The organism is uncultured Dialister sp. (assembly GCF_900538805.1).
GTDB lineage: Bacteria > Bacillota > Negativicutes > Veillonellales > Dialisteraceae > Dialister.
This window is the reverse complement of the sequence record NZ_UPZP01000008.1, coordinates 1-41,371: the sequence shown is the minus strand read 5'-3', so window position 1 is coordinate 41,371 and position 41,371 is coordinate 1. Positions and strand designations below refer to the sequence as shown.

Sequence of the window (41,371 nt, the reverse complement as noted above, 5' to 3'; positions counted from 1 at the left end):
GTACGGTGATTAGCGGCCGTTGGCCGCTTTCCCCCCTTTGGTGCCTTACGGAACCACCTTCCCCCCGCAAAAGCGGTGGGACAATAAAGCTCCGCGGGTCTGATATCTCATAATTTGCTCTAATTTAAGCACGGGTTGTTGTTCCCCCGCTTGCGGGGGAAAGGTGGTGGCGCCAGCCACCAAAGGGGGCGCTGCCGACAGGCAGCATAAAACACTCCCCTCTGAACCAGCCCGCTCTGTGGGCAGAACCCATCGGTCAGTGCGTCAGCACATGACCGATAGAACCCGGGCGCCGCAGGCGCCTGAGCCCTCTTGCGTTCAGGAATACAGCCCGTCTATCTTCTATCTTCTACCATCTACCCTACCCCACCATTTCCCAGAACCGCTCCTTTTCCTTCCGAAGGGTCATAAAGAGCTTCGCCCGGAGGCGATAGCAGGAGGCCCGGCTCATGGCCAGTTTTTCCGCCATATCTTCCACCCTCTCTCCCCGGAGGAGGGCGGAAAGAAGGGCCCTTTCATTTGCCGACAGGGGGAGGCTCTTCGCGATTTCCTGCAGTACCTCCAGATGATCCCTGCCGCTTTTGGATTCATCGGGGATATTCTCCACTCCCGCCAGGGACTGGATTTCCTGGGAACACCGTTTCATCATCCTTTCCACCATGTGCAGTTTTTCCCAATACAGCCGCTGCCGTATGTAGTAGGGGAAATAGGTGCCCTTTTCCGGCTCGAAGGCCTTCACCCCCTCCAGAAAGGACACCGACAGGTCCTGGCGGATGTCTTCCCAATCCATCCGGGTCTCCCCGGCAGCCAGTTTCCTGAAAAGGGGCTCATAGCGCCCAATGAGGGCCGCCATGGCGTCCCTGTCCCCTGCCTTGGCCTTTACAATCAATTTTCTTTCTTCTTCATACAGTTCTTCCTTTGTCATATACTGTCCGTTTCCGGCATGCCCTGTGTATTTCCGCGGTTACACTCAGCATATTCGGAAACGAATCAGAACGCAAGTTCTGTGCAGCAGTATGGAAACAGGCTTCTTCAGGCTCCATGTCCTGTAAGAAAAAGAAGTCCCCCTGCGCTCCATGGCAGGGGGATTTCCTTTATTCCGTAAAAAGAGGAAACTGATTTTTTATGGACACGCCTGTGGCGTGCACAGCGAACATGATTTGAAGGAGCAAAGCGACGCACAAATCATAGTGAGTCGTTTCCCCTTTAGGGGTGAGGGTTGACGGCCCTAAAGGGCCGAGGGTTCTTAGGGTTCTAAAGTTTGACGGGCCTTCGGCCCGAGGGTTGTGGTATCGCCCTTCGGGCGATGAGATTTATAGTCAGCGTTACGTGCTTACCTTCCCGCAGGCCAGCGGTAAGCCGACAGCCGATAGCGGACAGCAGGAAGTTTCTGACCGTCTGACGTCTCCCGCCAGCCCTACTTCCCGAATTTTTCTCTAAAGGCTTCTTTTTCCGCTTCTTCCCTTGTCTTGCCCTGTTTCATGAAGCGGCGGATTTCTTTTTCCATGGCTTCATAGTCCTTGGGGATGACGCGGCTGATGCGGGGGAGGAATCGGTTCCACTGGGCCAGGATTTCCTCTGCCCTTTCGCTCCTGGTGCAGATGTAGTGTTCTTCGATGAGTTTCCGCACTTCTTCCGCTTCTTCCGGATTGTCCAGGGGCTCGGCGTGGACCATTTCATGGTTCAGTTTTCTTTCGTCCAGGTCCACCACGTAGGCGGTGCCGCCGGACATGCCGGCTGCCAGGTTGAGGCCGGTGGGTCCCAGGATGACGGCCCGTCCGCCGGTCATGTATTCCAGGCCGTGGTTGCCCACGCCTTCCACCACCACCGTGGCGCCGCTGTTTCTCACGCAGAACCGTTCGCCGGCTCTGCCGGAGACGAAGGCTTTGCCGCCGGTGGCGCCGAAGAAAGCCACGTTTCCGATGATGACGTTGTCTTCGGCTTTGAAGGAAGCATTTCTTGGCGGGTAGATGATAATTTTGCCGCCGGAGAGTCCTTTGCCGGCGTAGTCGTTGGCGTCCCCTTCCAGGGTGAGGGTGAGGCCTTTAGGGATGAAGGCGCCAAAGCTCTGGCCGGCGGAGCCTACGAAGGAGAGGCGTATGGTGTCTTCCGGCAGTCCTTCTTCGCCATAGCGCCTGGAAATCTCGCTGCCCACGATGGTGCCGGTGACGCGGTTCGTATTCTTGATAAAGAGTTTGGCCCTGACCGGCTTTTTCTCCTCCAGGGCGGGCTTGCACATGCGCACCAGCTTGGCCATGTCCAGGGTCTTTTCCATTTCATGGTCCTGCTCTTTCATGAAATGGTGGCCCACGGAAATATCCGTATAGGGACGGAAGAGGAGGGCGTCCAGGTGGAGGGTGTCCGCCTTGGCATTGCCGGTGAGGCCCTTCTGCTTCAGGCGGTCGCTTCTTCCCACCATGTCCTCCAGACGGCGGAAGCCCAGGCGGGCCATGATTTCCCGGAGGTCTTCAGCCACGAAGCGCATGAAGTTTTCCAGGTACTCCGGTTTTCCGGCAAACCGTTTCCTCAGTTTTTCATCCTGTGTGCAGATGCCCAGGGGGCAGGTGTTTCTGTTGCACACCCGATACATCTGGCAGCCCAGGGCGACGAGGGGGCCCGTACAGAAGCTGAAACGCTCAGCCCCCAGAAGGGCGGCGATGGCCACGTCCCTGCCGGTTAAGAGTTTCCCGTCGGTTTCCAGTTTCACCCGGTCCCGAAGCTGGTTCAGAAGGAGCACCTGCTGCACTTCGGAAAGTCCGATTTCCCAGGGGAGGCCGGCATGGCGCATGCTGGTCCTAGGAGAGGCGCCGGTGCCGCCGTCATAGCCGCTGATGGTGATGCCGTCGGCCTTGGCCTTCACCACGCCGGCCGCAATGGTGCCTACGCCGCTGCCGGCGGTGAGTTTCACGTTGATTTCCGCCTTCGGGTTCGCATTCTTCAGGTCGAAGATAAGCTCCGCCAGGTCTTCGATGGAGTACACGTCATGATGGGGCGGCGGGGAAATGAGGGATACCCCCGGCGTGGCATGGCGGGTGCGGGCGATGGCGGGGTCCACTTTGCTGCCGGGCAGGTGCCCTCCTTCGCCGGGCTTAGCACCCTGGGCGCATTTAATCTGGATTTCCGAGCCGTGGACCAGATAATTGCCGGTGACACCGAAACGGGCAGTGGAGACCTGCTTGATTTCATCGTTCACGCTGCTGCCGTCCGGAAGGGGCGCAAAGCGCTCCGCATCCTCGCCCCCTTCGCCGGTGTTGCTGCGGCTGTGAAGGTGGTTCATGGCTTTGGCAATGCACTCATGGGCCTCTTTGCTTAAAGCGCCGTAGCTCATGGCACCGGTGCGGAAACGGCGGATCAGGGAGTCCGCGCTTTCCACTTCTTCGATGGGAATGCTGCAGCCGGCGGGATAGGTGAAATCCAAAAGGTCCCGGAGCCGGATGAGGGGCTCATTCACCTTCTTCGCATAGACTTTATAGATTTCGTAACTGCCGGTGCGGCAGGCCTGCTGCAGGAGGCGGATGACCTCTGCCGTGAGGATGTGGGGCTCGTCGCCGTTTCTGCGGTATTTGAAAACATCCCCCGCCGGAAGGCCCCGTTTCCTTTCATAGGCCTCTTCGTGGCGTTTCCTGTTTTCCTCTTCTATATCCGAAAGGCCCAGGCCGCCCACCGGGGAGGCGGTCTCTCCAAAATAGGTGTCTGCCACTTCCTTCCCAATGCCCAGGGCTTCAAAAATCTGGGCGCCGTGGTAGCTCTTCACCGTGGAAATCCCCATCTTGGACATGACGGAGAGTATGCCCTTCACCGATGCGTCCATGTAATTCTTGAGGGCCTCCTCCACCGTCATATGTCCCAGCTTCCCCTTTTCCGCCAGGTCCGCCGCCGTGTCCAGGGCCAGGTAGGGATTGATGGCGGTGGCGCCATAGCCGATGAGGGTGCAGAAATGGTGCACTTCCCGGGGCTCACCGGACTCCAGGATAATGCCCACATCCGGCCTGACCTTCTCCCGGATGAGGAAATTGTGAAGTCCCGCCGATGCCAGAAGGGCGGGAATGGCCAGGTGCTCCCTGTCCACGCCCCGGTCCGAGAGGATGAGGATATTGTGCCCCGCCTTCACCGCGGAGAGGGCTTTGGCAAAGAGACCGTCCAGGGCTTTCTCCATTTCCCCCTTCCCCTCCGGATAGAGAAGGGACAGCACCACCGGACGGAGGCGGTCATCCTGCAGATGCTTCACCGCTTCCATTTCCTCATTGGTGAGGAGCGGCCTGTCCATGGCCAGGGCGGCGGTGCCCCTTTCGTCGGGGTCCATAATGTTGGCCATATTTCCCACATACACCGTGGAGGAAGTGACGATGGACTCCCGAATAGCGTCAATAGGCGGATTCGTGACCTGGGCGAAGTTCTGCTGGAAATAGTCGTACAGGAGATGCGGCCGCTCCGACAGTACCGGCAGCGGCGAGTCCATGCCCATGGCGCCTACCGGGTCCTTTCCGGTCTGGGCCATGGGGATAATCATGTCTCGCAGGTCCTCCTGGGTATAGCCGAAGGCCCGCTGCTGCTCCTCCAGATGCTCCGGCGCCTGCCGCTCCCCCTTGGGCAGGTCCTTGAGGTCCAGGATATGCTCCCGGCACCAGGCGCCATAGGGATGGGCCTTCGCCATGTTGTGCTTGATTTCCTCGTCCCCCACGATGCGCTGCTGGGACGTGTCGATGAGGAAAATCTTCCCCGGCTCCAGGCGTCCCTTGTAAAGCACATCCTTCTGGTCCACCGGCACCGAGCCCACCTCAGACGACAGGATGACCCGGTCATCCTTCATCACGTAGTACCGGGCCGGACGCAGGCCGTTCCTGTCCAGCATGCCGCCGATGACCACACCGTCGCAGAAGCAGATGGCCGCCGGTCCGTCCCAGGGCTCCATCATGAAATTGTGGTACCGGTAAAAATCCTTCTTCTCCCGGCTCATGGAGGGGTCCTTCTCCCAGGGCTCCGGAATCATGACCATCATGGCGTGGGCCAGGGAATGGCCGGCCATGTGGAGATACTCCAGACAGTTGTCAAACATGGCGGAATCGCTGCCTGTGGCATCCACCACCGGGAAGGCCTTGGCCAGTTCCGGATAATCGGAGGGCCGGGACTTGCTCTCCCGGGCATTCAGCCAGTTGATATTGCCGCGGATGGTATTGATTTCCCCATTGTGCACAATATAGCGGTTCGGATGGGCCCTTGCCCAGCTGGGGAAAGTGTTCGTACTGAAACGGGAATGGACCATGGCCATGGCCGTCTTGAAATCCAGATCCGACAGATCCAGGTAGAAATGGCGCATTTGGTCGCTGGTGAGCATGCCCTTGTACACAATGGTCTTCGAAGACAGAGAGGCAATGTAGAAATCGGTGCCCATGCCTTCGGAGAGCGGAATGATTTTCTTCTCCGCCCGCCGCCGGATGATGTAGAGCTTCCTCTCAAAATCCATGGGCTCCGTGAGCTCCGGATTCCGCCCGATAAACACCTGCAGGAAATGGGGCCGTATGCGCTTGGCCTCCTCGCCGATAAGGCTCTCATCAATGGGAACCTCCCGCCAGCCCAGCACCGTCTGCCCCTCTTCCTTCACGATTTCCTCAAAAATACGCTTCTGCTCCTCCCGGAAATCATGGTACCGGTGCGCAAAAATCATGCCGACCCCGTACTCCCCCTCCTGGGGCAGATGGAACCCCAGCACCTCGCACTCCCGCTGGAAAAACTCATGGGGAATTTGGGTCAGAATCCCTGCGCCGTCGCCGCTCCTCTGGTCCGCCCCCTCACCGCCCCGGTGCTTCAGGTTCTCCAGAATCTTCAATGCGTCGTCCACAATGCCATAGGACCTTTTCCCCTTGATATCCGCCACAAACCCGATGCCGCAGGCATCATGCTCATTCCTCGGATCATACAGCCCCTGGGCCTTCGGTAAATCTCTCCATACATCTCCCATACTCCACGCCTCCCGTCGAAAAAAAGCCGGACCCGCAGCAAAAAGAGCTGCATGGTCCGGCTTCGGAAAACTTATGTTGTAATTCGTATTATAGCACTATGGTAAAGAAGGGTAAATAGGGAAATAGTGGGCTGGTGGGACAGTGGGAAAGTGGGAAAGTAGAAAAGGTTGACGCCCGCTCCGCGGGCGAAGGGGCTTTGCCCTTCGGGCAAAGGGTTATGTTCGCTGTGCTCAGGGGGCGACAGCCGCCTTTGGCGGCTGAGGGTGGTTGTATCGCCATTGGACACGCCCTCCGGGCGTGAGGGTTCAGAGGGTTCATAAGGTTCAGAGGGTGTGGTATCGCCGCTTCGCGGCGATGAGATTTATTGCCGCCTATCGGCGGCAGCGCTGCCATAGGCAGCGAAAACCGTAAAACCAGGCTGCGCCCGTTGGAAATGCACCCCTATCCCCGCCTGCGGCGGTACTTCTCCACGGGAAAGCGTCTCACGTGATTTTCAGGTCGCTTTGCTCCCTTACAAATCACGTTCGCTTGCCACCCCGGAGGGGGAAGTTTTAGCGGCGCTATGCCTTGAGATACTTATGAGTCCAGAAGCTGAGTGGAGAGCAAATCTCCCCCTCCGGGGGAGACGCCGCCGATAGGCGGCAGAAGGGGTGCATTTCAAGCGCCCGACAGGGCGGTTGGCTTGTTTTCCTCCGGGCGAAGCCCGGTTGTATGGTTTTCTCTCCGCTGCTGCCATAAACTCACATTGCCGCCATTGCCCAGCACCCATAGTGCCCCCTGAATAGGGGGTGGCAAAGGAACTGGATTCGTAGGGAGCCGATAGGCGACCGAGAATCCAGTGACACGCTTCCCAGCGGGCAAGGTGGTGGCGTCAGCCACCAAAGGGGGTGCTGCCGACAGGCAGCATTTATACTCATCGCCGTCAGGCGATACCACAACCCTCACAGCCGTAGGCTGTGTCAAACCTTAGAACCCTCGGGGCGAAAGCCCCGTCAATCTTGAAAACCCTTTTATCCGTGGTGGCGCCAGCCACCAAAGGGGGTGCTGCCGATAGGCAGCATTTATATAGGCGCCGAAGGCGCCTTCCTTCATTTTCCATCACACCAGCGAAAAGCGGACAGTTCCCCCGCCATAGGATATAATAAAGAAAATCTATTTCCACAAGGAGCACGAAATGATACAGGAAACAGCCTATGCAAAAATCAACCTCACCCTGTCCGTCGGAAGGAAGCGAGCGGACGGATACCATGACATTGACTCCGTCATGCACTCCATCTCCCTCCATGACACCATTACCTTGGAAAAGGCGGACACCGTCAGCCTTGCCGTGGTGAAAGGCAGCGCCCCGGCAGGGCGGGACAACCTCATGGTGAAGGCAGCGGAACTTTTCCTTCAGGAAAAACATATTTCCAGCGGCGTCTCCATGACCCTTGCCAAAGAAATCCCCTCGGAAGCAGGCATGGGCGGCGGCTCCTCCGACGCCGCCGCCGTCCTTCGGGGACTGTCTGCGCTCTATGAAACAGGAGATACCCCGGAATCCCTTGCAGCCATGGGCGCCTCCCTGGGCGCCGACGTGCCCTTCTGCGTCATCGGCGGCGCCGCCCGCTGCACGGGCATCGGCGACAAACTCACCGCCCTTCCCCCATGGGAAGCCATTCCCCTCCTCATCGTCCGCCCCCAGGCCTCCGTATCCACCGCCAAAGCCTACGCCGCCATAGACGCCCTCCCCCGCCGCCGGAAAGACAGCACCGAAGACTGCGTGAAAGCACTGGAAACCAAAGACCGCCGCCGCCTCCTTTCCTCCCTTGCAAACGACTTCGAAGACGCCCTCTTCCCGCTGAACCCCATCCTCAAAGAAACAGCCGCCGCACTCCGTTCTCTCTCCCGCCCCGTCCTCATGACCGGCTCCGGCTCCGCCTTCTTCCTGGTGCTGGAAAACAGGGAAGAAGCCGCCCCCCTTCGAAGCAGACTCAAAAAAGCCCACCCCCTCTGGTTCGTGGAAGAAGCAGAGACAGTGGGAAAATAAAACTTTCCGACGAAAAAAGAACCCCCATTTTATAAACATGCGGCATGCCGCACTTTTGTAAAATGGGGGCTCTTAATAATGAAGGAATTTATACCGCCAGCCCCTCAAAGGGACGGGCCTATATACATCACTTTTATTTTCCTGCCATCATACATTTCACTTTAGATACAGAACTTTACCATCCATCATTCCAATCCATGCTGCCCGCGAAGGAATCGACGTCTTTGACGTAGTATCTACCTTTTCTATCCTTGCCTCCTATGAGTGCATCTGCTGCACTTACAGTATAAGAAGCGTTTGGCCCCTGTAAATCCTCCACCGGCTTGCCGATGGTTGGGGCCACCGCTTCTTTTTTGTTTACAGAAATTTCAATCCACGCTTCCCGCGGGGAAGCGACTGCTGTCCATGCCGCCGTTTTGTAAAAACTCCATAGCGCTTCAGCCGGATAAGGTGGTTTTACCACTATCAAGAATCACAACACTCTCAAACGTCTCTATCTCGCATGTAGTCTATTAGTGCGTTTTACCACTATCAAGAATCACAACACTCTCAAACGCGAAACGCTGCTTATGCACGTTGGCAGAAGTTTTACCACTATCAAGAATCACAACACTCTCAAACGTCCATTTAGATCTACCTCCATTTGACTTAGTTTTACCACTATCAAGAATCACAACACTCTCAAACACGTAAAAGGGTATAACATCTATCTTAATGGTTTTACCACTATCAAGAATCACAACACTCTCAAACGGACAATGCAGGAAAACCATATTTCCGCCCGTTTTACCACTATCAAGAATCACAACACTCTCAAACAGAGATCATTGGTATTTTAGAATTATGAATGTTTTACCACTATCAAGAATCACAACACTCTCAAACTTGACCCGCGGTGTGGCAGGTGCCTTCGGTGTTTTACCACTATCAAGAATCACAACACTCTCAAACTCATCGCGAAGCAGGCCGTGAAGCTTCAGTGTTTTACCACTATCAAGAATCACAACACTCTCAAACATAGACCGGGGACTTGTGAACTACATGATTGTTTTACCACTATCAAGAATCACAACACTCTCAAACGGCACCACCAGCTTCAGCCGGTCTGTAGCGGTTTTACCACTATCAAGAATCACAACACTCTCAAACCTTCTGGATGGTGTTTCCCACGTTCACGAAGTTTTACCACTATCAAGAATCACAACACTCTCAAACCTCAAATTGCATTTTCATGCATCGGTTCTCTGCAAGTGTATCCGCTTACACCGGGCGGCGCAACTCTTGACGGTGTATCATTATTCAAAAATTTGGCATAAATCCTTATCAATAATGAAGAGATCCTCTGTCTCTATTGTATCATGGCAGGGGCCTTCTATGAGAACAAAGTTGAGATTTTCTTCTTTGGCATTTTCATAGAAGAGGTTTCTTTCTTCTGAAGGCAGCAGATTCCGAAAGCCATAGAAGGCAAAACCCGTTTCACCGCAAAGGATATCCCAGGACTTCATGAAGGTGAGCATTCTTTCTGCCAGACTTTCACCCTGTTCTTCCAGATGGACATGAAGGGCTTTGAAGAAGGCTTCCATGTCCACATCCAGGTCGTAAGCCACGGGCAGGGGAATTTCCGTAGTAATTTCTTCCAGCCAGTTTTGGACTGCACCGCAAAGTTCTTCTGATTTCCGATAATATGTTTCATCCTGTGCCTTTCCGATGAGGCAGGCCAGGAGTTTCGTAGTCAGTTTGCGGGCATTCAGGTCCATATCCCAGGGGCTGGGCACAAAAAGGAACTGTTTTTTCATATCCAGGATTCTGCCACCATGACTGAGCACGAAATTCCCTATTCCCGTCCGGCTTTCTTCCTCCAATTCCTTCAGCGTATGGTATAGGCACTGAGGATTTTCTATGGAAATGAGCGGTACCTTTGTGCCATCCAGAATCACCGGTTTTTCCCAATCCGGATGTACTAGTTTCATAGAATCACCAGCTTTTCATTGGTATCAATGATTTCTTTCTGCACCTTGCCTATAATGAGCTCCATACCGGCATATTGTTTTTCTGTAATCACCAGCACCTGTATCAGCCCTGCCTTCGGGCTGACAGAGCGGATATAAGAAATCACCGCCCTGGCCGCCGGAGGGTTCTGCACGATTTTGGTATACACCGACTCCTGCATCATTACGAAGCCTTTTCGAATCAGCTGTTTTCGGAAGGCCGTATAGGCCCGTCTTTCTTCTGCTGTTTCTACAGGCAGGTCAAACAGCACCATGACTCTCATAAATCTACCCTTCATCGGGCAGCCGATAAAAGGCAATGCCTGCCGGGTCTTTTTCTTCCATGGCCCGGAATACACTGCGGCTGTAAATACCGATGGCCTGCGTGACGGTAGTAAGCCGGTCCTGTATGACGACCTTCCGGTTCAATAGATTGACCAGATTCTTTTTATTTTCCGGTGTGAGCTGATCTTCCAATTTCATAGATAGCACCATCCTGTCTACCAGGGGCCGAAAGGGCTCCATCAAATCACTGCCCAGATTGTATGGATTGAATATATTGTCATGAAACAGGCCCAGCTGGGTCATATATCCTGATGCCGCTGCTTCTCTATTGCAGGCGGAAAGGATGATGGCATATCCATAATTAAGGGCTCCATTCACCGTAGACGGTTCGCGGCGGGAAAATTCCCTGCCCCAGAGGGCATTGAAGTACACCTTGGCCGCATGGCCTTCCCGATTGGTACTGTCTCCGTCCTCCACATCATCCCTGTAGGCCTGCAGCATGGCTGCTTCTTTTTCATGGTCATACTCCTCAAGCACCTGGGCCTGGTTCCTGATTTTTTCTTTGATGATGGATTGCCATATCCGGGCCTTTGTTCCTTCTTCCCAATGAATCTGGGATCGAATCTGACGGCTGGAGTCATGGCTGCCGCAGTAGGGCAGCACTTCTCCTGCCGGATTCCGCTTTTCATCGCAAAAGATAATCTTGATTTTCCGCTTCAGGCATTCGCTTACCCATACGCCCGTAAAAGCGGCCGCCGGAGTGGCTATCAGAATAGTGCCGATTTCATCCATAAAAATCCGGTGTACCTCTTTTTCGCGGATAACCATGTACCCCATGCTGTATTCCACCTTGGCCCGGTTGGCCAGGACCACTGTGCGCCAGCTCATTTTTCACCATAAGGCGCCAGTAAGATGCGCTTTTCAAAGAATCCGGCGACGGACTGTTCTATCAGGTAGACATGGTCCTTTGGATAAATCTGCGTATTCATAGTTAAGGCACCTGCATTTTTAGCTCCACCAATTAACTGTAAGTCAGCATTTACAACATTACACTGGCATAAGTGCAGGATCTCGCCAATCAGTTTGCATTTCTGTTCCAGGGTGAGTGCGTTGAATGCTTTTTCCCCCTTTTTCAGTACAGCTGCCTGCTTACTCAGTTTGACTTTATACACCTGATTCGTCAGCTTATCTTCAAATATATGATATAACCGATTTACGTCGTCTTCTTGTATATTGTCAAAGGGATTAATAGAAAGCGCCGTACCTTTTTTGGATAAGTTTGCTCTCTCATTAAATTTAAGAATTCTTTTTAAAACGGCCGCATCATCATCATTCATACAAAGCTGTTCTGCATTTCTTAACAAAAATGTCCTGCCATTTTTTCCGGAAAGGTGCGCTTTAAATCCATTAATTTCAAGGAGAGATTGTATCGATATATGCCTAAGGCAGACAGTTGGATTTCTCATCTTTTTCCCATTCTTTTCCCACTGCTCCTGTATATAAACTTCCTGATCTTTATTTGTCTGCATCTTCGCTTTTAAAATTAATGGAATTGTTTCCAGTGTATACACAGTATCTTCATCCAATTTTGACTTAGTTAACACAAAGTAAGCCGCAGACGCCTTATTATATCCGCCGTATTTCTCTATATCCGACACCGGCGAATCTCCCTTAAGGGGCACCTGTCCTTTTCCTTTTTTCATGATGGTCTGGTCAAAGAGTCCACCTTTACCCTCAAGGGGCATCCTTGTAAAGAGGATATTGTTCTTTCTCATCCATTTCCGTACAGTCCCCATGGTACCTTCATGACCGGCCATGATATGTCCTTCATCGTCCTTTTCAGGTGGAATCCATGCATCCACACCGCTGCGGCTGACCTTATGACCATACAGAGCTTCTGTGTTCAAGCTGTACACCGGATGATTTCCTTTCAGGAAATGGAGGGGATTGGCGGTGAACCGGGTATCGAAAACATTTCCTACCACAATATTCAGATAGGCATCTTTGGCGTGGTGGTAGTCGTTCATGTCGCGCACCTTGATGAAGCCGCCATACTGCCGGAAGCGGGACGCATTGCCCGCCTTGGTATAGACAATCCGGGCCTCCGGGTAGGCTTTGCTCAAAAGTTCTGCACAGGCCTTCGTGCTCTGCCTGGTTTCCACCAGCTGCCGACCGATGAAGGCCGCCTTTTCCGTATCCGTCAGCGGTGTGGTTCTGGAGAGGCGGTTATATTTCTCTTTGGAAATCAATTCTTTTTCAAGAAGCATCCGCCAGAAGGGTCTCATTTCCTTCTGGATATCCTGGATATGAATCTGCCCGCCGATATGGCATCCGTCCAGGGCGCTTCCCAGAGGATAGGTATCTCCTTTCTTCGCATTCACCGTTTTTTCCACCAGTACCCGGTTGTCCAGGCTGTCATCGCCGCTCAGGGACTGGGGATAAATATGGTCTATGTCATATACATTCCGGTCAAAGAGCTGATTCATGTCGATGGGTTTCCCTGTGTACATGGAGCGGCCCATCTGGGTATAGTAAAGATAGAGCCGGTCGCTTCGGAAATCTTCTTCCGGCTTTTCTGCCAGTTCTTTTGCCCAGTCTCTGGAATCATCCCTGCACTTCTTATAAAGCTCCTGGAGGCGTGCTTTTCTGGAAATCGTCCTTTTGCCTTTCTCTCCATTTTCCCTGGCCATTTCGATAAAGATTTTCGAAGGCTCTTTTCCCAGAATCTTTACGATTTCCCGGACGATTTTCAGTGCCTGCCAGAGCGGCCTTTTCACTGCCGGAGAGATATACATATCCTCTACATCCTGGTAACTGATGGTCCCATTGCCTTCTTTTTCCCGATTTCTCTCTTCAATGGCCTTTGCATAACCGAAACGGCTGCTTAAAAGTTCCATCAGGTTATAGGAGGTCTGTTCCATGGCGGAAATGATATTCAACACCTCTCCAGACCCTTTATCCACCAGGACTTCACCAGTAGATTTTTCCGTCGGCAGAAGGTTGACCAGTAATTCTTTGGACAGCCTTCCCCATCCCTGATAGGAAAGATGTATTAACCGGGTCAGCTGCTCCGGAGTCAGATAGGGAAATTCACGGTGAAGGCGGGACTTAAGCATTTTCCTGTCTCCTCCGAATATGGTGATATCCTTAATCATCTGCTCCCCGTCTTCCCGACTGAAATCATTACCCAAAATATTTGTCAGGTCAATCAGGGAAGAAAGGCTGCTCTTGAAGTCCCCGTCCAGTCCGGAAATGGATTCTGCTTCTTTTTTATCTATGCCTTCTGTCACAAGATAGTTAATAAATTTTCTTCTGCTCACATGCTTGTGTTTCTTGAAAAGATTTTCCAATACCTTTTCTTTCAGTTCCGGAGACAGTTTCTGCGCATTTTCCCCGATTCTTACATTATTCAATTCATTAAGGACTGTGAACTCAGAATAGAGCAGGGAGTTTTTCGGCAGCACATCTTCACCGATGAGATAGGTACATTTATTGGTCAGATTACGGATGAAACCTTCCGCCGATTTTTCCACATCGATTCTTTCACTGAAATTCCAGGGATATACTTTTCCCTTCTTATCCTTTTTCACTGCCCAACAGCTGTTCGCATGCTCATTTACCGGCCCCACATAATAAGGAATGCGGAAAGTAAAGAGACTGATAATCTTGTCAGACACTGTGCCATAGGCATCCTTAATTTTTAAGAACGGAAGGTACTTCTCCGCATTGGCAAGAATTTTCTTCAATTCCTGTAAATGCAGCTGGTAGGGGATAACACCGTTTTCCTTAGTCACGGACTTGGGAAGGAACGTTCCCTGCTCCAGTTCCCGGCTGATATATTCCGTATCTTTGCTGTCCGGCAGATCCTTCAGGCAGGATTTCAGCGTTTTGGCGAAATCCTCATAGCTGCATTTATCAATGGCCGCCTTTTTCCCTTTGACTTTACATACTCCCACATAGGCACTGTAATTTTTATTGGACTTGCTGCCGGGCTCTTTAAAAATTTTGGCGTAGACAGCCGGATTCTGCTTGAGCACCCGTTTTAATACTTCTAAATCTTCTTTATGCTTATTATAAATGGCTTTTTTGGCTTCTGAAATATACCGGTAATTTCCCATAAGCTCCGCCAGAAGTGACCAATTATAAAGCCCGTGGAGAGCTGCAATGAGATCATAGCGGTCTCCCAGTTCTGCCATAATGTCCGGCTCGTTTTCTTCAAACTGGGCACTGGAAAAACTTACTTTATTTTTCTCAAAACCCTTCAGCCCTTCTTCGCCCAATATATCACTGAGCAGCGCAGTACCGCCCGCAGCCAAAGTCATCATGGCTTTGAAGTCTTTTTCTTTCTCTTTTCCCAGCGCCTGCAGCAGGGCTTTCGCCTTTTCTTTCACTCCCAGTTTTTTATTTCTGAAAATATCTTTTACCGTATCAGTCCCGCGTACATCCAGGGAAATCCCTCGAATCCGGTACAGCGCATTCCCGAAGGCAGCAAAACTTTCATCAAATCCGGAAGCTCCATTTTCATCGATCCGGAAATTGTCAAACAAGAAATGACCCCGATGTTTCAGAATATGATGGACAGCCAGATAAACCAGCCGCACATCAAAGGGCCTGTCCTTTGTCATCAAATCATACCGAAGATGATAGATGGTCGGATATTCCTTGTAATATGCCTTATCATCAAAATCAACATCATTGAAAAGGCTGTTTTTCTGATGGACCTTCTTGTCTTCCTCATACAGGCCGCTTTCATTCAGCCTTTCATAAAATCCCGGATACTTTTTACAGATTTCCTGGGCAAACAATTCCTGCAGCAAATCAATGCGGCGGGACCTTCGTTCGATTCTCCTGCGGGAAATTCTATGCATTCTTCTCTCTGCTGCCGTCTGTGCCTCTTCAAAAAGGCGGATACCCCAGAGAGCCTTTCCATTTTTCTTGATGATTTCATAATTTTCATCCGTTGCCGCCCATCCTACGGAAGTTGTTCCCATATCCAAACCAACAAAATAATTTTTTTATTCTTTCATCATTGACACCCTCCCTGAATTGGAGTATCCTGTAAGTATCAGGATAACTTACCACTATCCGATCACAACACAAGTTCAAATAAAAATTCATTCAAATCGTCACTTCGGTGACCCCACAGTGTGTGGATAAAAGAACTCCTTCGGGGGTTCTTTTTATTTACCCGGATATACGCACAACAAAAGGCTCCATTATCTCATATCCCAAAAGACATGAAATAACAGAGCCTGAAAAAGCCTCTTCTGCCGCCTTCCCTGCTGTCCTGTCCATCATCATAATCATCCCTTCTCCAATAATATAAAAAGGATTTCCTATGAACTCATTTTATCATTAAACTCATTATATCATGAGTGACCGGTCTACGCCTTCTACCTAAAGCATGTTACCTTCTACTTCTATTATACTCAGAGGCATGACACACTCTGTCGCTCCGCAAAAAAATCCTGAATTTTTATCAAAAATTAATCTTACGGATAAAAGGAATTCCTATAATCCTCATCTGCAGAAGAAATCGGCAGCCTGATCTATCTCCTTTCCATATACAGAGGAGTCCCCTGAACGCACAAAAAACTTCCTGAATCTCCTGTGGCAGTGACCTGCTTTTAGAGTTTCAGGAAGTTTCTGCTCCTCACGGTTTCCCGCAAGGGTGGCAATCGGAATCGCCATTGGGATTGCCATTTGCTACATCATTTCAATCCACGCTTCCCGTGAGGGAAGCGACAAGACGCAGACAGCCTGCGCTTCTATAACCTGGATTTCAATCCACGCTTCCCGTGAGGGAAGCGACTTTTCCCATGCGCTTCATGTAAGCTAAGGAAACGCATGCCGAATGACCGTCACATAGCAGCCGGTCATTTTCTTTATTATACTATTTTTTACAGCAGCCTGCTTTCTTTTTCTGTACATATCAAATCAAAAGTCCCCTGAAAGCACAAAAACTTCCTGAAATCCCCCAAGTCGCAGGCCGGTGCACAGGGAGGCCCGGTTTTGAGGTTTTCAGGAAGTTTTTTGTTTCGTTTTCATTTTTCAGCCGGCTGATAAGAAGCGGACATTCCATGCCCGGCCATCCCGCCTTCCATGGATGCGCGCCGGCGGGACATAGTGACCGGGGATGGCTCCCCTCGCTTCTCTGTCCATATAGTCCAAAGGGACCTGTGGCTATCTCACTGTCCCTCTTTCCATAGGCCCGCCGCCTTCATCTGGAGGCGCACTTTGTCTTCGGGGATGGTGAAATCGGTGCCGAAGAGTTCGTGGGTCAGGTAGTCCGGTTCTATGGAGTCCACGATTTCCCGGGCTGCGCCGGTGGTGAAGGGGCGGTGCTGGTCGATGGAGGTAATGTGGCGGCTGATGACATCCGGTGTTACCTGATTGGGAACCCTTCCGGAGAGACTTTTCCGGTAGGCGCCGGAGAGGGAGCAGCTGAGGTGGATGCCTTTGATGAGGGACTTCAGGGAGCTCAGCCGGTTCACCACGCTCAGCACATAGCGTGCGCCGTCTTCTTCGGTCACAAGGTCCGGATTCGTATTCATCAGGTGCCCCGTGTCCAGCATGATACCGGTGTTTTCCCCCGGAAGGAGACGGAAGAAATAATCCACTTCCTCAGGCTTCAGGGTATAAAGTCCGGGCCAGAAGATACTTTCAAAGAGCACGGTCACCGAATGGGGCACTTCCTTCGCCACGGCGCCATACACCTCTGCCGCCGCTTTCAGCACGTCCCGGTCGGTGTAGCGGAAGCGGCGGGTCCAGATTTCATCCAGAGAGCAGTGAGCCACGTGCCACACCAGGTACTCCGGCTTTTCCGCAAGAGCGGCGCGGATGTTGAGGCGGATTTTCTCTATCCAGTCCTCCACGGTGGTACCGCCGAAGGTGTCCAGGAGGGACTTTTTTGTGGGGAAATCTTTTTCATAGAAATCCTTCCGCCCCAGATAGAAGTCCATCCAGTCCGGCCAGTAGGCCAGATGACAGCCTACGGTGATTTTCCCCGCCGGACGGGGAGCAGGACTGGTGCCGTATATGAGGTTTTCAATGCCGTCCAGATGAAGGCGGCGCACCGCATTTTCTATTTCTTCTTCCCTGTCATGGGGCATCATGTAATGGCTGACTGACTGTTTCACGCTGTGCCTCCTTTTTATTTCTTTTATTACTATATCACTTGTCATTCACAAAGTGCAGGATGGTCCATGTAAAAAGACCGGGGCCGCACCGGTGTCAATGGAGGCGTGAGATTTCTCCACTCCCCTTCGCTGCGGTCGAAATGACGGGAGGGGCGGCACTTACGCTTCCATCTATCTTCTATCTTCTATCGTCTATCTTCTCCCTCTACCTTCTATCACCTATGATGTATAATATAGTTAAATTAAGAATATTTGAAAGAGGTGATTCGGATATGGATAAAATTCATATTAACCTTGGTAAGGATTCCTACGACATTCTCATCGACACGGGACTGGTGCGGAAGGCGGGGCCTGCCGTCCGGGACCTGACGGGGGCGGAGAAGGCGGCCATCATTACGGAGGACGGCATTGACAAGCTCTACGGCATGAGTCTGGTGAAGTCTCTGGAAGATGCCGGGGTCCGCACGCAGATGATTGTGGTTCCGTCCAGCGAGAAGTCCCGCACCCTGAATATCGTGCGCAGGGTGTACGGTGCCCTGGTGGATTTCGGTCTGGGCTCCAGCGATACTTTAATCGCCCTGGGCGGACGGGTGGTAGGCGATGTCACCGGCTTTACGGCAGCTACGTACCACCGGGGGATTTCTTATGTCCAGTTCCCCACCTCCGTGCTGTCCCAGATTGGGAGTTCCATCGGCGGCAAGGTGACCCTGGATCTGGACATGCCTGCCGGAAAGAATGTGGTCGGCACCTTCTACCAGCCTAAGGCGGTATTCATCGACCCGGGCATGGCAAAGACCCTGCCCCGCCGTTATTTCCACAACGGCCTGGGTGAAGCGGTGAAGCTGGGCTGTGTGGCGGATAAAGGGCTGTTTGAGCTCTTTGAGCAGGTGTCGTCGGACATGGATATTTACCGGGTGCTTCCGGAAATCATCCGCCGCTGCTGCACCATTAAGGCCCATTATGTGGAAATCGACCCGTTCTCCAAGGGAGAGCGGCGCATCCTGGACTTCGGCCATACCATCGGCGGCGCCATCGAACGGTGCCTTAGATATAATGATGCGGAAATCACCCACGGTGAGGCCACGGCCATCGGCATGTACCTCATTACCCGCCGTTCGGAGCTGGAGGGCCTTACAAAACGGGGCACCACGTCCCGGCTGGAGTACGTGCTGAAGTCCCTGTCCCTGCCCACCAGCACCACCGTGCCCTACGATATTCTCTATGAGGCAGTGAAACACGACAAGAAAATCAAAGGCGATGTCATCCAGATTACCCTTATCAAGGAAATCGGGGAGGGCTTCCTCTATACCCTTCCGGTAAGGGAAATCGGACAGTTCCTGAAGGGATGAGAAAGGGGGGCTTCGCCCCGGGTTCAGAGGGTTCAAAAGGTTCAGAGGGTTCAGAGGGGAAGGTGTCCAGCCCCTGCGGGGCTGGAGGTTATGGCCGCCTGCGGCGGCGGGTTGTGTAGAAGGGGGGGGGCGACGGCCCTTTGGGCCGAGGATGGTGGTATCGCTATTGGACACGCCTACGGCGTGAGGGTTCAGAAGGTTCAAAAGGTTCAAAGGGTTCAAAGGGTGTGGTGGCGGCTGGCGCCGCAAATATAAAAGCCGATTCCGACTTAATACCTTTGGATTTATCAGCAAGAAATGTATTACGGTGATTAGCGGCCTTTGGCCGCTCTCCCCCTTTGGTGCCTGACGGCACCACCTTTCTCCTAAAGGGAAGCATGTCACTGGATTCTCAGGTCGCTGTGCTCCCCTACGAATCCAGTTCCTTTGCCACCCCTGACGGGGGCACTATGGATGCTTAACATTTTGCCACATGACTTTGCAGGAAAGCGTAGAGCAAATCCCCCTGGGAAACGTCGCCGCAAGCAGCAGAAGAAAAGTGCATTTCCATCGCGCCGCAGGCGATACCTCAACCATCCGACCGTAAGGGCCTTTAAACTTAAGGGCCTTCTCTGCCACCAACAGCACAAAATAAAAAAACCGGCACATTTCGTGTCGGTTTTTCTTATGTCCTTATTTCAAAACGGAGGGCAGCCAGGTGGCGATGCCGGGGAAGAAGCAGAGGACAACGATTTCCAGTATCATGATGACCGCAAAGGGAGCGGCGCCGGAGATGATGTCCTGGATGGAGCTGTCTTCGCTGATGCCCTTGATGACGAAGAGGTTCATGCCCACCGGCGGTGTGATGAGGGCCAGTTCCATATTGATGAGGAGCACTACGTTGAACCAGATGGGGTCAAAGCCCAGGGCTTTGATGACCGGGTAGAGCATAGGCAGGGTGATAAGGATGATGGAAACGGTTTCCAGCACACAGCCCAGAATGAGGAGGACAATGTTGATGCCGATGAGGACGATCCATTTGTTGAAATGGCCTTCGGTGACCAGGGACATGAGGGCCTGCGGTACCTGGAGGACGGTGAGGATGTAGCCGAAGAGCATGGCGCCTACCATGATGGCAAAAATCATGCAGGATGTCTTGATGGTAGAGCGGAGGATGGAGGGCATATCCTCCATGGTAATGCTTCTGTAAATGAAGAAGGTAATGATGAGGGCATACACCGTGCCAACCGCTGCCGCTTCGGTGGGTGTAAAGACGCCGGTGTAGATGCCGCCGATGATGATAACCGGCAGGAGGAGGCCCCACACGTTTTCCCGAAGGGATTTCATCTTGGCTTCATGGGAGGCCCTTTCTTCCCGTGGTTTGTTCCAGGAGGCAAAGACGATGTAGGCAACGAAGGCCAGGGTAAGGAGGACGCCGGGCATGACGCCGGACATGAAGAGCTTGCCCACGGACTCATCGGTAATGGTGCCGTAGAGAATCATGGGGATGGACGGCGGGATGAGGATGCCCAGGGTGCCGCCGGCCGCTACGGACCCTACCACCAGTTTCCTGTCATAACCGCGTTTCAGCATTTCCGGAATGGCCATGGCGCCGATGGTGACGGCGGTGGCTACGGAGGAGCCGGAAATGGCGGCGAAAATGGCGCAGGCAAAAATGGTGGCAATGCCCAGGCCGCCGGGGAGGTGGCCCATCCATTTGCTGCCCAAATCGAAGAGGCCGCTTCCCACCCGTCCGGTGAGCATGATCTGGCTCATGAGGATGTAGAGGGGCACCGATGTCAGTACATAGGAGTCCAGTGTCTTAAAGGCAATGACCGGCACCTGGGACAGGGTGGACATATCCACGAACTGGATGATGCCCAGAATCCCCGCCAGGGACAGGGTGAAGGCCACGGGCATGCCGATGATAAGGAGGACGATGATAAACAGTGCAAAACCTGCCAGAACCATTTATTTTTCCTCCTTTCCATCTTGAAAGAAATCGCCTAACAGGTGGTTGATGATTTCCAGAAACAGCAGTACGAACCCGATGACCATGAAAGTCTGGGGAATCCACATGGGCACCCGGAGCAGGGAGGGTGACACCACGCCCATGGCCTCGGTCATGAGCATGTAGTTGGTGGATTCGGTCATGCATACGTACATGACGAAAAGGGAAAGGATAGATGTGATAATATCCAGTCCCCGCTGCACGGTTCTGGGGAAACGGCTGTAAAGGAAATCTACGGTAATGTGCCCGTTCTTCCGCATGGTGTAGGCCATGCCAAAGAAACCGGCCAGCACCAGAAGGTAGGTGGAAATTTCCATGACCCACACCGTGGGATGATGGAAAACACTGCGGGCAATGATTTCATAGCAGATCATGAAGGCTGTCAGTAAAATGGCAAGCCCTGCAATGGCTGCGGCAAGATTGGTGATATAACCTAAGATGCGGTCATATATATGGTAAATGGAACGCACGGGACAGCCCTCCTTTATGGGAATAGTTGAAATAGTGGGATAGTGAAATAGTGAGACAGTGGGCGCGAAAGGTTCTTAGGTTTGACCGGCCCTATGGGCCGGAGGGTTCTTAAGTTTGACGGGCCTTTGGCCCGAGGGTTATGGTATCGCCGCTTCACGGCGATGAGTTTTATATGCCGCCTGCCGGCGGCAGTCGTTACGGGATTAACCTTTCCGCCGGACACTGTCATTCTGAGCCGCAGGCGAAGAATCTTGGTACGCGGAGCAGTTGAACCAAATGCTATTAAATACCAGTCGGCGGGAAGGCTGCCGTTTGGCAGCCAGGTCAGCATTGCGTATCATTTTGACTTGCCACGTCGTACACCCTTTGCCACTTCGTGGCATTCCCCTCAAGGGGACACAAGACGTTACGGGATTGGCTTCCTGCCCTCACAGTCATTCTGAACGAAGTGAAGAATCTTGGTACGCGGTGCACATGAGGCAATCGGCAGTAAACGCCGGTCAGCGGGAAGCAGCCGCCTTCGGCGGCCTAATTTCGGACCTATCCTCAGGGATCCGCCCAGCTCCATTCCGGTCGGGCAATCAAAAGGAAAGCCCTTTTATGGGCAGGTTAAGGGCCAACTTTGCCCGACTTGGCAATCCTATGCAGGATTGCCACCTGTGGAAGGAGCCTACGTTACGGGATTGGCTTCCTGCCCCTCCGGTCATTCTGGGCGAAGCGAAGAATCTTGGTACGCGGCGTATTTGCGGCAATCGGCATTAAATACCGGTCGGCGGGAAGCAGCCGCCTTCGGCGGCTCCCCCCTATCCCGCTTCGCGGGACTTCTCCACGGGAAAGCGTCTCACGTGATTTTCAGGTCGCTATCGCTCCCCTACAAATCACGTTCGCTTGCCACCCCCGTCCGGGTGGCAGAATAAACTGCCCTACTCTTACCTGTATATTCATATGGCACTATGGGCTCGCCGCCGCAGGCGGCATACATACTCATCGCCCCGCAGGGCGATACCTTCACCCTTTGAACCTTTTGAACCCTCTGCACCTTCTGAACCCTTTTCTCTAACGGGAATACAGCCACCTGCCGCTATTGACCCAGCAGCACATCAGTCCTTCGCAGCTGCGCTGGCTTTGAGGCAGTCATCCACCAGCTGCTTGCCGAAGTCGCCCTGTTCCTGTTCGAACTTGGCTACTACCGGTGCGGTGGCTTCCTGCCAGAGGTGGATTTCATCCTTTGGAATCACGTATACATCCATGCCCTTGGCAGAGAGTTCCTTCAGGCACCGTTCGTCTTCTGCCTTGGTTTCCTTGCGGATTTCATCCTGGATTTCCTTGGCGGTGTCGGTGATGATCTTCTGCTGTTCCGGTGTCAGTTTCTTCCAGGAGTTGTCGTTCATGGATACCAGGAATTCTACGTAGGAGTTGTTGGTGACGGTGAGGTACTTGGCCACTTCGTAGATTTTGCGGGACAGGATGGCGGTCTGACCGGAGGACTGGCCGTCGATGGTGCCGTTCTTGATGGCCATGTACACTTCAGAGGAGCTCATGGTTGTCGGCGATGCGCCCAGGGCCTGGATAATGTCGGCGGAGGTTTCGGAGTAGGAACGGATCTTCATGCCCTGGAAATCCTCCGGTTTTTCGATTTTCTTCACGTTGTTGCAGAACTGTACGTAGCCGTAGTCTGCCCAAATCAGGGGATGAACCCCTTTCTTTTCCATTTCCTGGTTCAGTGCCTTGCCCAGGTCGCCGTCCAGTGCGTTATCTACGGCGGAGTAGGAGGTGAGGACGAAGGGCATGTCCAGTACCTTCAGCGCCGGCACCACCATGGACCAGCGGGCGGTGGAGTTCATGCCGATGTCCAGGCCGCCGCTCATGAGGGCGTCGTTCATGTTCTGGTCGTTATAGAGCTGCCCTGCCGGATAGACTTTGATGTCGATCTGGCCCTTGGACCGTTCATTGACCTCTTTGGCAAATTTTTCTACACTCTTGGACAGATGATGTTCCGCCGGGAGCTGGTAAGCCAGTTTCAATTCCACTTTCTGCCCATTGCCGGAAGCGGCCGGTTTCTTATCGCCGCCGGACATACCGCAGCCTGTCATCATGCCTGCAATGGCAAGGGCTGCTAAACCTGCTAAAACTACTTTATGACTTCTCTTAAACATACCCATCATGAAATCCTCCTTTGAATGAACTCATCTGTTTTCTTTTCTTTGAAATCAAGCTGTACCATCTTCCATACTGCAAAAAACGCCCTGATTGATAAAAATCAACCAGGGCGTAACACCTACGCGGTACCACCTCGCACTATACTCATGCGGCTTTGTAACGCTGCCAAACGCCATATCTTACTCAGTTCAGATACAGGACTTGCGGACGACTCTGTGAGGACCTCCTGCTGCCTTCCACCTTCCGGCAGCTCTCTGTAAGAAAGCCGGTTCACTCGCTTCCGTTCCTTGTCTTTCATGCACAGGTGTGCTGTGAAGCTTTATTCCAATTGAAGTTGGAAATAGTATACATGCACTTTTCCCCTTTGTAAAGGGGAAAATGAAAAAATTTTTCCTTTCCATAGAAGAAATGGAAATGGCCGGAGCCAATCAGTGATTCAATTTCTCCAGATCCATCATGGCCTTGTACACCATGTCGAAGGTAATGTCATAGGGCTTCACCCGCATATCCTTGGTGTGGAGACAGTTCTTCACCAGTTCGTCCGGATGCTTGGGGTCGATGCCAATATCTGCCAGGCAGTGGGGCAGGTCGATGGACTTGGCAAAGTTGTAAATCTTATCCCTTTCCTCCAGCTGCCCGTCCATGGTGAGCATCACCTGGAGGCCGTAATTCACCACGGCACCGTGAAGATGATTTCCCTTATGGGGCGTCCTGGTGTGGCTGTTGTAAATGGCATGGGCCAGGGAGGAATCCAGGTCGTCCTCAATGCACACGGAAGCCATGCCCGGCGCCACGATGATAGAAAGAATGGCCGGTTCAAGGGCGTCATTCACTTCCTGCCGGTCCACCGCCGCCAGCGCCTCTTTACCGTATTTCAAAATCCCCGGCGCCACATTCTGTGCATTCCGCACCCCCGTCTGCTGCACCCAGGTGAGCTCCATGCCCCGGGCAGAAAAGGGCACCTCATACTGCTTGGCCAGGGCGTCCCCCAGGCCGGCCCAGAAATATTCGCGGGGCGAATGGGCGATAATGTCGGTGTTGATAAAGGTATGGTAGGCGTTCCGGTCCCTGTAAATGGATCCCCGGAAACTGTGGTCCGGGTTGTACATAATGCACACCGCCGTCACGGAAGCGCAGTTGGATGCCAGCGTGGGGAACGTAAAGAGAGGTTTCTTCAAAAGATGGGACGCCCACTTGGACGTATCCACCGCCCTTCCTCCGCCGACTGCAAAAATCATATCGGCCTTTGCAATTTCCGGAATCTTCGTCAGCGCCTCCGCATTCTCAAAGGTGGCGTCATCTCCATACAGGAAGGACCCGGTGATTTCGATGGTGCCTTCGCAGGCCTTCCGAATCAGCGGCTCCGCTGCGGCCCTGGACTTATTACCTCCTACAATCACCGCCGTCTTCCCGTACTCCCGGCAGATGCCGGGAATGGCGTCATAGGCGTCAGTGCCGATGGTGAAATGGGGGAAAAATGTACTTTTCATAGCAAACTCCTTTGGTAACTGTCTGCTCTGCAGATCTTCTCATGATATGCTGTTATTATACTCTTCTTTGGGAGAAATGTCAGAGGGCCGCGGAGCGCTTTTGGACACGCCTTCGGCGTGAGGGTTCAGAGGGTTCAAAGGGTTCAAAAGGTTCAGAGGGTGGTGGTATCGCCCTTCGGGCGATGAGTTTTGTATGCCGCCAGAGGCGGCATTTATATTGGCACCGAAAGGCGCCGTACCTCGCCAGCGCAGCGATACTACATAACTCCCTCTGAACCGGCCCGCTCTGCGGGCGGAACCCGAGCCGCCAAGGGCGTGAGCCCAATGGTGGCTTGAACCCGGGCGCCAAAGGCGCCTGAACCCTCTTGCTTTCGGGAATGCAGCCCCCGCCATCTACCAGCTCGCCAACCGTCACATTAACATATTTAAATTTTTAGTTGTATTTTCTCTTCATTTATCGTATAATAACTGACGTAACATTTCTTATAGAGGAAAACACCACTGTGTGTACTCCCGTTTTATACAGAAGAAGGGATTTCCTTCTTCCCTATGATGAAAGGATATGATGGCATGGCAGGTTTATTTTTTGACGATTATGACACCCCCGTTTTCCGTCCGCCCAGTGAAGCGGACAGTTTCATCCTCCGGGTCACCAGAGGATGCGCCCACAACAGCTGCACCTACTGCAACATGTACCGGGGCGTGAAATTTGAAAAGCTTTCTGATGAGCAGATTATGCGGCAGATTGCCATCGCCTACTCCGTGGACCGGGACGGCGTGCGCCGCGTATTTTTAGCCGACGGCGACGCCCTGGTGCTCCCCACCGAAAGGCTCCTCAAGATTCTGAACACCCTGAAGAAATATTTCCCCAACCTGGAGCGCGTTTCCTCCTACGCAGCGCCGGGAGACATCCTCCGGAAGTCCCTGGACGAACTGAAGGAGCTCCGTGAAGCGGGCCTCCAGCTCCTCTACTACGGCATGGAAAGCGGCGACTCCCAGACCCTGAAGGACATCCGCAAAGGCGTGAACGGTGAGCAGTCCATCGAAGTGGGCAAGCGGGTCCGCGCAGCGGGCATGGACCTGTCCATCATGATTATCCTTGGCATTGCCGGCGTACCGGGCAGTGAAAGACACGCCCTGGCCACCGCCCATGCCATCAATGAAATCAAACCGACCCACCTCTCCGCCCTCTCCCTCATGCTCTATCGGGGCAGCGAACTGAAGGACCAGTTCGAACGGGGCGAATTCACGCCCCTTCCGCCCTATGGCCTCATGGAAGAACTGAAGGTCATTGTGGAACACCTGGACCTTCCGGAAACGGAGCACATGATTTTTAGGAGCAACCACGTATCCAACTACATCCGTCTGGCGGCCACCCTCCCCAGGGATAAGGAAAAACTCCTGGCTGACATTGACGAAAGCATCCGCTACCTGAAATCCAAGAAAAACTACGACGTGTACAACCACGACTGGACGAAATAAAAAAATCCCCGGAACCTCTGCGGTTCCGGGGATTTTTCCTATTTGGGCCGCCTGGCGCGGCCCGGGTTCAAAGGGTTCAGAAGGTTCAGAGGGTTCAGAGGGTGGTGGTATCGCCCTTCGGGCGATGAGTATGTTGCCGCCTTTCGGCGGCAGCGCTGCCTTTGGCAGCGAAAACCGTACAACCGCGCCTTCGGCGCGTGGAAATGCACCCCTTTTGGTGCTAACGCACCACCTTCCCCCCGAAGGGGGGACTTTACTCGCCGCTCAGCTTTTGGTCTCATAAAGTATCTCAAAGCATAGCGCCGCTAAAACTTCCCCCTTCGGGGAAAGTACCGCCGCAGGCGGGGATAGGGGTGCATTTCCCACGGGCGCAGCCCGGTTGTTTGGTTTTCGCTACCGCAGGCAGCATTCATAACTCCCTCTGAACCAGCCCGCTCTGTGGGCGGAATCCATGGTTCGGCGCAAAGCGCACGAACCATAGAACCCGGGCGCCGTAAGGCACCTGAACCCTTTTGCTTTCGGGAATACCATTCAGCGGCAGGTGGATAGCAGACAGCGGACACAGCCTCTCCCTTCCCCTCCCAAATGCGGTATCATAGAGACAGATATTTCAGGAGAAAGGAGAAACTTCCATGAAAAAGAAAATTCTATGCACCGCTGCCCTGGCAGCCATGATTTCCGCCTGCGCCATTCCCGCCCCCACTGCAGAGGCCTTCAGCATCGGCGACATTATCGGCATCGCCCAGGGAGCAGCCCAGTACGCCCTGCTGGACAAAGAGTTCAACTATTACAATAACACCGAAGAAGGGCGGCAGGAGCTTTTCAAATCCTACCAGGAAAAACTGGGCGTGGTGCACGACGAGGCAAAGGAGGCAGAGCTCTCCTCCATCATGAGCCGCCTCACTGCCAGCATCGGCGCCGAGGATCCCTCCATTTATGACAAGCCCTACCTGTACTTCATCTGCGCCGACGAATCCTTCAACGCCTTCTGCTCCATGGGCCATGTGATGGTGGTAAACGACGGCCTCTTCAAGTACCTCACCAACACCGATGAATTGGCAGTGGTGCTGGGCCATGAAATGGGACATGGCCAGAAGGACCATGTGGTAAACGCCATGCACGAGAAGGCAAAAACAGAACTGGGTGCCGCCGTCATTTCCGGCGCCCTGGGCGGCAGCGCCCTGAGCCAGGAAGTGCTGGGCATTGCGGTGAACCAGATAGAAACAGTACAGATTACCAGGGGCAACGAAAAGGAAGCGGACAAACTCTCCTTCGACTACATCTACCGCGCCGGCTACAACCCCGGTGCTGCCGCCGCCGTGTGGCAGCGGGTCATCGAAAAGGGCGGCGACAACGACCCCACCTTCGCCCAGGAAGTCTTCTCCCCCTCCGACCACCCCTCCAACAGCGAACGGAGAGACACCTATGAAAAACAGCTCACCGAACTCTCCAAAAAGCACGTCACATTGAAGAGCAATACAAACACCGTGGAAGTGAACGGTAAAGAATTCGTCACCCCCGCCCCGGCAGGCGATATGAGCGCCGCCGAAAGGAAATACTTCGTCATGGGCAACCTGGCCGCCGCCTATGACCACGGAGAAAATAAAAATCCCGCCGAAGCCAGAAACGGCACCGTCTACCTGGGCAGCCAGGCCATCATCACCCCCGCCGACGGCGACCCCTCCGCTGAGGCCCTGGCGGAACGGCTGAATCAGATAAAGTAAGGCCGCTTCGCGGCCCGGGTTCAAAGGGTTCAGAAGGTTCAAAGGGTTCAAAGGGGAAGGTGGCCAGCCCCTGCGGGGCTGGAGGTTATGGCCGCCTGCGGCGGCAGGTTGTGTAGAAAGGGGCGATGGCCCTTTGGCCCGAGGGTGGTGGTGGCGGCTGGCGCCGCAAAATAAAAAGAGGGCGCGCCTGACGGCGCAGGTTGTATAGAAGGGTTATGTTCGCTTCGCTCAAGGGGCCTCAGCGGCCTTCGGCTGCTGAGGGTGGTGGTATCGCCTTCGGCGATGAATATGAAGTCAGCGTTACGGGATAGTTTTTCCCCGCCGTCATAGCCTTCACAACCCTTCTACACAACCCTCAGCCCGCGCGAAAGCGCAGGGCTGAGCCCCTGCCCGCCAAAGGCGGGCACCCCCTCTACTTCCGGGAACACAGCCCATCTGCCGTATGACAATTTTCACGTCTTCCCGCCGACCGGTATTTACCAGCCGATGAGTCACCATCCACAAGTACCGAGATTCTTCGCTGTCGCTCAGAATGACGCACAGGGCGGGAAGGGACCACGGCCAGCAGACAGCGGACAGCGGTAAGCGGACAGCCGTTTTTATAACTTGTATTCCCTCTCTGTATACTATATAATTAATTTTTGACAGTATCTTTTTATGTATGCAGAGTGCAGGAGTGAAATGTATGACCATTCAGAATGAGCTGGATATTGATATAAAAAATCTTCTGGGCCATCCCTGGAGCGTGAAGGAGGAGGACCTGAAAGACATGGAGGGTCTTATCCACCAGGCAGGACGGTCATTGACGGAGCTTCGGAGAAGCGGGAAGGGGCCCGACGGAAGCCTGGTTCTTTTCCCCCGCCTCCCCTACATTCTGGAGGAGGAAAGGCTCATGTCCAAAGAGGAGCGTCAGCACCTTTCCCATGTGGACGAGCTGGCCAAATCTTCGGATATCCTGATTTCCATCGGCATCGGCGGTTCCTATCTGGGAAACCAGATGCTCTTTGACGTGTTCTGCGGTCCCTACTGGAACATGATGAGCCGGGAGGAACGGCAGGGATTTCCCCAGGTCTTCTTTGCGGGGCAGAACATGGACCCCCACGGCCTCCTGCAGCTGGCGGAGGAAGTGGAGCGGCAGAACCGGCGTCTTGGAAGAAAATGCAGGGTGCTGCTTCTGGTGATTTCCAAATCCGGCACCACCATCGAACCCTCCAGCGCCCTGAAGGCGCTCCGTGAAATCCTGGCACCCTTTGCGGATATTTCCCTTCTGGCCATTACGGACAAGGAAAAGGGCACCCTCAGGCAGTATGCCAGGGAGCACCATCTTCCCTGCTTCACCGTGCCCGACGGCATCGGCGGCCGGTTCAGCGAACTGTCCCAGGTGGGCCTTGTTTTTGCGCGCCTCATCGGCGTGGACATCGAAGACCTCCTGACCGGCGCCCGGATGGTGGAGGAAGCCTGCCAAAGCGAGACGACAGAGGAAAACCCCGCCCTCTTCCTGGCATCCCTGAAATACGCAGCCAGCAGAAAGTACGGCATGGCGGCGGAAATCATCATGCCCTACGGCGATACCCTCCGTTCCTTCGGCTGGTGGTACGCCCAGCTTCTGGGAGAATCGCTGGGAAAGAAATATGACACCAAAGGCCGGGAAGTCCATTACGGCCGCATTCCTGTGGCTGCTGTAGGCACCACGGATATGCACTCCCTCACCCAGGAGCACCAGCAGGGCGCCAGAAACAAGCTGGTCCAGTTCATTTCCGTCAAGGAAAGCAGGAGCCGCCTTTCCGTCCTCTGCGAAGAGGAGGGCGAAGAAGGTTTAGTCCCCATGAACTACATGCTGGAATCCGCCCGCCGGGCCAACGAACAGGCCCTGGCCGCCGAAGGACGCATGAGCTGCAGCATCAAAATACGGAAAATCACCCCCTTCCACATCGGCGCCCTCATGTATTTCTTCTTCCTCACCATCGCCTACGAAGGGGCCCTGGCAGGCATTAACGCCTACGACCAGCCGGGGGTGGAAGATTATAAGAAAATTCTCCACCGGGATATCCGGGATTATATTGTGAAGCATAAATAGGGCCGCCTGCGGCGGCCCGGGTTCAGAAGGTTCAAAGGGTTCAAAGGGGAAGGTGTCCAGCCCCTGCGGGGCTGGAGGTTATGGCCGCCTGCGGCGGCGGGTTGTGTAGAAAGGGGCGACGGCCCTTTGGGCCGAGGGTGGTATCGTCCTTCGGGCGATGAATATGAAGTCAGCGTTACGGGATATTTTTTTCCCCCGCCGTCATAGCCTTCACAACCCTTCTATACAACCTTCAGCCCGCGCGAAAGCGCAGAGCTGAGCCCCTGCCCGCCAAAGGCGGGCGCCCCCCTCTTGCTTTCGGGAATACCGCTTTCCGCCGCAGCGATACTATAAAACTCCCTCTGAACCAGCCCGCTCTGTGGGCGGAACCCGAGCCGCCAAGGGCGTGAGCCCAATGGCGGCTTGAACCTGGGCGCCGAAGGCGCCTGAACCCTCCTGCGTACAGGAATACAGCTCCCCGCCGCTATGACTCAATCTCCCATAAACCTTGTGCTATCCTTCAAAAAAAGATATAATAAAATAATTGTAAAGGTGTAATTCAATCATGAAAGGTGTCTCATTGTGAAAAGAAAACAGCACACAATCAGAAAACCGGTTTCCTACAAAGGCAATGGTCTTCACTCCGGCATGCCGGTGACCATGACCATGCATCCCGCCAGGCCGGGGACGGGCATCCTTTTCCGCCGGAGCGACCTTCCCGGCGCGCCGGAGGTGCCTGCAGAGAGCCGGTACATTACAAGCACCATGCGTGCCACCACCCTGGAGAAGGGGCCGGCCAAGGTGTTTACGGTGGAGCATCTGCTTTCCGCCCTTTACGCCCTGAATATCGATAACTGCATTATTGAAATGGATTCGCCGGAACCGCCGGTAGGCGACGGCAGTGCGAAAACCTTCGTGGACATGGTGGAAGAAGCGGGCATTGAGGAGCAGGACGAAGAAATCCCGGTGCTCACCCTGGACAGGAGCGTAGCCATTTACGAGGGGAAGAAGTTCATCACCGCCCTTCCCTACGACGGCCTGCGCATTACCTTCACCTCCATCAATCCCCATCCTCTTTTGGGCACCCAGATGGTGGACATTGTCATCGACCACGATTCCTATATGAAGGAAATCGCTTCCGCCAGGACCATCGGTTTCACCTGGGAGCTGGAAGCCATGAGGAAAATGGGTCTCGGCAAGGGCGGCACCCTGGAGAACGCCGTGGTGTATTCGGAAACGGAATGCCTCTCCGTGCCCCGTTTCAAGGACGAACTGGTGCGCCACAAGATTCTGGACATTCTGGGCGATATTTCCCTGGTAGGGCCGCTGAACGCCCATATCATCGCCGTCCTGGGCAGCCACAAGCTGAACGCGGAACTTTCTGAAAAACTGCAGGCCCTGAAGAAATAAGACCTGCCTTTCACATACAAGAAATAGGATAAGGAGGAACTGTTATGGAATTAAATGTTGAAGAAATTATGGAAATCCTGCCCCATCGGTACCCCATGCTGCTGGTAGACAAGATTATTGAAATGGTCCCCATGGATTACGCCATCGGCGTGAAATGCGTCACCATGAATGAACCCTTTTTCCAGGGCCACTTCCCCGGCCATCCCGTTATGCCCGGCGCCCTCATCTGCGAAGCCATGGCACAGGTAGGCGGCGTTGCCCTCCAGTACCCGGAAGAAAACAGGGGTCTCATCCCCATGTTCACCGGTATGGACCATGTCCGTTTCCGTTCCCCCGTCCTCCCCGGAGACCAGCTGGTCACCAAGGCGGTAATTAAAAAAATTATCGGCCGTATGGGCAAGGTACACTGCGAATGCCATGTAGGCAGCGTCCACAAGGCAGAGGCCGATTTCCTCTTCTACCTCATGGATCCCAACGATTCCCCGGAGAAGAAGGAAAAGGAACAGGAAGCCCAGAAAAAATAAATTTCCTTAAACTATTTCAAAATAGTTAATAAACAGAGGAACTGAAAGAAAATCGGAGAGAAAGAAGGATTCCCCTTATAAACGCCCCAAAACCGCTGTTTCAAAACAATAATGAATCCGGGACTTATGTATAAAGAGAATCATAAATCAAAAAATTGGCTGTCGGTCAAAACAGCCGCCATCATAAAGGGGAATGGAACTATGGAATTAAAAGTCATTCAATCGGCAGAGCCGAAAGTTCATCCAACCGCCGTCATTGATCCTACGGCGATTCTTCATAAGAATGTAGTCATCGGACCCTATGCGGTGATCGGTGAAAACTGTGAAATCGGCGAAGGCTCCATCATCGGCGCCCACGCCGTCATTGCCAAGAACGTGCGCATGGGAAAGGAAAACCACATTTATCCCCATGCCGTCATCGGAGAAGATCCCCAGGACCTCAAATTCCATGACGAATACAGCACCGTGGTCATCGGCGACCACAACCTGATCCGCGAATACGTCACCATCCACCGCGCCACCGGTGAGAACTGCGAAACAAGAGTGGGCTCCTACAACATGCTGCAGGCCTACACCCATGTGGCCCATAACTGCAACTTCGGCGACCACATCGTCATGTCCAGCTTCTCCGGCGTGGCAGGCCACGTGACCGTGGAAGACCATGCAGTCATCGGCGGTATGAGCGGCATCCACCAGTTTGTCAAAATCGGTGCCTGCGCCATGGTAGGCGGCATGTCCAAAATCGTGCAGGACGTATGCCCCTTCGTCATCGTAGACGGCAACCCCTCCCGGGTGGTGGGCCTCAACAGCGTAGGCCTTGCCCGTAACAACATTACACCGGAAGTGAAGAGCTACCTGAAAAAGGCATACCGCCTCATTTTCCGCTCCGGCCTGAAACTGAACGACGCCATCCTGGAAATGGAACAGGAACTTCCGTCCACTCCGGAAATCGAACACCTCCTCCGTTTCCTCCGCAACTGCGACCGCGGCCTCTGCCGTACCAGAGATAGATAAATATACTTCCCCTTTATAAAAAGGCTCCCTGCATAGGGAGCTTTTTCTTTATGGGGCGCGGCTGGCGCCGCAGGTTGTGTAGAAGGGTTGTGAGGGGAAAGGTTAAAAAGGTTCAGAAGGTTCAGAGGGTTCAGAGGGTTCAAAGGGTTCAAAGGGTGGTGGTATCGCCCTTTGGGCGATGAGTTTTGTATGCCGCCAAAGGCGGCAGCGCTGCCAGAGGCAGCGAAAACCATAAAACCGGGCCTGCGGCCCGTCGGAAATGCACCCCTATTCCCCTGCGGGGACTTCTCCACGGGAAAGCGTCTCACGTGATTTTCAGGTCGCTTTGCTCCCTTACAAATCACGTTCGCTTGCCACCCCGGAGGGGGAAGTTTTAGCAACACTATCGATAGAGCAACTTAAGTTAGCACAAGGGGGGTAAGCGAAGAGCAAATCTGCCCCTCCGGGGAAGACGCCGCCGCAGGCGGCAGAAGGGGTGCATTTCCAACGCCCGCCAGGGCGGTTGGCCTGTTTTCCCCGGGCGAAGCCCGTTGTCTGGTTTTATCCGCGAAGCGGATTATAAATCATCGCCGCGCAGCGGCGATACCACCACCCTTTGAACCCTCACGTCCGCAGGGCGGTTGTATGTTTTTTAACTGGCGGCGAAGCCGTCCACAACCACCCTCTGAACCTTCTGAACCCGGGGCCGCTTTGCGGCCCCTTCCCCCTTGACTCCCTAAACAACTCATGCTAGAATATACTAAACTTATAGCATGACAATGACCGGAATCAGGCTGGGGAATCTTCCAAGAGAGGCAGCGGGTGGTGAAAGCTGCTGAAGCGAACGAGCCGCGTCACCCGGGAGTCCTTCTCTGAGTCCATCTGTGGCCAGGAGCAAGCGGCGGCACCGTTACAGCCCAATTGAGTACGCAAGACAAGGTGGTACCTCACGAATCTGTGCCCTGTCGGATTTTTCCGGCAGGGCTTTTTGATGTCCTGCCTCTGTGTTCTATTTCAAAGGAGTGTATGTCATGAAGAAATCAGCCAATTCCCTCATCCCCATCGGGCTCATGCTCTTTGCCCTCTTCTTCGGCGCCGGCAACCTGATATTCCCCGTATTCATGGGACAGAATTCCGGCGTCAATACCATTCCCGCCACCATTGGGTTTCTGATTACCGGCGTGGGCCTTCCCATTCTGGGGGTGGCTGCCATCGGCTATTCCGGCAGCGACCTTGAGGCCCTGGCTTCCCGGATTCATCCCAAGTACGCCATTTTCTTCACCGTGGCCCTGTACCTCACCATCGGGCCGGCTTTTGCCATCCCCCGTACCGCCACCACCTCCTTTGAAATCGCCGTGGCTCCATTCTTTGGAAGCGCCATGAAATCCATGGCCCTCTACGTTTTCTGTTTCCTCTTCTTCGTCGTTTCCTGGTGGCTTTCCGTGAGCCCCAATAAGCTGGTAAACCGTATCGGCAAGGTCATTACGCCGGTGCTCCTCCTTTTCCTGGCCCTTCTATTCATCGTTTCCACCATCCATCCCATGGGACCCTGGCAGCCCGCTGCCGATGGCTATCGGGACACCATGAAGGCCCTGACCCAGGGATTCCTGGACGGCTACGGCACCATGGACGCCCTGGCTGCCTTCGTATTCGGCATTATCGTAGTCAATTCCGTCCGCCAGTACGGCGCTGACACCAATGAAGAAATCGCCCTCTCCACATTGAAGAGCGGCCTCATCGCCGGTGCCTGCCTGGGCATTATTTACCTCTTCCTCTGCTTCCTGGGCGCCAGCTCCGTCACCGAACTTGGCATGCAGGAAAACGGCGCCGGCGTGCTGGTAGGCTCCGCCCGCTACTACTTCGGCTCCTACGGCCGCATCATTATGGGAGTCATCGTGCTTCTGGCCTGCCTCACCACCAGCGTGGGACTCATTACCGCCTGCGCTGAATATTTCTCCCGCCTCATTCCTGCCCTGTCCTACACCATGTGGGTATCCGCCTTCTCCATCGTGTCCTTCTTCGTCGCCCTCTTCGGCCTCACCACCATCATCAAAGCCGCCATTCCGGTGCTCATGTTCCTCTATCCCCTCACCATCTCCCTGGTGATCCTCACCTTCGCCCATTCCCTCTACGGCGACTGCCGCAGCGTATACCGCGCCGCCACCTTCTTCACATTCTTCCCCTCCCTCTACGACGGCATCCACACCGCCGGCCTCTCCCTGGGCGGCCTGGACACCCTCATGGCCTCCCTGCCCCTTGCAGGCTACGGCCTCTCCTGGGTATCCTTCTGCCTGGCAGGCCTCATCATCGGCGTCATCCTCTCCCGGTTTGATAAGACTAAGGCAGTGCAGGAATAGGATGAAATGGAAATCAAAAGAGCTCCCTTTGGGGAGCTTTTTTGATGGGACCACAGTGAGCCAGTACGGCGTTTGGCTGTATTCCCAAAGATGGACGCGGCTGCGCCGCGAAGGTTCTTAAGGTTCTTAAGTTTGACGGGCCTTCGGCCCGAGGGTTGTGGTATCGCCTTTGGACACGCCCTAACGGGCGTGAGGGTTCAAAGGGTTCAGAGGGTTCCGCCTGCCTTCGGCAGGCTGGTTCAAAGGGTGGTGGTATCGCCCTACGGGCGATGAGCAGGAAGTCAGCGTTACGTACTTACCTTCCCAACCCGCATGGGCGAGTCGGCCAAAGTGAGCCCTGCTTAGAGCAGCATCATCATTCTTCCCCTCGTCCCCCCTTTGCCTCTTCGAGGCGCTCCCATTTTTCCTATTTGCGGCGAAGCCGCCACCACCACCCTCTGAACCCTTTGAACCAGCCCGTCCACGGCGGGCCGAACCATCTGAACCCGGGCCGCAAGGCGGCCCCATTAAAAGGCGGCCCCATTGACTTAATATAGAAAGAATGCTATATTTAATTCATCTCTTAATAGAAATTCATGAATATAAAAGGAGCATGACATGAACAACGAATCCATCATCATCCCTACCAAAGATACACCGAAGCCCCATAACGATAAGGCGGTCCTCCTGGAAGCCATGAAGTACCGCTATGCCACCAAGAAATTCGACCCGGAGAAAATCATTTCCGACGAAGATTTTGAAACCCTGCTGGAAGCGGCCCGTCTGTCCCCCACCTCCTTCGGCATGGAGCCCTGGAAAATCCTGGTCATCCAGAATAAGGAAATCCGGGAGGAAATGATTCCCTACGGCTGGGGCGCCAGAGCAGGCCTTACCGGCGCCAGCCATTTCGTGGTCTTCCTGGCCAACAAGAGGGAAGACATTACCTTCGGCTCCCCCTATGCGGACCACATGCTGAAGGATATCCACCAGGTGCCGCCGGAAGTGTACGATTTCTACAGCCAGGTGTACACCCGCTTCGGAAAAGAGGAAATGAAAATCCTGGACTCCGAGCGCACTGCCCTGGACTGGACCTCCAAGCAGGCCTACATTGTCATGGCCAACATGATGACCATGGCCGCCTACATGGGCATCGACTCCTGCCCCCTGGAAGGATATAGCCCTGCTGACATGACCCGCCTTCTGGGAGAGAAACATCACCTCTTCGACACAAAGCACTACGGCATCGCCGTCATGGCCGCCTTCGGCTACCGGGCCGAAACCCCTCACCGGGACAAGAGCAGAAAACCCCTCTCCGAGTCCGTGGAATGGGTGAGGTAACAGGGGTTCCTTTCCGGCTTGACGCGTTGGTGTTTCTTACCGGCAGGAAACTGTTTGCGAAAGGTTTCCTATCCGGCTTGACACCATTACGTTTCTTGCCGGCAGGAAACTGTTTGCGGATAGTTTCCTATTCGGCTTGACACCATTACGTTTCTTGCCGGCAGGAAACTGTTTGCGGATAGTTTCCTATTCGGCTTGACACCATTGCGTTTCTTGCCGGCAGGAAACTGTTCGCGAAAGGTTTCCTATCCGATTTGACACCATTGCGTTTCTTACCGGCAGGAAACTGTTTGCGGATGGTTTCCTATTCGGCTTGACACCATTGCGTTTCTTGCCGACAAGAAACTGTTTGCGGATGGTTTCCTATTCGGCTTGACACCGCTTTATTTTATCCCAACAGGAAACTTCACAAAAAAACTTCAGCCCCGGAGGCTGAAGTTTTTTTGTGTCATTACTGTTTATTTTCGTTTTCCCAGGCTCTCTTGCCCAGCTCGATGGCGCCGGTGAGGCCTGCGTGGTCTCCCAGGGCCGGGGGAACGATGTAGTCTTCCAGGGTTCCCGTCAGTTTGTCGGAGTGAATATAGCCGTTCAGATTCTTTTTCACTTCGTCCCTCACCATCTGGAAAAGGTTATCCTGATGCATGACGCCGCCGCCGATAATGATTTTGTCCGGGGAATAGAGGAGTACCAGGTTGGAGACCCCCTGTCCCAGGTAGTAGGCTTCCATTTCCCATACTTCCTTCCGGCTGTGGAGGGTTTCGCCCGGAGCGCCCCAGCGCTGCTGGATGGCGGGTCCGCAGGCATAGCCTTCCAGGCAGCCGCCGGGGAGGAAGGAGTCCTTGTGGAAGGGGCAGCTTCCTTCATAGGTGTCCTTGGGATGACGCTGGATCAGCATGTGGCCTGCTTCGGGATGCATGAGGCCATGGAGCAGTCTGCCCTCGCAGTAAAGGCCTACGCCGATACCGGTGCCTACGGTCATGTAGGAAACCACCTGGCATCCTTTTCCTGCGCCGTATACCGATTCGCCAAGGGCGGCACCATTCACGTCGGTGTCGAACTCAATGGGAATGGAAAAGGCCCTTGCAAAGGGACCCACAAAGTCCACATCCTGCCAGCCCTTCTTCGGGGTTGCCTTGATGTAGCCGTAGGTGGGGGAATCCTTCTTCAGGTCCAGGGGCCCGAAGCTGGCAATTCCCAAGGATTCGATGTCATACTGTTTGAACCAGGCAATGATTTCCGGCAGCACCTGGGCTGCGGTGGTGGTAGGAAACCGCATTTCCGAAAGGATCCGGATGGTACCGTTCTTCACTTCTCCCACGCCGCAAATAATTTTAGTACCGCCTGCTTCTATACCGCCGATTAAAATTTTGAAACGCCTCCCTATCCTTACGCTTTTGGAAATATCACTCGTACCAGTTTATAATATATTGCCTCTTCTTGCAATGGGGAATTAGTGAGCTGGTGAGCTAGTGGGCTAGTGGGCTAGTGGGACAGTGGGACAGTGGGACAGTGGGACAGTGGCCGCGGAGCGGCCAAGGTTCAGAGGGGAAGGTGGACGGGGCTTCGCCTCGAAGGTTCTTAAGGTTCTAAAGTTTGACGGGCCCTTTGGGCCGAGGGTTGTGGTATCGCGGACACGCCTGCGGCGTGAGGGTTCAGAGGGTTCAAAGGGTTCAGAAGGTTCAAAGGGAAGGTATCGCCTGACGGCGATGAGTTTTATATGCCGCCAAAGGCGGCGATACCTCCCCCTCTGAACCAGCCTGCCAACGGCAGGCAGAACCTTCTGAACCTTTTGAACCTGGGCCACGCAGTGGCCTCGTAGGCGATACCATAACCCTCAGCGGCGAAGCCGATGTCAAACCTGAGAACCTTCGGGGCTAATAGCCCCGTCCATCTTAAGAACCTTCAGGCCTGACAGGGCCGCCAAGCGGCCCCTTCTCATCCACCACAGGCACACCCATCTTCATCAGGGCTTCTGCCAGGACGCCGCTTCCTTTGATTTTCTTTCCACTGAAGGTGCCGTCGTAGATGTCATGGACGCCGCAGGTGGGGCTTCCGGATTTCAGGATGGCCAGGTCCACTTTTCCCATGCGGGCAAGCACTCTTTCTACGCCCCGCCGGTAGACGTCATCCATGTCGGTGCCGTCACGACGGATGACCCGGCCGTTTCGGATTTCCACAGGGGGCCGGGGCACGGGAAGGCCGGCCTCCACTTCCGGGCATACAGGAACGATTTCTTTATCTTTAAGGAAAGCCAGTACCCTTTCATTTCGGTTGTTTCCGCCGCTGTACTTGCAGTTTCTGCCCAGGAGGCAGGCGCTCACCAGGACTCTCATGATTTCACGTCCTTGAAATGGATACGGGAGAGCACTTTGTCCGCCGCTTCCGGAGGCAGGTGGGTGGCGGCGAAGAGCCAGGTCTTTTCTCCCACGGGATACATATAGTAGTTCACCATGCCATCGGGGCCGGCCATGCTGTAGGAAATATAATTGTCCTCTTCTTTGTGGATTTCAAAGGGCATGGTAATGATGGAGGCCCGCTGGGCCTGTTCCTGCTCTCTGCTGATGAAGGCGCAGCGCATCATCACTTTTTTCTTCTGGTACACCATGATGGTGCCCGCCGTTTCCTTCATGGAGAAATCGTCGCCGCCATCCAAGGTGACCTGGATTTCATCGCCCGTTTCCGGTTTCATGGTTATCTTTTCATCGGTAAGGCCGCAGCCTGCCAGCAGGGTGGCGGAAAGCAGAAGGGCCGCCGCTTTCAGTTTCAAATGATTCAAAGGCATATCTCCTTTCATCAAGGGTATTTTACCACAAAAGGAAGGACAGGGATAATCCGGTCCGTTTCCGACTATAGAAACAGGAAATGGATTTCATGAAAGGAGGTTTCCTATGAACCAATCATTCACCGGATGGGAGGAGCTGTCCTCCCATTTTCCACTGAAGGCGGCGCTGTCCATCTTCTTTCTTGCCCTGGTGCACCACGCCCTCATGTTCCTCTGCTTTTCCCTGCTGGTGCTGCTGGACCTTCTCTCCCGCTGGATTGCCATCAGCGCGGAGCTCCTTCGGGCGGAAGGAAAATCATCGCCCACGCTCCTTGCCATGCTCCGCGCCATCCCAAGGGCCCGCCGTCTGGGCCTTATCTGCAGCAGCGCCATGAAGGAGCAGGGACTGTCCAAGCTTATTCTGTATAATTTCTGCGTCCTTGTCTCCGCCTCGGCGGACTATCTTCTCTCCGAAAGCGGCCATCCCTCGGGCATGGTGTCCCTGGCGGTGAGCTACCTTGCCGCTGCGGAGGCCCTGTCGGTGATGGAAAACCTGTCGGAAGCCGGATTTTCTTCCATCACCTTCCTTCTGAAGCGTATGAAGGGAGGCCCAAAATGAAGTGGGGTATCGATGTATCGGAGCACAACCGGCCCTTTGACTGGCACTCCCTGAAGAAACAGGGCGCCTCCTTCGTCATCGTCCGCCTGGGCTGGGGCGCGGGCCACCTGGACAGCCGTTTCTACGAATACGCCAACGGCGTCCTGGATGCAGGCCTTGGGCTGGGCATGTACTACTACAGCTATGCATTGACCGAAGAAGCGGCGGCAGAAGAAGCCCGCTTCACCGCAGCCCTGCTGAAAGACGCAGGCCTTCCGCCGGAAAAGCTCTCCGCCGGTATCTGGCTGGACATGGAAGATGCCGACGGCTATAAGGAAAGAAATGGAATCACCGGAAAGGACGAAATCACCGCCCTCTGCCTCGCCTATCTTTCCGAAATGAATAAGCAGGGCTGCCCGGCCGGCCTTTACAGCTCCTGCTCCTGGCTTGCGGACTTGATCCACATTCCCGCCCTTCCCGAAGGGACTCCCCTCTGGTGTGCCCAGTGGGGCAGCGCCTGCGATATCAAGGAAGCCATGCTGTGGCAGTTCACCAATTCCCTCCCATTGGAAGGACAGCTGGTGGACGGGGATATATGGAAATAGGCGCCCTTTGGGCGCGAAAGGTTCTAAAGATTGACCGGCCCTATGGGCCGGAGGGTTCGAAGGTTTGACGGCCCTTCGGGCCGAGGGTTAAGGTGGCGCCATTGGACACGCCTGCGGCGTGAGGGTTCAAAGGGTTCAAAAGGTTCAGAGGGTTCAAAGGGTTGTGGTATCGCCCTTCGGGCGATGAGTATATAGCCGCCTATCGGCGGCATACATAACTCCCTCTGAACCAGCCCACTCTGTGGGCGGAACCCATCGGTCAGTGCGCCAACACATGACCGATAGAACCTGGGCGCCGTAAGGCGCCTGAACCTTCCTGCTTTGGGGAACACAGTCCCCGCCGTCATAGCCTTCACAACCCTTCTACACAACCCTCAGCCCGTGCAAAAGCGCAGGGCTGTCGCCCCTGCCCGCCAAAGGCGGGCGCCCCCTCTTGCTTTCGGGAATACAGCTTCCCGCCGCAGCGATACTATATAACTCCCTCTGAACCAGCCCGCTCTGTGGGCGGAACCGGAGCCGCCAGGGGCGTAAGCCCAATGGCGGCTTGAACCCGGGCGCCAAAGGCGCCTGAACCCTTTTGCTTTCAGGAATACCGTCTCCCTCCGTTAAGGAAGCGCTGATTAAATCGTTGTTTGCTTTTATTCTTGAATTTTTATGCAATGCAAGGAATGAGGCGACGCGAATAG

Annotated in this window: 27 protein-coding genes and 1 CRISPR repeat array; of the genes, 12 read left to right on the top strand and 15 right to left on the bottom strand. The window is 54.2% G+C overall.

The genetic code is table 11. The features are described from left to right. Positions 1 to 361 precede the first annotated feature (361 nt). Together QZQ29_RS01805 and gltB are read right to left on the bottom strand one after the other, a co-directional pair. The gene (locus QZQ29_RS01805; RefSeq protein WP_296958880.1) at positions 362 to 925 is read right to left on the bottom strand and encodes a helix-turn-helix domain-containing protein; all 564 of its coding nucleotides are present in this window, start codon (positions 923 to 925) and stop codon (positions 362 to 364) included. 492 nt (positions 926 to 1,417) lie between these two features. Then, entirely contained in the window at positions 1,418 to 5,959 is a 4,542-nt protein-coding gene (gene gltB / locus QZQ29_RS01800; protein ID WP_296958878.1) for a glutamate synthase large subunit, read from the bottom strand. 1,175 nt (positions 5,960 to 7,134) lie between these two features. Here gltB and QZQ29_RS01795 point away from each other — a divergent pair. Continuing rightward, positions 7,135 to 7,986, top strand: a complete 852-nt coding sequence (locus QZQ29_RS01795) for a 4-(cytidine 5'-diphospho)-2-C-methyl-D-erythritol kinase (RefSeq protein ID WP_296958876.1) — start codon at positions 7,135 to 7,137, stop codon at positions 7,984 to 7,986. A 453-nt stretch (positions 7,987 to 8,439) separates the two neighbouring features. Beyond that, a CRISPR array of direct repeats spans positions 8,440 to 9,201; the repeat unit is 36 nt; unit sequence GTTTTACCACTATCAAGAATCACAACACTCTCAAAC. An 80-nt stretch (positions 9,202 to 9,281) separates the two neighbouring features. On the opposite strand, the gene csn2 is transcribed toward QZQ29_RS01795, so the two are convergent. The 6 genes from csn2 to QZQ29_RS01760 all read right to left on the bottom strand — a co-directional run bounded on the left by csn2 (position 9,282) and on the right by QZQ29_RS01760 (position 17,398). After that, positions 9,282 to 9,956, bottom strand: coding sequence for a type II-A CRISPR-associated protein Csn2 (gene csn2 / locus QZQ29_RS01790; RefSeq protein ID WP_296958874.1), 675 nt, complete (start codon positions 9,954 to 9,956; stop codon positions 9,282 to 9,284). Beyond that, positions 9,953 to 10,258, bottom strand: a complete 306-nt coding sequence (cas2, locus tag QZQ29_RS01785; RefSeq protein ID WP_296958872.1) for a CRISPR-associated endonuclease Cas2 — start codon at positions 10,256 to 10,258, stop codon at positions 9,953 to 9,955. The genes csn2 and cas2 overlap by 4 nt, the downstream gene beginning before the upstream one ends. Before the next feature lie 4 nt (positions 10,259 to 10,262). After that, the gene (gene cas1 / locus QZQ29_RS01780) at positions 10,263 to 11,147 is read right to left on the bottom strand and encodes a type II CRISPR-associated endonuclease Cas1 (RefSeq protein WP_296958870.1); all 885 of its coding nucleotides are present in this window, start codon (positions 11,145 to 11,147) and stop codon (positions 10,263 to 10,265) included. Further along, positions 11,144 to 15,256, bottom strand: coding sequence for a type II CRISPR RNA-guided endonuclease Cas9 (gene cas9, locus QZQ29_RS01770; RefSeq protein ID WP_366663861.1), 4,113 nt, complete (start codon positions 15,254 to 15,256; stop codon positions 11,144 to 11,146). The genes cas1 and cas9 overlap by 4 nt, the downstream gene beginning before the upstream one ends. A gap of 523 nt (positions 15,257 to 15,779) precedes the next feature. After that, complete coding sequence (locus QZQ29_RS01765; RefSeq protein WP_296958868.1) at positions 15,780 to 15,962, bottom strand: hypothetical protein; 183 nt, start codon at positions 15,960 to 15,962, stop codon at positions 15,780 to 15,782. Positions 15,963 to 16,447: 485 nt separating this feature from the next. Next, positions 16,448 to 17,398: a hypothetical protein gene (locus QZQ29_RS01760; RefSeq protein ID WP_296958866.1), complete on the bottom strand. Its 951-nt coding sequence runs from the start codon at positions 17,396 to 17,398 to the stop codon at positions 16,448 to 16,450. A 272-nt stretch (positions 17,399 to 17,670) separates the two neighbouring features. Here QZQ29_RS01760 and QZQ29_RS01755 point away from each other — a divergent pair, with 272 nt between their 5' ends. Next, positions 17,671 to 18,747: a 3-dehydroquinate synthase family protein gene (locus QZQ29_RS01755; protein ID WP_296958863.1), complete on the top strand. Its 1,077-nt coding sequence runs from the start codon at positions 17,671 to 17,673 to the stop codon at positions 18,745 to 18,747. Between the two features lie 672 nt (positions 18,748 to 19,419). Here the strand turns inward: QZQ29_RS01755 and QZQ29_RS01750 are convergent. The 4 genes from QZQ29_RS01750 to QZQ29_RS01735 form a co-directional block, all read right to left on the bottom strand. Next, entirely contained in the window at positions 19,420 to 20,697 is a 1,278-nt protein-coding gene (locus tag QZQ29_RS01750) for a TRAP transporter large permease (protein WP_296958861.1), read from the bottom strand. Beyond that, the gene (locus QZQ29_RS01745; protein WP_296958859.1) at positions 20,698 to 21,207 is read right to left on the bottom strand and encodes a TRAP transporter small permease; all 510 of its coding nucleotides are present in this window, start codon (positions 21,205 to 21,207) and stop codon (positions 20,698 to 20,700) included. A gap of 1,101 nt (positions 21,208 to 22,308) precedes the next feature. Then, on the bottom strand, positions 22,309 to 23,373 hold the full coding sequence (locus tag QZQ29_RS01740) for a DctP family TRAP transporter solute-binding subunit (RefSeq protein ID WP_296958858.1): 1,065 nt from the start codon (positions 23,371 to 23,373) through the stop codon (positions 22,309 to 22,311). Positions 23,374 to 23,796: 423 nt separating this feature from the next. Further along, positions 23,797 to 24,858 (bottom strand): iron-containing alcohol dehydrogenase family protein, encoded by a 1,062-nt coding sequence (locus QZQ29_RS01735; protein ID WP_296958855.1) that lies wholly within the window; start codon positions 24,856 to 24,858, stop codon positions 23,797 to 23,799. 570 nt (positions 24,859 to 25,428) lie between these two features. Here QZQ29_RS01735 and QZQ29_RS01730 point away from each other — a divergent pair. The 8 genes from QZQ29_RS01730 to QZQ29_RS01695 all read left to right on the top strand — a co-directional run bounded on the left by QZQ29_RS01730 (position 25,429) and on the right by QZQ29_RS01695 (position 36,721). Then, entirely contained in the window at positions 25,429 to 26,340 is a 912-nt protein-coding gene (locus QZQ29_RS01730) for a radical SAM protein (protein WP_296958853.1), read from the top strand. Between the two features lie 632 nt (positions 26,341 to 26,972). Further along, the gene (locus tag QZQ29_RS01725; RefSeq protein ID WP_296958852.1) at positions 26,973 to 28,064 is read left to right on the top strand and encodes a M48 family metallopeptidase; all 1,092 of its coding nucleotides are present in this window, start codon (positions 26,973 to 26,975) and stop codon (positions 28,062 to 28,064) included. A 685-nt stretch (positions 28,065 to 28,749) separates the two neighbouring features. Continuing rightward, the gene (locus QZQ29_RS01720; protein ID WP_296958851.1) at positions 28,750 to 30,141 is read left to right on the top strand and encodes a glucose-6-phosphate isomerase; all 1,392 of its coding nucleotides are present in this window, start codon (positions 28,750 to 28,752) and stop codon (positions 30,139 to 30,141) included. Between the two features lie 561 nt (positions 30,142 to 30,702). Next, entirely contained in the window at positions 30,703 to 31,530 is an 828-nt protein-coding gene (gene lpxC, locus QZQ29_RS01715; RefSeq protein WP_296958849.1) for a UDP-3-O-acyl-N-acetylglucosamine deacetylase, read from the top strand. A gap of 44 nt (positions 31,531 to 31,574) precedes the next feature. Further along, the gene (gene fabZ, locus QZQ29_RS01710) at positions 31,575 to 32,054 is read left to right on the top strand and encodes a 3-hydroxyacyl-ACP dehydratase FabZ (protein ID WP_296958848.1); all 480 of its coding nucleotides are present in this window, start codon (positions 31,575 to 31,577) and stop codon (positions 32,052 to 32,054) included. A 201-nt stretch (positions 32,055 to 32,255) separates the two neighbouring features. Beyond that, positions 32,256 to 33,068, top strand: coding sequence for an acyl-ACP--UDP-N-acetylglucosamine O-acyltransferase (gene lpxA / locus QZQ29_RS01705; RefSeq protein ID WP_296958845.1), 813 nt, complete (start codon positions 32,256 to 32,258; stop codon positions 33,066 to 33,068). A 1,010-nt stretch (positions 33,069 to 34,078) separates the two neighbouring features. Beyond that, entirely contained in the window at positions 34,079 to 35,404 is a 1,326-nt protein-coding gene (gene brnQ / locus QZQ29_RS01700; RefSeq protein WP_296958843.1) for a branched-chain amino acid transport system II carrier protein, read from the top strand. Positions 35,405 to 36,001: 597 nt separating this feature from the next. After that, positions 36,002 to 36,721 carry an NAD(P)H-dependent oxidoreductase gene (locus QZQ29_RS01695; protein WP_296958841.1) on the top strand — a complete coding sequence of 240 codons (720 nt, stop codon included), beginning with the start codon at positions 36,002 to 36,004 and terminating at the stop codon, positions 36,719 to 36,721. A 451-nt stretch (positions 36,722 to 37,172) separates the two neighbouring features. Here QZQ29_RS01695 and QZQ29_RS01690 read toward each other — a convergent pair whose 3' ends face one another. From QZQ29_RS01690 to QZQ29_RS01680, 3 genes are all read right to left on the bottom strand, one after another. Further along, a complete protein-coding gene (locus QZQ29_RS01690; RefSeq protein ID WP_296958882.1) occupies positions 37,173 to 38,072 on the bottom strand; it encodes an ROK family protein in 900 nt (299 codons plus the stop codon). A gap of 541 nt (positions 38,073 to 38,613) precedes the next feature. Further along, on the bottom strand, positions 38,614 to 39,054 hold the full coding sequence (locus tag QZQ29_RS01685; protein ID WP_296958839.1) for a DUF523 domain-containing protein: 441 nt from the start codon (positions 39,052 to 39,054) through the stop codon (positions 38,614 to 38,616). Continuing rightward, complete coding sequence (locus tag QZQ29_RS01680; RefSeq protein WP_296958837.1) at positions 39,051 to 39,497, bottom strand: hypothetical protein; 447 nt, start codon at positions 39,495 to 39,497, stop codon at positions 39,051 to 39,053. Before QZQ29_RS01680 ends, QZQ29_RS01685 begins: the two co-directional genes overlap by 4 nt. Positions 39,498 to 39,609: 112 nt before the next feature. Here QZQ29_RS01680 and QZQ29_RS01675 point away from each other — a divergent pair, with 112 nt between their 5' ends. Both QZQ29_RS01675 and QZQ29_RS01670 read left to right on the top strand, forming a co-directional pair. Then, entirely contained in the window at positions 39,610 to 40,101 is a 492-nt protein-coding gene (locus QZQ29_RS01675) for a phage holin family protein (RefSeq protein WP_296958836.1), read from the top strand. Continuing rightward, positions 40,098 to 40,685, top strand: coding sequence for a GH25 family lysozyme (locus QZQ29_RS01670; protein WP_296958834.1), 588 nt, complete (start codon positions 40,098 to 40,100; stop codon positions 40,683 to 40,685). The genes QZQ29_RS01675 and QZQ29_RS01670 overlap by 4 nt, the downstream gene beginning before the upstream one ends. Positions 40,686 to 41,371 lie beyond the last annotated feature (686 nt).

Excerpts from the sequence above, each read along its gene's own strand:
- QZQ29_RS01795 (WP_296958876.1), top strand. The coding sequence starts at position 7,135 with ATGATACAGGAAACAGCCTATGCAAAAATCAACCTCACCCTGTCCGTC.
- QZQ29_RS01670 (WP_296958834.1), top strand. The coding sequence starts at position 40,098 with ATGAAGTGGGGTATCGATGTATCGGAGCACAACCGGCCCTTTGACTGG.
- fabZ (WP_296958848.1), top strand. The coding sequence starts at position 31,575 with ATGGAATTAAATGTTGAAGAAATTATGGAAATCCTGCCCCATCGGTAC.
- QZQ29_RS01675 (WP_296958836.1), top strand. The coding sequence starts at position 39,610 with ATGAACCAATCATTCACCGGATGGGAGGAGCTGTCCTCCCATTTTCCA.
- QZQ29_RS01750 (WP_296958861.1), bottom strand. The coding sequence starts at position 20,697 with ATGGTTCTGGCAGGTTTTGCACTGTTTATCATCGTCCTCCTTATCATC.
- QZQ29_RS01765 (WP_296958868.1), bottom strand. The coding sequence starts at position 15,962 with ATGGCAATCCCAATGGCGATTCCGATTGCCACCCTTGCGGGAAACCGT.
- QZQ29_RS01740 (WP_296958858.1), bottom strand. The coding sequence starts at position 23,373 with ATGATGGGTATGTTTAAGAGAAGTCATAAAGTAGTTTTAGCAGGTTTA.
- QZQ29_RS01685 (WP_296958839.1), bottom strand. The coding sequence starts at position 39,054 with ATGAGAGTCCTGGTGAGCGCCTGCCTCCTGGGCAGAAACTGCAAGTAC.
- QZQ29_RS01735 (WP_296958855.1), bottom strand. The coding sequence starts at position 24,858 with ATGAAAAGTACATTTTTCCCCCATTTCACCATCGGCACTGACGCCTAT.
- QZQ29_RS01695 (WP_296958841.1), top strand. The coding sequence starts at position 36,002 with ATGAACAACGAATCCATCATCATCCCTACCAAAGATACACCGAAGCCC.
- gltB (WP_296958878.1), bottom strand. The coding sequence starts at position 5,959 with ATGGGAGATGTATGGAGAGATTTACCGAAGGCCCAGGGGCTGTATGAT.
- csn2 (WP_296958874.1), bottom strand. The coding sequence starts at position 9,956 with ATGAAACTAGTACATCCGGATTGGGAAAAACCGGTGATTCTGGATGGC.
- QZQ29_RS01755 (WP_296958863.1), top strand. The coding sequence starts at position 17,671 with ATGGATAAAATTCATATTAACCTTGGTAAGGATTCCTACGACATTCTC.
- QZQ29_RS01725 (WP_296958852.1), top strand. The coding sequence starts at position 26,973 with ATGAAAAAGAAAATTCTATGCACCGCTGCCCTGGCAGCCATGATTTCC.
- cas2 (WP_296958872.1), bottom strand. The coding sequence starts at position 10,258 with ATGAGAGTCATGGTGCTGTTTGACCTGCCTGTAGAAACAGCAGAAGAA.
- QZQ29_RS01730 (WP_296958853.1), top strand. The coding sequence starts at position 25,429 with ATGGCAGGTTTATTTTTTGACGATTATGACACCCCCGTTTTCCGTCCG.
- cas1 (WP_296958870.1), bottom strand. The coding sequence starts at position 11,147 with ATGAGCTGGCGCACAGTGGTCCTGGCCAACCGGGCCAAGGTGGAATAC.
- lpxA (WP_296958845.1), top strand. The coding sequence starts at position 32,256 with ATGGAATTAAAAGTCATTCAATCGGCAGAGCCGAAAGTTCATCCAACC.
- QZQ29_RS01805 (WP_296958880.1), bottom strand. The coding sequence starts at position 925 with ATGACAAAGGAAGAACTGTATGAAGAAGAAAGAAAATTGATTGTAAAG.
- QZQ29_RS01720 (WP_296958851.1), top strand. The coding sequence starts at position 28,750 with ATGACCATTCAGAATGAGCTGGATATTGATATAAAAAATCTTCTGGGC.
- brnQ (WP_296958843.1), top strand. The coding sequence starts at position 34,079 with ATGAAGAAATCAGCCAATTCCCTCATCCCCATCGGGCTCATGCTCTTT.